Below are 57671 nucleotides of genomic sequence, written 5' to 3' on the forward strand. Positions count from 1 at the left end.
CTGCGCGTGGACACCTATCGCTCCCAGGGCGCGGGTGGTCAGCACGTTAACACCACAGATTCGGCAGTGCGTATCACCCACGTGCCGACCAATACCGTGGTCAGCTGCCAGAGCCAGCGTTCCCAGCACGGCAACCGTGATACCGCGATGAAGATGCTGCGCGCCAAGCTCTACGAGCAGGAAATGATGAAACGCAATGCTGCCGCGCAGGCGCTGGAAGACAGCAAGTCCGATATAGGCTGGGGGCACCAGATCCGTTCCTATGTGCTCGACCAATCGCGCATCAAGGATTTGCGCACGCTCATCGAGAACAGCAACTGCAACGCGGTACTTGACGGGGATCTGGATGAATTCATTGAGGCCAGCCTGAAACAGGGGCTCTAAGTCCCTGCACCGCGCCCGATGCAAGAATATCGTCAGACCTACGCTATACAACTGTAACGCCCAGGAATACGCAAACATGACCGACCAGCCGCAAGACCCGCATGCCCATCACGAGGAAGAAAACAGCCTGATCGTGATGCGCAAGGAAAAACTCGCCCACGAGCGCTCCAAGGGCCGGGTATTTCCCAACGATTTCCGCCGTGACAGCTACTGTGCCGATTTGCAGAAAACCTATGCGGACAAGACCAAGCCGGAGCTGGAGGAAGCGGCGATCCCGGCCAAGGTGGCCGGTCGTATCATGCTCAATCGCGGCGCGTTCCTGGTATTGCAGGACGTCAGTGGCCGCGTTCAGCTCTACGTTGACCGCAAGGGCTTGCCAGCCGAAACACTGGAGGCAATCAAGCACTGGGATCTGGGCGATATCGTATCCGCCGAAGGCATTCTGCAGCGCTCGGGCAAGGGCGATCTGTATGTGCAGATGCAAAAGGCGACGCTGCTGACCAAATCATTGCGGCCACTGCCTGACAAGCACCACGGTCTGACTGACACCGAGCAGCGCTATCGTCAGCGTTATGTCGACCTGATCGTCAACGATGAGACGCGCAAGACGTTTCTGATCCGTTCACGTGTCGTCGCGCATATCCGCAAGTTTCTGGCCGACCGTGATTTCCTCGAAGTCGAAACGCCCATGTTGCAGACCATTCCCGGCGGCGCGGCCGCCAAGCCGTTCGAGACGCATCACAATGCGCTCGATCTGCCGATGTTCCTGCGTATTGCGCCGGAGTTGTATCTGAAGCGGCTGGTAGTGGGCGGTTTCGAGAAGGTGTTCGAGATCAACCGCAACTTCCGCAACGAGGGCGTTTCGACCCGGCACAATCCCGAGTTCACCATGCTCGAGTTCTACCAGGCCTATGCCGATTACGAAGACAACATGGACCTGACCGAGGAGCTCTTCCGCGAGCTGGCCATGGAAGTGCTGGGTACGACGGATGTGAGCTATCAGGGCAAGGTATTCCATTTCGGCGAACCCTTTGTACGTCTGTCGGTGTTTGATTCGATCCTCAAGTTCAACCCGGATATTGCCGCTGACGACCTGCGTGACCTGGAAAGAGCGCGTGCCATTGCGAAGAAATCGGGCGCGGACGTGAAGGGTTACGAAGGTCTGGGCAAGCTGCAGACGATGATTTTCGAGGAGCTGGTCGAGCATCGCCTCGAGCAGCCGACCTTCATTACCCGCTACCCGTTCGAGGTGTCGCCTCTGGCGCGCCGCAGTGATGACGATCCGAGCGTGACTGACCGTTTCGAGCTGTTCATCGGCGGCCGCGAGATCGCCAATGCCTATTCGGAGCTTAACGATGCCGAGGACCAGGCCGAGCGTTTCCTCGCTCAGGTGGCGGACATGGACGCGGGGGATGACGAAGCAATGCACTACGACGCTGACTTTGTGCGTGCGCTGGAGTATGGCATGCCGCCGACGGCGGGCGAGGGCATCGGTATTGATCGGCTGGTGATGTTGCTGACCGATGCGCCGTCTATTCGCGATGTGATCCTGTTTCCGCATATGCGGCCTGAGGCGTAGGTGATTTGCGCGCCGTGCAGGGAAACCTGATCTCAGGTAATTGTGTGTAGCGTGCCTGGGTGCGGCCGGTGGCGGACACGCTACGAGCACATCCATGTGGGCTCGTCGCTGGCCGTCCCTGGCCAGCGACGGTCCGCCACCGGCCGCACCCAGACACGCTTGTAGGATTGGGTGTTTGATCAGGTTTCCGGCGAGTGGGGAGACAGGGCGAAAATAAGATTGGTTCTGGATCTGGTTTTAGGTGCTCTCGGTAGCGCGCCGCTTTCTGCCGCGATGCCAGCGAACCCTCATGCTGGACCGTCGATGGCCAGGGATGGCCAGCGACGAGCCTACAGGGATGTACTTGCGGCGTGTCCAGCATGAGGGCTCGTTGGCGTCGCGTAACACCGCGCCCATAATCACCATGAGGTTCACGCTGATTATGATGCGAGGATTGAACGACACTACAAAAGCAGGAACACCATGACGGTAAAACAGAGCGAGCAGTACCAGTTGGTAATTCGCAGTCTGTCCGACCGCATTGTCGAGGCGCAAGCGCCGATCCGGATTCTGGATGCGATCAAGTGGGACGACAGTTTGCGCGAGGAATTCTTTCGCAAGCGCTGCAAGAGCATCCCTGATGTAGGCCCCGATTACTACGCCAAACGCCCGCTGGGCTTTGACCCGGCAGAGCGTCGCCAGGTATTGCAGGATATCGAGCGCGATATCACCCGCCAGCTTGGAACGTTTAACCCGGTCGGCCAGATCATGCGACGCATGTGCAAGGAATACCGCATGGTGATCCGCATGCTTGAAGCACGCGGAACCGCAGACATGGGGCTGATCTCCCAGGAACTCTACGGCTCGGCCTCCGACGCGTTTCATGCGGGTGACCCGACAATCACCGACCTGAGCATCATGCTCAGCGAGTCCCTGGCCAATATTGGCAAGACTGAACTGCTTAGCGAGCCCAAAACCATTGCCGCGCCCGAAGCTGTGGAGATCCTGCAAGCACGAATGAACGAAGCCTTTCCGGACGACCAGGCTGTGCGCGTATTCGAGTCTGACGGCATCGTCGCAGACGCGGCAGCGGGAGCGGACTATATCAAGATCCGCAGCGACGCCAAATTCAATCAGCGTGATCTGAAGATCCTCGCCGTGCACGAGGGTATGGTGCATGTGGCTACCAGTCTGAACGGACAGCATCAGCCGATCTGTACCTTTCTGGCCAAGGGACCACCGTCCTCGACCGTTACCCAGGAAGGTCTGGCCATACTGATGGAGGTGATTACTTTTGCCTCCTATCCCGCTCGATTGCGCAAGCTGACCGACCGCACGCGGGCGATCCAATTGGCCGAAAGCGGCGGCGACTTCATGGACGTGTTCCAGTTTTACCGAGAGCAGGAATACTCCCGGGAAAACAGTTATACCAATGCTAGCCGGGTATTCCGCGGATCAAGCAGTAACGGTCTGCCTTTCACCAAGGATCTTGCCTACCTGAAAGGCTTTATCCTGACCTATAACTATATTCAGCTGGCGGTGCGCAAGGGCAAGCTACAACAGATACCCCTGCTGTTCTGCGGCAAGACCACGTTGGAGGATATGCGCACACTGGGGCAACTGGTGGAGGAGGGCCTTGTGGTGCCGCCACGTTATCTGCCGGAACCTTTCGCCGACCTGAACGCGCTGAGCGCCTGGATGTGTTTTTCCGGCTTCCTGAACAATCTCAGCCTCGACAGGATCGAGGCTGACTACGCCAATATTCTTTAACAAAGGTTCGATGAATCCGTATGAGTGATAGCAAGGAACTGAGCAAGTTGCCGATGATCCTGACCGCGTTTGTTACCGTTTTCGCTACGGTTATGGTCCTGTATTTCTATGGCTATCTGAATTTTTCCCGGCAGGAGCAGGGGATGGTCGTCGCCGATTTCAGTCTGGTCACAGTCGGCTCGGCGGAGGCGGGGCAGATGCGTAGTCGCGCTGCCAGCCAGGTCGCTGAATGCGTCGATGGCATCCTGATACTGCATGACAGCCGGCACAACGGTCTGTCCGGTCTGCTGGTCGATGATCGTCAGCGTGTGGTGCGCTGCAATGCCCAATCGGTGCCAGCCGCGGAGTAAGTCGTGGTCAACAGCGAGATCAAGCTTGAAGCCAGCTGGAAGCAGGCGCTGAAAGCGGAGTTTGACAAAGACTATATGGGCGAGCTGCGCGAGTTTCTTCGCAGGGAAAAGGATGCCGGAAAAATCATTTACCCGCCCGAGCCGCTGATTTTTAATGCCCTGAACAGTACGCCACTGGATCGGGTCAAGGTCATTATCATCGGGCAGGATCCCTACCACGGCGCGCACCAGGCTAACGGGCTGGCGTTCTCGGTGCAGCCGGATGTCAAGCCACCGCCCTCACTGCAGAATATCTTCAAGGAGCTGCAGCGGGATCTGGATATATCCAGGCCTTCCCATGGTTGCCTCCGTCATTGGGCTGAGCAGGGTGTATTGCTGCTCAATGCAGTTCTGACGGTCGAGGAATGTGCGGCCGGCTCCCATGCCAAAAAAGGCTGGGAACGCTTCACTACAAAAGTAATCGAATTGGCATCCCGGCGTCACGAACACCTGGTCTTCATGCTCTGGGGCAGTTATGCCCGCAAAAAAGCTGAGCAACTGGATCTTTCCGGCCACTGCGTGCTGACTTCCGCACACCCCTCGCCGCTATCGGCTCATCGAGGTTTTATCGGCAACGGACATTTTTCGGCAGCCAACGAGTATCTTGAAAAACACGGGCGCAAGCCGATTGACTGGGGCCTGCCTGATAACGCAGTCTGAAGCATATATCGTCATCAGCCCCAGGAGGCTCCTATGGATCACGCATTGCAACCCTACACTGCCCTGGTCCCGCGCACCGACAAACTGGTCGTGCAGAAGGTCGGTCATACCGCGCTTGTTACCATCGACAACCCGCCTGCCAACACATGGGATACCGACACCCTGCACGGACTTGTCGAGCTGGTAGGGCACCTGGGCGCCGATTCCGAAATCTTCGCGCTGGTGATTACCGGACGCGGCGACCGCTTCTTTTCAGCCGGTGCTGATCTCAAGCTCTTTGCCGATGGCGACAAGGCGCGCGCGCGCGAGATGGCCAGTCTGTTCGGTAAGGCGTTTGAGGCGTTGCGCGACTTTTCCGGAGTTTCCATTGCCGCGCTGAATGGCTATGCGATGGGCGGCGGCCTTGAATGCGCGCTGGCCTGCGACATCCGCATTGCCGAGCGCCAGGTGCAGCTGGCTTTGCCGGAGGCCGGCGTGGGCCTGCTGCCCTGCGCAGGCGGTACCCAGGCATTGGCGTGGCTGGTGGGCGAGGGTTGGGCGAAGCGAATGATTCTTTGCGGCGAGCGCATCGACGGGGTCAAAGCCGAGCGAATTGGTCTGGTAGAGGAGGTGGTCGAGGAGGATCAGGCGCTGACCACGGCTCTGCGGCTTGCTGCCCAGGTTGGCAGACAGAGTCCGATGGCAGTAAAGGCATGCAAGGAACTGATCCAGGGCGCCCGGCGCCAGCCGCTCAACAGCCTGCTGTCTGAGGAACGCGAACGCTTCGTTGATCTGTTCGACTATGAAGATACGCTGGAAGGAGTCAACGCATTCTTCGAGAAACGCCCCCCGCAGTGGCGTAACCGTTAAGCGTCGGGGACTGCTGCCAGACCTTTAGCCCAGCAGCTGCATCGCGGCTTCCATTTCCGCCGACAGATCTTCGTCACCTTCATCGCCCTGGGTCAGACCCAGTTTGTTGAATGAGGCAATGTTGGTCCAATCCATCTGCGCCAGTGGATGCTCCTCGCTGAGGCTTTGCAGCATCGCAACCTGGACGATGTCGGCATAATCTATGACCGGCGTGTTGCGGTTGAAATCCAGGTGCTCGGTGGGTACGTGACGCAGCGGCGTCGGGAAGTCCCAGGCGGCAAGAATGCGGTCACCAAGAACGGGATGGATGCGCTCAATAACCAGGTTCAGGCTGATCGAGTCGGTCAGCAACTGGCTGTTTTCCTCGGCATAGCTGAGAATCGGCAGCACACCGATCTGGTGTACCAGACCCGCAAGCGTAGCCTGGTCCGGCTTGAGTCGGGTGTAGTGCCTGCACAGCACATGGCTGATGCCCGCGACCTCGATGCTTCGCGCCCAGACCTCGCGCATCTTGCGGTCGATTACATCGGAGGTGGCCTGGAACATCTGGGACATGGCCAGGCCTGTGGCCAGGTTCGCGGTGTAATTGATGCCCATGCGATTGACCGCCATGCCCAGATCGGTGATCTCCTGCCGAGTGCGCAGCAGCGGGCTGTTTACCACCTTTATCAGTCGAGCGCTAAGGGCTGCATCGTTGCTGATTTCGCGGACCAGGTCGGGAATACTGACATCCGGGTTCTCCGCGGCTTCGCGAATGCGCAGTGCTACCTCGGGCAGGGTTGGCAATACCAGTTGATCCTTTTCGATCGCCTGAATCAGTTCTTCCTGTACGCGCTGGGCCAGGTCAGTCATCGGTAATTCCTTGTCAATTTGCCGGGCCGGCTTCTGTGTCGGCCACTTCTTTCTCGTAGGGCAGGTCTGCGAGGGTCAATGCTGGCCCCTGGTCGTCAATTGCGCTCAATGATACCAATTGTGCCGCATCCTTTTGTACTACCGCCAGCATTTCCATCTGCTCATGGCCCAGTGCGGTCATCACCACTTCGCCGAGGGCCTGTCCGGTTTCACGGTTCACTACCGCGGTGCCCGGCGGCAACAACCGACGTTCATCGCTGGTCAGCCTGAACATGCGCTTTTTCAGCTTGCCGAGATACTTCATCCGGGCCACGATTTCCTGGCCTGTGTAGCAGCCTTTCTTGAAGCTGACGGCATCAAATACCTGAAGGTTGAGCATTTGCGGAATGAAGTGTTCGCGCGTTTCACCGAACACCTGGCCGATGCCGTTGCGTATCTGCAGCATCTGCCAGTAGTTGAGTGGTGCCGGTTGGGCTGTCTGCAAAAGCGCATCGATCGTAGCTTCAGCGCTCCCGGCGGGCAGCCAGAGCTCGAAAATATCGCTGTCAACCAGGCGAACAACCATGCCTGACTCGCTCTGGGACACGCTATTAGTCGCTTCGGGCGTGCCCAGCCCGGTTCTGGCCAGCGTCTCGGTCGCGCCGGGACCGCTCAGCCCAAGACGCACCCACTGGCCATTGGCGTCGCTGATTTCAGTCTTGAAGAAAGCGGCATACTTGGCGAGATCGGCGATCTGGGGTGCGACCAGCTCTTCTGCCATCGCCAGCAGATAGTCCGACTCGCCGTGGCGCAAAAGCCTGAAGCTCGACTGCATCCGGCCCTTGGGGTTGCAGCGGGCGCCAAGGATGCTCTCGGGCACGGACAGGCGTGCCACGTCGCAGGTCACCTGTCCCTGCAGAAACCTGGCGGAATCGGGGCCATTGACCGCGAGGATGCCCTCGTGACCGAGCCAGCTCAGGGCGACAGCGGCCGCATGCAGTGATGGGTCCACGGTGAAGCGTTCAGACAGCCGGATATAAAGTGGATTGTTGTGGGTCATAAGCTCTGATTGCCTGGTGAATTCAGCTGTTACATCATAGGGCTGCGTTGGCGGCTTGTCAGTGTCGCCTTGCGCTTATAATGATAGCGATGCATTGTGTCGCGTTTTCACCCCACTGCGGAGATTCAGATGTCGGCTGAGATAGAGAAGAAGCGGCTGTATTGGCACAGTCGGAGAGGTATGCTGGAGCTGGACGTGCTGCTGGTGCCGTTTCTCGAGGAAGCCTACAGTGATTTGGACGCGGAAGACAAACTGCGTTACCGCAAGCTGCTGGAAAGCGAAGACCAGGATATGTTCGGCTGGTTCATGCAGCGCAGCGAACCGGAAGACCCGGATCTTAAACGAATGGTAAGGATGATACTCGATCGTGTTCAGCCAGCCTGATTATCTGGTGTTGCGCCGGCAGCCCTCACGTTTTCTGGGCGTGCTGGTCATTGCTCTCAGCGTATTGGCCTGCGCGGCGCTGCTGCGCAGTGGCCTGCACCCGTTGTTGGCGACGGCAAGTATGCTCTTGGTCATCGGTTACGGCGCCTGGGTCTGGCCTCGCCAGGTGAGTCTGCGGCATGCACAGTCGATTACAGCGCTGCGATTTGACAGCCAGGGCTGGCACGTCATGCGCCGAGATGGTTCGGAAACAGCTGCGCGCTTGCTTGCCGATACCTTTGTCAGTGCCTTTCTCACCGTGGTGCGACTGCGTGAGCCGGGACGCTTGCTGGCTGTATCGGTGATTCTGCCGGCCGACGCAGCGGCGGAGGATGCCCTGCGTCGGCTCAGGTTGCGACTGCGTTTCAGTCGTCAGCGCTGGGCGGCTGCAGAATAGTATCCAGTGCCTCCGGCAACAGCCTGGGATAGTCCAGCGTGTAATGCAGCCCGCGGCTTTCCCGGCGCTGCATGGCCGAGGTGATGATCAGATCTGCGACCGTGGCCAGGTTGCGTAATTCCAGCAGGTCGCGACTGACCCTGTAATTGCTGTAGAACTCGTGAATCTCTGCCAGCAGCATGTCGACCCGGTGTTTGGCGCGTTGCAGACGCTTGGTAGTGCGCACTATTCCCACGTAGTCCCACATGAAACGCCGCAATTCGTCCCAGTTGTGCGAGATGATCACGTCCTCATCGGAGTCTGTGACCTTGCTTTCGTCCCAGTACGGCAGATTGTCCGGCATTCTGGTATGCGGCAGTTCATTGAGTATGTCCTGCGCTGCGGCGCGCCCGAATACGATGCATTCCAGTAGCGAGTTACTCGCCATTCGGTTGGCGCCGTGCAGTCCGGTGTAGCTGGTCTCGCCGATCGCATAGAGATTGTCGGTGTCGGTGCGCCCGCATGCGTCGACCACGACACCGCCGCAGGTATAGTGGGCCGCCGGGACAACCGGAATCGGTTCGCGGGTGATGTCGATGCCGAAGGCCAGGCAGCGTTCATGCACGGTCGGAAAGTGGCTGCGTATGAAGTCCGCCGGTTTGTGGCTGATGTCGAGAAAGACGCAATCCAGCCCGAGCCGCTTCATCTCATGGTCAATGGCACGGGCGACGATATCGCGCGGGGCGAGCTCGGCGCGCTGATCGAAGCGCGGCATGAATCGCGAGCCATCTGGCAATTTGAGTACCGCGCCTTCCCCGCGCAGGGCTTCAGTGACGAGAAAGCTCTTGGCCCTGGGGTGGTAGAGGCAGGTGGGATGGAACTGGTTGAATTCCATATTGGCCACCCTGCAGCCGGCACGCCAGGCCATCGCGATGCCGTCGCCGGAGGCACTGTCGGGGTTGCTGGTATACAGATACACCTTGCTCGCACCGCCGGTAGCGAGCACGGTAAAGCGCGCGCCATAGGTCTCTACGTGGCCGGTATTGCGATTGAGAATATATGCGCCCAGGCATTGTTTGCCAGGTAGTCCGAGTTTGCCGCTGGTAATAAGGTCAACAGCGACCCGGTTTTCCAGAAGCTCTATGTTGCTGTGCTCCTGGGCCTTGAGCAGCAGTGTATTGAATATGGCTGCTCCGGTCGCATCCGCTGCATGGATAATACGGCGGTGGCTGTGACCGCCTTCGCGGGTCAGATGGAAATCATCGCTTTCGGTGCCGTCCGCACGCCGCTCTCGGGTGAATGGCACGCCCTGATCGATTAGCCAGCCTATTGCCTCGCGGCTGCTGCCGACGATCTGGCGAACCGCCTCTTCCCGGCATAAGCCTCCGCCGGCATCCAGAGTGTCCTGAACATGGGCCTCGACGGTGTCGGTATCATCAAGCACAGCGGCTACGCCGCCCTGGGCCCAGAAGGTGGAACCTTCGGATAGCTGGCCCTTGCTGATCACGGCGACCCGCAGATTATCTGCCAGATGCAGCGCGAGGGTCAGACCCGCAGCGCCACTGCCGATGACCAGTACGTCATAATTCTTCGCTTGTGCCATGGTGTCCCTGTCTGGACCTGCTGGAATGATTCGGGATTTCCCGGGTCGATGTGGACAACTAGTATATAGAAGGCGCGTGCGACACAATACTGTCCTGCGCAGTCGGGTATGCCTCGTCATGTTGCCGGATAATGATAATAATTTTTCGGGCCGAGGGAACTTTCCCCGGTTGCCACTGTTCCTACTGTTGAGCCTGATGAGGGGAGAACTTTTGCTTACATTGCGGGTCTACTACAACAAGGCAGGGCGAACGCGCCTGCGCCGGGAGGAGCCGCCGCATGATTGAGCAAACCGATCAGGAGCTGGTCATTCGGGTTCAAGGCGGCGACAAACGGGCTTTCGATTTGCTGGTACTGAAATACCAGCACAAGATTCTGGCACTGGTAATGCGCTTTGTGCATGACAGTCATGAGGCTCAGGATGTATCGCAGGAAGCTTTCGTCAAGGCATACCGGGCCCTGGCCAATTTTCGCGGTGACAGCGCCTTTTACACCTGGCTGTACCGCATAGCGATAAACACGGCCAAGAATTATCTGGTTGCGCGCGGGCGCAGGCCGCCCGATTCAGATATCGCAGCCGATGAGGCCGAGTACTACGACGGGGACAGTGCCCTCAAGGACATTCACTCGCCGGAACGCGATTTGCTGCGTGATGAGGTCGAGCAGATGGTCAACAGGACGCTGCAGCAGCTACCCGACGATTTGCGTACCGCGTTGACGTTACGTGAATTTGAAGGTTTGAGTTACGAAGATATTGCCGAGGTAATGAGTTGCCCTGTCGGTACGGTACGTTCACGTATCTTCCGGGCGCGCGAGGCGATCGACAAAGCCCTTAAGCCCTTGCTGACAGATTGAGCCAGGACCAGGGGAAAAATGCAGCAAGCCCGATGGGCCAACAGCAGAGGTATAGCAATGAGCAGTGAATCCTTGAGGGAGTCTCTCTCCGCGCTGATGGACAACGAAGCGGACGAGCTTGAAGTGCGCCGTGTTCTGAAGGCCAGCGGGGACGACTCGTCCTTGCGTAGCGACTGGGCACGACTCCAGACCGCCCGTGCGCTTATGCACAAGGAGCCATGGCAGGGTAACGTTGATCTGTCGGCGGGTATTGCCGCGGCGATCGCCAATGACCCTGACCCGGCAGCCGCTGTGGCGAAGACCTCAAGCGTCTGGCAGGGTGTTGGCCGGCTTGCGGTAGCGGCTTCGGTGACTGTGGCGGTGCTGGTAGGCGTCAACATGTTCCAGGAAGATCAGAGTGCCGGTAATTCGGGCATGGTCGCCGAGCAGGCTCCGGCGCCGCCGGTAACGTTGCCCGGTGCGTCAGCAGCTCAGCCAGGTGCGGTGCTTGCGGGCTATCCGCAGACAGGTGCTGCGATGCAGGAATCGCAGCAGGCTCCTTCAGAGTGGCAGGAGCAGCGCATTGGCAAGTACTTGCGCGAGCATGCTGGACAGTCAAACGGGCAGGTTACTCCGCACTTGCTGCCCTCGGCACGAGCGGCAAGTCTGGAAGGACGCTAAGTGCCCTCATTGACGGCGGCCAGGCTATGGGCGAACAACTGGATGGCAGCAGGGGTTGCTTCGGCAGCCCTTCTGTTTGCTGCGCCGGTGGCTGGCGATGAGGCCAGGGAGCTGCTGGAAAAGATGGCCGTTGCCGCCCGGGAGCAGAGCTATCAGGGCGATTTTGTCTATGAACGCACTGGCAGCTTCAGTACCCACCGGGTCTGGCGACAGGTTGACGATCAGGTCGTCGAGCGCCTGCTGCGCACCGATGGCGCTCCGCAGGAATGGGTGCGGCGTGATGGCCGTCTGGAATGTAGCAGCGCACTGACCTCGGGTGTCGCGTGGCGTGACAGCGGCTTGCTCGCCGATGAGTCTTTCACGCTGCATCAATGGTATTCATTGCAGGTGCTTGGCACCAGTCGCGTCGCCAACCGGGCCGTTTCCGTGGTTGCGGTCAAGCCACGTGATCCCTTCCGTTACGCCTATGAACTCTATCTTGATGCTGATACCGGCCTGCTGCTGCAGTCGCTGCTGATCAACGAGAAAGAGGCCCTGCTGGAGAGGTTCCAGTTTACCAATCTCGAAGTTGGCCCCGTCACGCCGGAGCAGCTCAGCGCGGTGGGAGCCTGTCCTGCTATCGGCGAACAGGCCGCGTCCGACACGACCGCATCCGCTCCTGCCGCAGAACAGCGCTGGCTGCCGGCCTGGCTGCCGCCGGGTTTTGCACCGGTACGCCGCGAGACCCGCCGGTTGAATGGCGAGGAGATGCCGGTAGTGACTCAGGCATTTACCGATGGTCTCGCACGGTTTACCGTATTTATTGAACCCCTTGCCGAGGACAGGGTGGCAGATGACTTGCGCGCCCAGCTTGGTCCGACAGTTGCGGTAAGTCGCAGGCTGGTCATGCGAGATGGCGCCTACCTGGCGACGGTCGTGGGCGAGGTACCGCCCGCTACGGCGGAGCGCGTTGCGGCGTCGCTGGCGCCGGATTTTGATCCGGGCGCGGTGATCGATACCGCCCCATGAGGAGGTTCCGCTTGATATCGAACACATGCATGGCAGGTAGGGCAAGGTGATTGAAGAACGAGGCAAAGTGCTCAGCATCGAATCCGGTGCGGTATGGGTCGAGACCATCCGGCAAAGTACCTGTGGCAGTTGCCAGGCGCGGGCCGGCTGCGGCCAGGCTTTGCTGCAGCGACTGGGATCTGGCGCGCGTAGCGGCTTCATTCGAGTCCTGTCCGATCAACCGCTTGCCGTGGGTGACGAGGTCATCATAGGCTTGCCGGAAGACGCGGTACTCAAAGCATCGGCACTGATGTATGTCCTGCCCCTGTTGATGCTGTTCATGTTCGCCCTGATTGGTGACCTCGTCGGACTTGCCGAGCCCTGGCTGATCCTGGTGGCTGCGGTCGGCTTGGCCGCTGGCTTTGTCACGGCGGGCTGGTACACGCGTCGCGCGCGCAGCAACCCGGCGTACCATCCCCGGGTATTACGAAATTTGCCAACGGGATCGACTGAGATAGTGTCGGTCCAGGGCTCATACTAGAAAAAGAGGCGGAAAAATATGTTCTCGATAAAGCGCATGATGGCGGCAACTGCTGCCACGGCTCTGCTGGGGTGGCAGTCGCTGGGCATGGCTCAGGAACTGCCTGATTTTACCGATTTGGTTGAAGAGGTTTCACCGGCAGTGGTGAATATCAGCACCAGCCGGGCTGTCACCCGATCACCGGTTGCCGGCGGGCCCGGAATGCCTGACCTCGAAGGTATGCCACCGATTTTCCGGGAGTTTTTCGAGCACGGTTTTCCTCAGGGTCCCCAGGGTCAGCAGCAACCCCGCCAGCAACAGCCTTCGCCGCAGTCCTTGGGTTCAGGCTTCATTCTGTCCAAGGACGGCTACGTCCTGACCAATAATCACGTCATCGAGGGCGCCGACGAGATATTCGTCAGACTGTCCGACCGCCGGGAGATGGTTGCCAAGCTTGTGGGCGCCGACCCGCGTTCGGATCTTGCGCTTCTGAAAATCGAAGCGGATGAGGATCTGCCCTCCGTACGTATCGGCAAGTCCTCTGATATGAAGCCGGGTGAATGGGTACTGGCCATCGGCTCGCCCTTCGGCTTTGATTACTCGGTGACCGCCGGGATCGTCAGTGCCAAGGGTCGCAGCCTGCCGACCGAGAACTACGTGCCTTTTATCCAGACCGACGTGGCCATCAACCCGGGCAACTCAGGCGGGCCGCTGCTGAACCTAGATGGTGAAGTGATCGGTATCAACTCGCAGATATTTACCCGTTCGGGTGGCTTCATGGGGTTGTCGTTCGCGATCCCCGCCGACGTTGCAATGGACGTTGTGGCGCAACTGAAGAAGACCGGTGCGGTGCAGCGCGGGTGGCTGGGTGTAGTGGTCCAGGAAATCAACAAGGATCTGGCCGAATCCTTTGGCTTGCCCAAGCCGGCGGGCGCGCTGGTAGCGCAGATCATGCCGGGCGGTCCGGCTGACGAGGGCGGACTCCAGGTGGGCGATGTGATTCTTGAGTTCAACGGGCAGGAAATCAACATGTCCTCCGATCTTCCCCATGCTGTAGGCCGTGTGCGTCCCGGTGAGGAAGCCTCGGTAGTGGTGATGCGCGACAAGAAGCGGCGCAGGCTTGAACTCGAAGTGGGAGCATTGCCCGAGGATGACTCGGTAGCGGCCGCAGCTGAGCCCAGCGAACAGGCGCCGTCAAAGGCGAGCAATCGGTTGGGCGTGGTGGTGGCCGAACTGACCGAGAAGCAGCGTGAAGCCATGGATGTGCCCGCTGGGATTATAGTGCGAGAGGTGCGACAGGGCCCGGCGGCGATGGTCGGGCTGCGCGCTGGTGATGTGATCACCAGTCTGGATAACAAGCAAATCGAGTCGGCCGAGCAGTTTGAAAAGATAACCGAGGCGCTACCGACCAATCGCTCGGTTTCCATGCGCGTAGTCCGCCAGGGGCGCGCCAGTTATATCACCTTCCGGCTGGCCGACTAGGCCGGTCAAACGTCCCGGCAACCCGGGGCCTGTTCGGTGTTTCGACGGGTCCCGGTAGCCTGCGGCACGATAGCGTCCCTCTGCTTATTCGGGTACACTCGCGAGCTTATTTCGGGGTAGTTCCCCGTCTACTGCTTGGAGCTACTTGGCTCCCAGTCTTGCAATCATGTCTGGATGATCCCCGTTGTGAGTGACCTAAGTCTAATTCGTAATTTTTCGATTATTGCCCACATTGACCATGGTAAGTCGACTCTGGCTGATAGGTTCATCCAGATATGCGGTGGTCTGGCCGATCGGGAAATGGCGGCGCAGGTGCTCGACTCGATGGATCTCGAACGTGAGCGGGGCATCACCATCAAGGCCCACAGCGTTACGCTGTATTACACCTCCGAGAAAGACGGCAAGACCTACCAGCTGAATTTCATTGATACACCCGGCCACGTGGACTTCCACTACGAGGTCAGCCGTTCGCTGGCGGCGTGCGAAGGTGCGTTGCTGGTAGTTGACGCGGCCCAGGGCGTCGAGGCCCAGTCCGTCGCCAACTGCTATACCGCCATTGAGCAGGGTCTCGAGGTAATGCCGGTATTGAACAAGATCGATCTGCCCCAGGCCGAGCCCGAACGGGTCATGGCTGAAATCGAAAGCGTGATTGGCATCGATGCGACCGACGCGGTTACATGCAGCGCCAAGAGCGGGCAGGGTGTGGTGGATGTGCTTGAGCGCCTGATTCAGGTTATTCCGCCGCCAGTCGGTGAGCTGGACTCGCCTTTGCAGGCACTGATCATCGACTCGTGGTTCGACAACTATCTAGGCGTGGTATCGCTGGTACGGGTCAAGCACGGTCGCATCCGCAAGGGCGACAAGGTGCTGGTCAAGTCCACAGGCAAGATCCATCAGGTTGACAGCGTGGGTGTTTTCAATCCCAAACCGAGCGAAACTGCCGACCTCAAGGCCGGCGAGGTAGGCTTCATCATTGCCGGGATCAAGGATATTCACGGTGCGCCAGTGGGCGACACCCTGACCCTCTCCAGTACCCCCGATGTAGACATGCTGCCCGGGTTCAAGAAGGTCAAGCCACAGGTGTATGCCGGGCTGTTCCCGGTCAGCTCGGAAGATTTCGAGGATTTCCGCGAGGCTTTGTCCAAGCTGACGCTGAATGATGCTTCCCTGCATTTTGAGCCCGAGAGTTCGGAAGCGCTGGGTTTCGGTTTCCGCTGTGGCTTCCTCGGCATGTTGCACATGGAGATCATCCAGGAACGCCTGGAGCGTGAGTACGATCTGGATCTGATCACCACCGCGCCCACCGTGGTGTTCGAGGTGGTCAAGAAGGACGGCAGCATCGTCTATGTCGACAACCCCTCGCACCTGCCCGATCCGTCGATGATCGAGGAAATGCGCGAGCCGATCGTGCGGGCCAATATTCTGGTTCCGCAGGACCATCTGGGCAATGTAATCACCCTGTGTGTCGAAAAGCGCGGTGTGCAGCACGATATGCTGTTTCTGGGCACGCAGGTGCAGGTGACCTACGATCTGCCAATGAACGAGGTCGTGCTGGATTTCTTCGATCGCCTGAAGTCGGTGAGCCGCGGTTACGCCTCGCTCGATTATGCATTTGACCGGTTTCAGGCCGCCAGACTGGTGCGCCTGGATGTTTTGATCAACGCCGAGAAGGTTGATGCGCTGGCGCTGATCGTCCATCGCGATAATGCGGCCTATAAGGGCCGTCAGCTGGTAAGCAAGATGCAGGAGCTGATCCCTCGGCAGATGTTCGATGTGGCTATCCAGGCGGCCGTGGGCGGCCAGATAGTCGCGCGTTCGACCGTCAAGGCACTGCGCAAGAACGTGATTGCCAAATGCTACGGCGGCGATGCCAGCCGCAAGAAGAAGTTGCTGGAAAAGCAGAAGGCTGGCAAGAAGCGCATGAAGCAGGTAGGAAATGTGGAAATACCCCAGGAAGCCTTCCTTGCGGTATTGAAAGTTGACAGCTAGCAATAGCTAAACGGACTCGAATATGCATATCAATTTTCCGCTGCTTCTGGTGCTCGCGGTAGCCGTCACCGGGTTTCTTGCGCTGATCGATCTGGTCTGGCATGCGCCGAAGCGGCGCAGGGCTCGTGCTGCCTACGAGGCAAGGATTGATGTGGCCGATCCGGTGGTGGTCGAACGGATGGGCAAGGAGCCGCTGCTGGTAGAGTACGGCAAGTCGTTCTTTCCTGTCCTGCTGGTGGTACTGGTGCTGCGCTCCTTTCTGGTCGAGCCATTCCAGATCCCGTCCGGGTCGATGAAGCCAACCCTGGAAGTGGGCGATTTTATCCTGGTGAACAAGTTCGCCTACGGTATCCGCCTGCCGGTGCTCGACAGCAAGGTGCTAGCTGTCGGCGATCCAGAGCGCGGCGATGTCATGGTGTTTCGCTATCCCAATGATCCGCGCATCAACTACATCAAGCGGGTGGTCGGCTTGCCGGGTGATCGGGTGCGTTACGCGGACAAGGAGCTATTCGTCAATGGCGAAAAGGTGCCGACCAGTCTGGTCGAAGTGAAGCTCGATGATGAATTGCCGGCAGGTCACCCAATGCAGCATATCGCCGAGGTAAGGGTTCTCGAAGAGCAACTCGGCGATACCGAACACCTGATCAGGGTAGAGCGTCTTGCCCGCACACCTGCGCCTATGGAATGGCAGGTGCCGCCCGGACATTACTTCATGATGGGTGACAATCGGGATAACTCCAATGATAGCCGTTACTGGAGCGCACCGAGTATGCCGCGGGAGTTGTGGGGAATGGTCCCCGACAACTATATTGTAGGCAAGGCATTTGCCATCTGGATGCATTGGCCAGAGCCGAAGTTGCGTAACCTGCCAAGTTTTTCAAGGGTCGCCCTGATTCACTGAGGGGGCTGAAACAACAATATCTACAACGGACGTCACGAGGTTATTCATGCGCCACTCGCAGAAAGGCATGTCATTCTTTGGCTGGTTGGCCGTCATTGCGCTGATCGTATTCGGTCTTGTCATCGCCATGAAGCTTATCCCCATCTATCTGGATCATTTCGCCTTGCGCAACATGGTTACCAAGATCAACGAGGATCCCACGATCGAGATCAATTCGATTCGCGAGTTCAACAACTATATCGACAAGGGCATGCAGATCAACAGCATCCGCGATATCGATGCACGGGAAGCGATCAAGGTGACCGCCAGCGGTGCCGACGCCTACACCGTGCAGATCAACTACGAAGTGCGCACGCCGGCGCTTCAGAACGTGGACCTGCTGGTCCATTTCGATGAAACCCACATAGTCAGACCTATTAAGTGACCAACAAGCTAGACCGCCTTGAACGCAAGATTGGCTACAGTTTCAGTGATCCGGATCTGCTGAATCTGGCGTTGAGCCACCGTAGCCTGGGGGGCCGCAACAACGAGCGGCTGGAATTTCTCGGGGACTCGGTGCTCAACTTCGTTGCGGCTGAAGCATTGTTCCATCGCTTCCCGCAGGCACGCGAAGGCCAGCTGTCGCGGCTGCGCGCGCGGCTGGTCAAGGGCGTGACGCTGGCTGAGCTGGCCAAGGGCTTCGAGCTCGGTGACTATCTCAGGCTGGGTTCGGGAGAGTTGAAAAGTGGCGGTTTCCGCCGTGAATCCATTCTCGCCGATGCCACCGAGGCGATCATTGGCGCGATTTATCTTGAAAGTGGGCTGGAGGTGGCTCGCGAGCGCATCCTGCACTGGCTGCAGGATCACATTGCCAGCCTGACCCTGGTCGACAACAACAAGGATCCCAAGACCCGTTTGCAGGAATACCTGCAGTCGCGGCACTGCGATCTGCCCCGCTACGAAGTTACCGATAGCGGCGGCGAAGCACATTGTCGGACCTTCCGTGTCGAATGCCAGGTCGGTCCGTTATCCGAGGCTACTTTCGGTGAGGGTAACAGCCGGCGGTTGGCAGAACAGGTTGCAGCCCAGAAAGCCCTTATCGCTCTGGGCGTGGAGAAAGCAGATGAATGACCGTATTTCCCGTTGTGGCTACGTGGCCATTGTAGGCCGGCCCAACGTGGGCAAGTCCACGCTGCTCAATCACATACTTGGCCAGAAACTGGCCATTACCTCGCGCAAGCCGCAGACCACGCGGCACACACTGCTGGGTATCAAGACCGAAGACGAGGTGCAGGCCATCTACGTCGATACTCCCGGTCTGCACAAGGAAAACGAAAAGGCGCTGAATCGCTTCATGAACAAGAGTGCGAGCCAGGCCCTGCGGGATGTCGATGTGGTTCTGTTCGTGGTGGATCGGACCCGTTGGACGGATGAGGATCAGATGGTCCTGGAGAAGGTCCGTTATGTGACATGTCCGGTGCTGCTGGTGGTCAACAAGGTCGACCGGATGGAGGACAAGCAGGCGCTGCTTCCCCACCTGGAATGGCTCGCCACGCAGCTTCCCGATGCCGAGGTGGTGCCCGTTTCGGCGCTTCAGGGCCGCAACATCGAACAGCTCGAGAAACTGGTCGCCGAGCGTTTGCCGGAGAACGAGCATTTCTACCCGGAAGATCAGCTGACCGACCGCAGCTCGCGTTTCCTGGCAGCAGAACTGGTGCGCGAGAAAGTCATGCGCCAGCTCGGCGCGGAGATCCCCTATCAGGTTGCAGTGGAGATCGAGCAGTTCAAGCAGGAAGGCAAGGTCTTGCATATCCATGCGTTGATCCTGGTCGAGCGCGAGGGCCAGAAGAAGATCATCATCGGTGACGGTGGCGACCGCATGAAAAAGATTGGTCAGGAAGCGCGCCTGGATATGCAGAAGCTGTTTGGCAGCAAGATCATGCTCAATCTGTGGGTCAAGGTGCGGCGCGGCTGGTCTGACGATGAACGCGCGCTGACCTCGCTGGGCTATTACTTCGACAAGTAGCCGGTCCCCGGAGGTCGCTGTGCAATCATCCCTGACCCCGGCCTACGTCCTGCATAGTCGTCCCTATCGCGATACCAGCGCCCTGGTCGATCTGTTGACGCTGCACCACGGTATGCAACGGGTTGTCTGGCGCGGTGCCAGGAAGCCGCGCAGCGGCGCCGTTGCGCCTCAGGCGTTTGTTCCGCTGCTCGTTGCTACCGCTGGACGAGGCGAGCTGAAGAGCCTGGCCCAGGCAGAAGCGGCGGGTGCCTATCTGCCGCTGCAGGGGAATGCGCTGTTCAGCGGTTTGTACCTGAACGAGTTGCTGGTTCGCCTGCTGGCGCCCGGCGATCCACAGACCCTTATTTTCGCAGCGTACCAGTCGGCCCTGCAGCAACTGGCCGAAACTGCCGCTGTCGAACCGGTATTGCGCCGGTTCGAATGGCAACTGCTCGAGGTTATGGGCTATGGTTTCAGTCTGACAGAGGATGCCGCCGGCGCTCCGGTCGAGGCTGAAGCGATCTACGTCTGGCATGCCGAAGAGGGCCTGCTGCGCCTTGCCGATACGCGCCCCGGTGATGATCGGGCCGGCTACTCGGCGCCGGGTCTGCCCGGCGCCGGATTGCTGGCGATGGCGCGGGAGGACTGGGATGCCCCGCAGGCGCTCAGAACGGCAAAAAGTCTCATGCGACAGGCATTGGCGATACATTTGGGCGGCCGGCCACTCGTCAGTCGGCAGCTGTTTTCATCCCCCGGCAGCACCCCCAGAGGAGACAGATCTTGAGCCATCCACAACGTGTACTTCTAGGCGTTAATATCGATCATGTGGCCACTGTGCGCCAGGCGCGCGGTACCCGCTACCCCGATCCGGTGCAGGCCGCAATCGAGGCGGAACAGGCCGGCGCGGACGGCATCACCCTTCACCTGCGTGAAGATCTCCGGCATATCCAGGAGCGGGACGTGCGGATGCTGGCCGATATCCTGCAGACCCGGATGAACCTGGAAATGGCGGTGACCAACCAGATGCTGCGTTTCGCCGAAGAAATCCGACCTGCCAACGTCTGTCTGGTGCCAGAGCGACGTGAGGAGCTGACTACTGAAGGCGGGCTCGACGTAGCCGGGAACGGCGCGCGTATCCAGGAGGCGGTCGAGCGCATGACGGCCATCGGCAGTGAAGTATCCTTGTTCATCGATCCTGACCCGCAGCAGATCGAGGCCGCGAAACGCGCTGGCGCACCGGTTATCGAACTGCATACCGGGCATTATGCCGACACCGAGGGTAAACAGCAGCAGGTAGCGCTGGCGCGCCTTCGCGAGAGCTGTATCTATGCGCGCAAGCTGGGCCTGGTCGTTAATGCCGGGCATGGCCTGCATTACCACAACGTCGAGCCGATCGCGGCATTGCCCGGCATCAACGAGCTGAATATCGGCCACGCGATCATTGCCCGTGCGTTGTTCACCGGCCTGGCCACCGCGGTGAAGGAAATGCGTGCGTTGATTCTCGGCGCCTCGGGCGGCAGATGATTCGCGGCATAGGTACCGACATGGTTCTGGTCGGCCGGATCGAGGCGGTCCTCGGCCGCCAGGGCGATCGGTTCGCACGCCGCATCCTGACGGACGCCGAGTGGCAACGCTACGCTGTCCACGGCCAGCCGGCCCGCTTTCTGGCCAAGCGGTTTGCCGCCAAGGAGGCGATTCTCAAGGCGTTGGGCACAGGTCTGGGGCAGGGAATGTCGTGGCACTGTATCCAGATCGACCGTAATTCGCTGGGGGCGCCTACGGTGGTCCTCAGCGGTGCGGCGCTGGCGCGCCTGGAAGCCGGCGGCGGAGGGGCGATGCTGCTGAGCCTTAGCGATGAACGCGAGCAGGCTCTGGCCTTTGCGGTCTGGTCCGCGGGGCCGGCCGCCTACGCCGATTCGGTGGCGTAAACGGTCTGAAGGCGATCGATGGCTTCGATCAACTGGCTTATGGCAACCTGATTGGGCTGCCCGCGTTTCAGCAGATCTTCGGCGTTCTCGCAACAGGCGCGGAGCTGCGGTACACCACAGTAGCGGCAGGCGCCGTGCAATTTGTGTATGACCTCAAGCAAGGCTTCCTGAGCGTTCACGGTCATATGCTGCTCGATGCGGCTGCGCTCCTCGGGCAGACTTTCGACCAGCATGCGTAACATGTCCTCTTCCAGGTCCGCCTTGCCGGCGGCCAGACGCAGGCCTTCCTCGCGATCCAGCACGGGCAGCATCTCGCGGTCCTCCAGTCGTCGGGTGGGCAGTGCGTTATCGTCGCGGGCAGACGTTGGCATCTCCAGAGCGATGCCGGTCCAGCGTTGCACGCAGTGCGCCAGTTGCTCCGGACTGATTGGCTTGCTCATGTAGTCATTCATGCCGCACTGCAGCAACTTGCGGCGTTCCTCCGCGAGGGCGTGCGCGGTCAGTGCGATCACCGGTCGTGGCTTGCAGCCGGCGAGCTCCTCACGTAAGCGGAGTTCGGTGGTGGTCGCTCGCCCATCCATGCCAGGCATCTGTACGTCCATGAATACCATGTCCACTGCTGCCGTAGAGAGTATTTCCAATGCCTGCTCACCGCTCACCGCCGGGATTACCTGAGCACCCATTTGCGTCAGCAGGGTGGCGACAAGCTTCAGGTTGGCTTCATTGTCGTCGACGCAGAGAATGGTTATCGACGGGTTTGCAGAGGCCGGCCGCATGACCGTGCGGGCTGGCTCTGCCTTGAACAGCTGGTTGATTGCGCGCAGCATCTTGCGGGCACACAAGGGGCGCGACAGGACCTGGCACTCGCCGGCCGGCAGTTGGTCGAAGGCCGGGTAGTGCTCCGTGGTGTCGGTCAGTAGAATCGTCTTGCAGCCGCCGCTGGTCGAGCGGCGATGGAACAGCTCCAGCAGCACTTCGGGTTGATCCGGCGCGGCTGCGCTGCTGATCAGCATCAGGTCTATCGACTTGCCGGTGTGACGGCGTGAGCCGAGAGCCTCCTCCAGCAGCGCTGGATTGTCGTAGACGCTCACTTCCAGACCGAGGTCCTCCAGGCAGTGCGACAGCGCCTGGCGACTCAGTTGTAGTGGCTCAACCAATGCTGCGCGCAGTCCGGCCAGGGGCCTTTCTGGCAGATCGTCGCTGACCTGGCTGGATTTCTCCAGACGCACGGTGAACCAGAACTCGGAGCCTTGCTCCGGCTGGCTGTTGAGGCCGATATCGCCCTGCATCTGCTCGACCAGACGCTTGGCGATAGTCAGCCCCAGGCCAGTGCCGCCAGCTTGGCGGGAAATCGAGTTGTCGGCCTGGCTGAAGGCCTGAAACAGCAGCTTCTGCTGGCTAGGGCTAAGCCCCATGCCAGTGTCGGTGACGCTGATGCGCAGCACCGCGTGGGTGTCGTCTTCGTGTTCGAGCATCGTGCGGATGCTTACCGAGCCGCTATGGGTGAACTTGATCGCGTTGCTGATCAGGTTCGCCAGTATCTGCTTCAGCCGGAGGGCATCTCCGTTCAGACCCAGCGGGGTATCACGGTAGATCATGCTGACCAGTTCAAGGTGCTTGTGGTGCGCGGCGGGCGCGAGCATGGTCAGGGTGTCCTGAATCAGATCCCGCAGGTTGAACGGCAGGTTGTCGAGAATCAGCTTGCCCGCCTCTATCTTGGAAAAATCGAGGATCTCGTTGATGATGGCTAGCAGATTGTCCGCCGAGGTTCCGATCGTGCCGAGGTATTCCTGCTGACGATTGCTCAGTTCGGTGCTCTGCAGCAAATGACTGAAGCCGATAATGCCATTGAGCGGTGTACGCAATTCGTGACTCATGTTGGCGAGGAACTCGGACTTGATCCGACTGGCCTCGAGGGCTGTCTTGCGCGCCATATCGAGTTCGATATTCTGCACCTCGATGGTTTCCAGCGTCTGACGCAGATCCTCGGTGGCCTGATCGATATTCTGCTGCAACTCGCCCTGTGCACTCTGCAATGTTTCCGCCATCGCATTGATGCCGTTGGCCAGGTCGTCCAGCTCGCGGCTGCCCTGGGCAGCCAGGCGCACATCCAGCTGGCCACGGCTGATCCGGCTCACGGCGTGATTGGCCCGGGTGATCGGATCGCTTATGCGCCTCGCCAGGCTGCTGACGACCAGGCCGATAAACGTCAGCCCGACCAGTATCAGGACCAGGGTGTGCAACAGGATCTGGTACTTGCGCAGCTGGACGTTGCCATGGCTGAGCTCTACCTCCAGCCAGCCGAGCAGCGCGTCCGTCTCGAAGTCTGCGGCGGCCTGACGGTCAATCAGCTCGCCGGACGCCAGAACCGGCAACATGAAGCGGCTGCTGTCGTCGCTACGGCGGACCTGCAGGCCGGTGCCGGCGCCCAAGTTGTCAACGCCCAGCGTGCTTTCGGGATCATGCATTTGCGGACCGCTGTGCTCCAGCACATTTTGTTCGCTGTCGTACAGACTGATCGCCCGCACATCGGGGCGGTTGAGTGACGCTGCAAGGCGATTCCTGATTTGGCCCGGCTGGCCTTCAAGCAATGCGGCTGCCGCCGGATCCTGCAGATGCTCGACGTTCATGAAGCCGCGTTCGAGTAATTGCTGGTTCAGGTCGGCAATCGCCTGCCAGCTGAAGTAACTGCCCAATGCGAGAATCATTGCTCCGGCGGGTATCAGCGTCATCAGCAGGATGCGCGCCTTGAGGCCTATGTCATTCATTGTGTATCCCTCACTCCGTTGCCGGTATCATAGGCTGACTGAATGAAAAGCACAGCATCGGGCGTTTCACCCCGGCTCCTGGCAACGGAAGGTGCATGATGACTACTGAGTATCCGACTGTCGCCGACTTCGTCGGCAACACGCCGCTGGTCCGGCTCCAGCGTATTCCCGGCGAGACCAGCAATACCATACTGGCCAAGCTCGAGGGCAACAATCCCGCGGGCTCGGTCAAGGACCGTCCGGCGCTGTCGATGATCGAGCAGGCCGAGCTGCGGGGTGAAATCAGCCCCGGCGATACGCTGATCGAGGCCACCTCCGGCAACACCGGTATCGCCCTGGCGATGGTCGCGGCGATCAAGGGTTATCGCATGGTGCTGATCATGCCCGACAACATGAGCTCCGAGCGCAAGGCGGCGATGAGCGCGTACGGGGCTGAGCTGATCCTGGTCAGCCGCGAGGCGAGCATGGAGGGTGCGCGCGACCTGGCCATGCAGATGCAGAGTGAAGGCAAGGGGCGCGTGCTGGACCAGTTTGGCAATTTTGACAATGCCGAGGCGCACTATCGCAGCACCGGGCCGGAGATCTGGCGCGACACCCACGGCACGATCACGCACTTTGTCAGTTCAATGGGCACTACCGGTACCATCATGGGAACCTCTCGCTATCTCAAGGAGCAGAATCCGGCCATCGAGATCGTCGGCCTGCAGCCTGTCGAAGGCGCGTCGATTCCCGGTATCCGGCGCTGGCCGCAGGCCTATATGCCGGGCATCTTCGAAGCGCAGCGGGTGGACCGGGTCATCGATATGGGGCAGCAGGAAGCCGAGGTGATGATGCGCCGGCTGGCCCGCGAAGAGGGCATCTTCTGTGGCGTCTCCTCCGGCGGCTCGGTAGCGGCCGCGCTGCAGATTTCCCGTGAGGTGGAGAACGCGGTGATCGTCGCAATCATCTGCGACCGGGGCGACCGTTATCTTTCCACCGGGGTGTACGACGCCAAATCATGAAAGCCTTTCGCGGCAAGTCGCGCAAGACCGCTGATGCGCCAGCGGCGATAGGTCAGCGCATCGAAGTCGAACTGCAACGTCACAGCCACGATGGCCGGGGTATAGGCCGTTGGCAGGGCCGCACGGTATTTGTCGATGGCGGTCTGGCCGGCGAACAGGTTACTGCCCGGGTGCTCAAGGCGCGCAGCAAGCTGATTGAGACACGCGTGGACAAGGTCCTGCAGGCCAGTGACGAGCGGGTGCAACCCGCCTGCCGGCACGCTGCCCTGTGTGGCGGCTGCAGTCTGCAGCATATGCCTCACGCTATGCAGCTGCAGGTCAAACAGCAGGCACTGGCGCAGCAATTGGAGCATTTTGCGGGGATCGAACCCGGGCAGTGGATGCCGCCTTTGCTCGGTCCCGCGTACGCCTATCGCCAACGCACGCGCCTGGCAGTGCGCTGGGATCGCAAGCACGCGCGGCTGGAAGTCGGCTACCGGGAACGTTTCAGCAGTGATCTGGTCGAGGTAACGCAGTGCCCGATTCTGGTGCCCGAGCTGGAGGCGCTGGTGCAGGCGCTGGGGCCGGTTCTGGGCGAACTTGATGGTCGCGCCGGTCTTGGCCATGTGGAGCTGATTGCGGCTCAGATGCCGGTCATGCTGGTGCGGCACATGCAGCCCTTGTCATCAGCCGACCTCGAGAGTCTGCGTGCATTGGCACAGCAACACGGGGCCGAATGCTGGTTGCAGCCCGGTGATGTCGATACCTTGCACTGTATTAGCGGTATCGGCACTGTGCCAGCCTACACACTGGCAGACCAGGCGCTGCAATTGGAATTTGCCCCGGGCGATTTCATTCAGGTGAATGCATCGGTCAACCAGCAGATGATCAACCAGGCATTGCAATGGCTGGCGCCACAGCCTGGCGAGCGTATTCTCGATCTGTTCTGCGGGGTAGGCAACTTCAGTTTACCGCTCGCCCGCGCAGGTGCGCTGGTCACCGGCATTGAAGGTGACGGGGAGATGGTGGCTCGTGCGCGCAGAAATGCGGAAAATAATAATCTGCACTCGCCGCACTTTCTGCAGGCAGATCTGTCCAACCACCTTGATGGTCACTGGCTCGCTGATGGCTGCGATGCTGCATTGCTGGATCCGCCGCGTGATGGTGCCGAGTTGCTGGTGCACAAGCTGGCGCAGCTGAGGGTGAGCAGGATCCTCTACGTTTCCTGCAACCCGGCTACTTTGGCGCGCGATGCCGGTATTCTCGCGGCGCAGGGCTATCGGCTCGAAAAGGTCGGCGTGATGGACATGTTTGCGCAAACAGCGCATGTCGAGGCGATGGCTCTGTTTGTACGCGGCACTTCGGCAGGATCGGCACGCAAAGCACAATAGAGTAAAAAAAGTGTCAAAGAATTCGCATGAATCGAGGGATCTGTCTTAATGGTACAGGTCAGGGCTCAATACCCCACCAACGGTGACGGCAGTGTCGATATTGCCGCCTGGATCGAGCGCATCAATCAGCGTGTGGCACTGTGCTCGCCGCAGAAGCTGCTGGAAGCCTGCGAATGGGCGTTGCAGCTGGAGCAGGAGGCCATCGCCGCAGAGAACATCTGGGCCGAGGGCGCCAACAGTTATACGACGGGCCTGGAGATGGCCGAAATCCTCGCCGAACTCAAGCTTGACCAGGACTCGCTGGTCGCTGCAGTCATCTATCGCGCCGTCCGTGAGCGCAAGACCGATCTGCCTTCGGTGGAACACCGGTTTGGCGCCGTAGTGGCGGGGCTGGTAGACGGTGTGCAGCGCATGGCGGCGATCAGCGTGTCGCAGAATCCGGCAAAGGTGGCGGCATTCAGCTCCCAGTCGCAGGTCGAGAATCTGCGCAAGATGCTGGTCACCATGGTTGATGATGTGCGTGTCGCCTTGATCAAGCTGGCAGAGCGTACCTGCGCTATCCGCGCGGTCAAGGATGCGCCCGAGGAGAAGCGCTATCGCGTCGCTCGCGAAGTTTTCGACATCTATGCTCCGCTGGCACACCGCCTGGGTATTGGCCATATCAAGTGGGAGCTCGAGGATCTCTCGTTTCGCTATATCGAGCCGCTGCAATACAAGCAGATCGCCGCGCTGCTCGATGAGCGGCGACTGGACCGTCAGGAATATATCGACGAGGTAATGGGTCAGCTGCGCGAACAGCTGGAAGAAGCCGGCATACAGGCGGAAATAACCGGTCGTGCGAAGCATATCTATTCGATCTGGCGCAAGATGCGTCGCAAGAACATCGATTTCAGCCAGGTCTACGACGTGCGCGCGGTGCGAGTACTGGTGCCGCTGGTGCGCGACTGCTACACCTCGCTGGGCATAGTGCATAGTCTGTGGCGGCATATTCCCAACGAGTTTGACGATTACATCGCCAATCCCAAGGAGAACGGTTACCGCTCGCTGCATACCGCCGTGGTCGGGCCCAGCGGCAAGGTGCTCGAAGTCCAGATCCGTACCCAGGGCATGCACGAGGAGGCCGAATTGGGCGTTTGCGCTCACTGGCGCTACAAGGGCACCGATGCCGGCAGCTCTTCTTCGAATGCCTACGAGGACAAGATCGCCTGGCTGCGCCAGGTGCTCGAGTGGCACGAGGAAATGGGCGATATCGGCGGCCTGGCGGAACAGCTGCGCGTGGACTTCGAGCCTGATCGCATCTATCTGTTCACGCCCGACGGACACGTGCTTGATGTACCCAAGGGCGCTACCCCACTGGATTTCGCCTATCGGGTACACACGGAAATCGGCCACAGTTGCCGCGGCGCCAAGGTCAACGGTCGGATCGTGCCGCTGAGCTACGTGTTGCAGACCGGCGAGCAGGTGGAGATCATCACCGGTAAGCAGAGCGGCCCCAGCCGCGACTGGCTCAATCCGAACCTGGGCTACGTCAATACCTCCAGGGCGCGGGCGAAGGTGCAGCACTGGTTCAAGCAGCAGGCACGGGAGCAGAACGTTCAGGCCGGCAAGCTGATGCTGGACCGCGAATTGACCCGCCTCGCGCTCAATGGTGCCGACTACGTCCAACTGATCGACAAGCTGGGCATCCGCAGCCAGGAGGATCTGTTTGCCGCAGTAGGCTCCGGTGATATTCGTCTGATGCACGTGGTCAATGTTGCCCAGCAACTGATCGAGCCCGACAGCCATAGCGAACAACTGGAGCTGATCCCGAAGCGCCCGAGCAAGCCCGGGCGCCGGGGCGATATTTTCATTCAGGGCGTCGGCAATCTGCTGACGCAGCTGGCCGGCTGCTGCCAGCCGGTCCCCGGCGATCCGATCACCGGCTACATCACGCTGGGCCGCGGCGTTACCGTGCATCGCGCTGACTGCGCAACCGCCATGCAGCTGCAGGACCGTGATTCCGACCGGCTGATAGAAGTCAGCTGGGGCAGTGAGCGGGTGCAGACCTACCCGGTTGAAATCTACATCAAGGCCTACGACCGCTCGGGGCTGCTGCGCGATGTCTCACAGATGCTCGCCAACGACAAGATCAATGTGCTCGAGGTAAGTACCCGCACTAACAAGGATGACAACTATGCCGCGATGCTGCTCACGGTAGAGGTCCCCAACATCAACATGCTGGGCCGTTTGCTCGCGCGTATCAGTCAGTTGCCGAACATCATCGAGGCGCGACGCAACCGCAAGGAAAGCCGCGCGTGAGTTATCAGATCGATGATCTGCTGTATCTGATGCAGCGGCTGCGCGACCCGGCTCACGGCTGCCCATGGGATTTGCAGCAGAGCTTTGCAACGATAGTCCCGCACACGCTGGAGGAGGCCTACGAGGTCGCCGACGCGATCGCTGGGGGTGACTATTCACAGCTGTCAGGTGAACTCGGAGACCTGCTGTTTCAGGTCGTGTACTACGCTCAGCTGGGCCAGGAGGAGGGCTACTTCGACTGGGATCACGTGGTCGATGGGATCACCCGCAAGCTGGTCAGGCGTCATCCGCATGTGTTTCCTGATGGCAATCTGCGGACCCCGCCGGGCACCCTGAAGATCGAGCCGGACCAGGTCAGCCAGCGCTGGGAAGAGATCAAGGCGCTGGAGCGTGCCGAGCAGGCCACAGCGCCGAAACAACTGTCCCTGCTCGACGATGTTCCGCGGGCTTTGCCGGCGCTCAGTCGCGCGCAGAAACTGCAGAAGCGGGCTTCGCGCGCCGGCTTCGATTGGGATCAGGCGGCGCCGGTACTCGAGAAGATTGCCGAAGAGCTGGATGAAGTGCGCGAGGCGCTGGCAAGCGACGACCACGAGGCAGTCGCCGGAGAAATGGGGGATCTGCTGTTTGCCGTGGTCAATCTGGCGCGACATCTGGACGTGGACGCCGAAGCGGCGCTGCGTCAGGGTAACGAAAAATTCGAACGGCGTTTTCGCTACATCGAACGCCGTCTGTCCGAGCAAGGCGATGAGGTGGCAGATGTTGCCCTGCAACGGCTGGACAGCTTGTGGGACGAGGCCAAGCGGCACGGGCTCTGACCAAGAACGTCAGCGCCCGGCTCGACAGGCGGGTTGCGTAGCTTTTATGCAGGTTCGTCTTGCTTGTCCTGCATTTGATGCAGGTGTTTCTTGCTCAGCTCGAGAAACCGCGGAGTCATTCCGGCATCGGCGTAAAGCGGATCGCCCATTTCATCCATAGCCACCACCTCATCACCTGGCTTGTAGGGCAGGCTGGCTTCCAGCTCCTCCAGCGCACAGGACAGCAAGTCGGTAATCAGTTCCTCGACATGACGACGGGGATACATCTCCTGCAGCGCCGCCAGGCGGGCAGCATCCTCCAGGGGAAGCTGAACCCGATAGGTGCTGTGCGTTACAGCTCCCTTGGCATTACGTTCCCATTCTTGGGCAAGTTCACGGATCTTCATGTTTTCTCCCAATTTATCTGCATGTGTTCGCTTGTGGCGATAACTTCAGCATAGTCCAACGATGCGGTCCTGCACGCCATCGATATTCACGAATCCGGCAAGAAAACAACGCGCTACTTGTCAGATCGGGCTCCGCGACAGCATGCTGTGGATATCGAGATGACAGGAGAGCAGAGCAATGGCAGAGATAGATGCGCGTCTGCGCGAGGATGTTCATGAACTGGGCGAACTGCTCGGGCAGACGATCAAGGCGCAGTTGGGCGAGTCGTTTTTGCAACGTATCGAGCGTATCCGTTTGGGCGCAAAGCAGGGCAGAAGCACAGACAAGGCGGCGCATGAAGCCCTGTTGGCAGCGCTTCAGGACCTGCCCGACAACCAGCTGCTACCGGTCTGCCGTGCGTTCAACCAGTTCCTCAATCTCGCCAATATTGCCGAGCAGTATCACCGCAACCGGCGTCAGCGGGCCGACGAACCGGTGCGTTTCGAACAGCGCTGCGTCAGTGATCTGCTGCAGCGACTGCACGAAAGCGGAATGGATGGTGCGGCTATCCGGCAGCATGTCGAAGCCCTGGATATCGAGCTGGTGCTGACCGCGCATCCAACCGAGGTGACGCGGCGCACGCTGATCCAGAAATACGACGCCATCGCCGTCGCTCTCGGCCGGCGTGATCACGATGATCTGACCACGGCCGAGCAGGCGAATGTGCGTGCCGATCTGGCGCGTCTTATCAGCGAGGCCTGGCATACCGACGAGATCCGCCGCAATCGACCGACGCCGGTGGATGAGGCGAAGTGGGGCTTTGCGGTGATCGAGCACTCCCTGTGGTCGGCCATTCCCACGTACCTGCGGCAACTGGACGAGGATGTGCGTGGTGCTACCGGGGCGCCCCTGGGCCCGCGCACAGCGCCGGTACGCATGGGATCCTGGATGGGCGGTGATCGCGATGGTAATCCCAATGTAACCGCACGGGTGACCCGCGAGGTCCTGCTGCTCGGTCGCTGGATGGCGGCTGACCTTTACCTGCGCGATGTCGAAAGTCTGGGCAATCAGTTATCCATGCAGGCAGCCAGCGAGCGCGTGCTGGATCAGACAGGGCCGGTCGATGAGCCCTATCGCGCGCTGCTCAAGCGCCTGCGCGAACGGCTGGAGGCTACACGCGACTGGGCCGAGACCGCTCTGGCTGAGGATCTGCCCGCCGATGAGCTGGTGCTCGGCAATCTCGACGAACTGCGTCAGCCGCTGGAGGATTGCCATGCGTCGCTGATCGAGCAGGGCATGGAACTGATCGCCAATGGGCCATTGCTCGACACCCTGCGCCGGGTCAACGCGTTCGGGCTCGGGCTGGTGCGGCTCGACATCCGGCAGGACGCCGGGCGGCATGCGGACGTGTTGGCCGAGCTGACCGAGTATCTGCAACTGGGTCGCTACAGCGACTGGGATGAGGAGCAGCGCTGCGAGTTTCTGATCCAGGAGCTGAAAAACCGCCGACCTCTGCTGCCCCCTGCCTGGAAGCCCTCACCCGACGTTGCCGAAGTACTGGATACCTGCCGTATCGTGGCTACCCAGCCGCAGGAATTGCTTGGTTCGTATGTCATCTCGATGGCTTCAAGTCCTTCGGATGTGCTGGCGGTCAAGTTGCTGCTCAAGGAAACCGGCGTCAACTGGCCGATGCGGGTTGTACCCTTGTTCGAGACCCTGGCGGATCTTGATAATGCTGCGCCGGCTATAGATCGTCTGCTGTCGCTGCAGGGCTATCGCGATATCGCCGGCGACGAGCAGGAGGTGATGATTGGTTATTCGGACTCGGCCAAGGACGCGGGCACGCTGGCCGCTGGCTGGGCGCAGTACCGCGCCCAGGAAGCGCTAGTTGCCGTCGCTGCCGGGCACAAGGTCCGGCTGCGGCTGTTCCACGGCCGCGGTGGGACAGTAGGGCGCGGCGGCGCTCCTGCGCATATGGCGATTCTGTCGCAGCCTCCCGGCTCGGTTAACGGACAGTTCCGGGTGACCGAACAGGGCGAAATGATCCGCTTCAAATTTGGCCTGCCGGCAATTGCAGTGCAGAGCCTGCAGCTTTACACCAGCGCTGTCCTCGAGGCCAGCCTGCTGCCGCCGCCGGCACCCGAGCCGGCCTGGCGCGAGATGATGCAGAGCCTGGCTGACCGCTCGGTGCTGGTTTACCGCGGGGTAGTGCGGGACGAGCCGCAGTTTGTCGAGTACTTTCGTCAGGCCACACCGGAGCAGGAGCTGGCACGTTTGCCGCTGGGTAGCCGACCTGCGAAGCGCAAGAGCCAGGGCGGCATCGAGAGTCTGCGGGCGATTCCCTGGATTTTCGCCTGGACGCAGACCCGGCTGATGCTGCCCGCCTGGCTGGGCGCAGGCCAGGCACTGATGGAAGCGATGGATGCCGGCGAGGAGAAGCGTCTGCGGCTGATGATGGACCGCTGGCCGTTCTTCCGGGCGCGTATCGAGATGCTCGAAATGGTGCTGTCCAAGGCCGATGGCGGCATCTCCCGCTTCTATGAAGAACGTCTTGCCAGTCCTGATCTGTGGCCCCTGGGCGCAAAGCTGCGTGCGGCACTGCAGCAGGCAACCGAAGCGGTGCTGAAACTGCGTGAGACAGAACAGCTGCTGGCGCACAATCCGGCCCTGCTGGAATCGGTGGCGGTGCGCAATCCCTACACCGATCCGTTGCACCTGCTGCAGGCCGAGCTGATGGGCCGCACCCGATCCCAGGGTGAGAACATCGATCCAGACCTGGAACGTGCTTTGCTCGTGACCGTTGCAGGCATTGCTGCGGGCATGCGCAATACCGGCTGAGGGGCCCGTCTGCCGCGGCACGCACTGATACCATGGTCCGGCTTGTGCGTGCCGGGCTGTAAGTGTATGTTGAACGCCCTTTTCGCAGGCCGTGCAGCTGCGATTATTTTGGTGCATTCGCAAAGATGCGGATGTCTGCCAGCTGGTGGCGGTCAGCCACCGGTGGCCCGGTTTCAGTCAGATTAGGAGAGTTTCAATATGCGAGTCATCCTGTTGGGAGCGCCTGGCGCGGGCAAGGGCACCCAGGCCCAGTTCATTTGCAAGCAATTCGACATACCCCAGATTTCCACCGGCGACATGCTGCGCGCCGCGGTCAAGGCCGGCACCGAGTTGGGCAAGCAGGTGAAGGAAGTCATGGACAGCGGGCGTCTGGTCTCCGATGACCTGATCATCGGCCTGATCCAGGAGCGTATTGCCCAGGAAGACTGCCGCAACGGCTTTTTGCTTGACGGCTTTCCCCGCACCATCCCGCAGGCCGAAGCGCTGGTGGAAGCGGGTGTGCAGATCGATCACGTGCTCGAGATCGCGGTTGATGACGATGAGATTGTCGAGCGCCTGTCCGGTCGTCGCGTGCACCCGGCCTCTGGCCGGATCTATCACCTCAAGCATCAGATGCCCAAGGTGGAAGGCAAGGACGACATCACCGGCGAGGATCTGGTCCAGCGCGAGGACGACGTCGAGGCCACCGTGCGCAACCGACTGAAGATCTATCATGAGCAGACCCAGCCGCTGGTTGCTTTCTATCAGAAATTGTCGGATATCCACGGTACGCCCAAGTGTACCCGCGTTGTGGGTGTCGGCAGCGTCGAGGCTATTACCCAGCAGGTGATGAACGCACTGAGCTGATACGTACGGGTCGCCCTCCCTGGGCGACCCGATAGTGAATTGGGGCTGCTTGCTGGTAGCCGCTGATTTCCTTTCCGATCGATATTTGAAACAGACCGCCATGACTACATTGCTCGCTCTGGATACCGCCACCGAGGCCTGCTCGGCTGCCCTGTTGCATCAAGGCCGGGTGATACATCGTTTCGAGGTGATCCCGCGGATGCATGCGGTCCGGCTGCTGCCGATGATTGAAGAACTGCTGGAGGAGGCTGGCCTCACGCTGCGCGACATCGATGCGCTGGTGTTTGGCCGCGGGCCCGGAGCCTTTACCGGCGTACGAATCGCCACCGGCATGGTTCAGGGCCTGGCGTTTGCCATCAACAAGCCGGTGATCGACATTTCCAACCTGGCGGCCCTGGCCCAGCGTGCCTTTCGCGAGCACCAGACCGAAAGCGTCTGCGCGGCGATTGATGCGCGCATGGACGAGGTGTACTGGGGTTGCTATCAGCTGCGCGACGGAGTGATGCAACTGCTTGGCAAAGAGTGCGTAAGCGCGCCGCAGAGCGTTACGCTGGCCAGCGGTATGGGCAACCCCGATGGCGCCGGAACCGGCTGGCAATACGCCGAGCGGCTGGCGGTTCAGGTCGCGCGTAGCTGGCCACAGATGCTGCCCGACGCCCGCGACCTGCTCAGTCTCGCGCTGCCGCGCTGGAAGGCTGGTGAGGTGCTGGACGCGGCAGATGCACAGCCAGTTTATCTGCGCGACAAGGTAGCCACACCGCGGTCCGTCGGCTGATTTTGCCTTTTTGCTGCCGGCAGGATAATCTTCGAAGTGTACCCCCTGGAGTTTTCCCATGCGTCTGGATGGTTATATCCCATTCACAGCGCTCCCCGAGCGCAGCTCTCGTCCTGTGGTCCCCCCGGCCAACAGCGAGCCTGCGCGCGCGGGTCAGACTGCCACGGCGGCGCCGGTCGAGCCGACCAGAGCACTCGCGCCCCGCGCCGTCAATGCATCGACCGCCAATGCCGAATACATACCCGCCCGGCGCGAAAGCCTGGAACCGGTGTACGGTCGCAGCAACCAGGCGTTGGCGAGCTACCAGACCACCGCGAGCCTGCCGGTCAATGACGAGGCCGATGGTATTTTCGGTATCGACCTGTTTGCCTGAATCGTTTCCCCCTTGTCCCGGTCTTTGCCTGTGACCCGATTGCAGATTGATTCCTCCGTGGCGGTAACCTGGCTGCAGCCAGGCTCGCAGGCGCGTGCGTTCGAGCTGGCCCAGGCCCTGGAATTGCCGCTGTCCGAGCCCGGTACGCAGAGCGCGCCGCTGTTACTGCAGGTAGGGGAGCAGGGGTTGAGCCTGCAGGCGACCGGAGTGGATGCGCCAGGGGCGGTGCGGGTCGATTTCGTGGAGGGTGCACTGGCCCACCGCCGCCAGTTCGGTGGTGGCACCGGGCAGATGGTCGCCAGGGCGGCCGGACTGCGCGGTTCAGTGCGTCCCAGTGTGCTCGACGCAACTGCCGGTCTGGGTCGTGATGCCTTTGTACTGGCCGCCCTGGGTTGCAGGGTAACGATGATCGAGCGTCAGCCGGTGATTGCTGCCCTTCTGGCCGATGGGCTCGAGCGTGCCCGGCAGGCTGGTGGCGAGGTGGCAGCGATTGCTGATCGCATGCAGCTGATACAGGCCGACGCAATCACCGCGATGGCCAATTGGGTTGCCGAGGTTCCACAGGTCATCCACCTGGATCCAATGTTTCCGCACCGGGACAAATCCGCGCTGGTGAAAAAGGAGATGCGGGTGTTCCGTCCGCTGGCAGGCGACGATCTGGACGCCCCGGCGTTGCTTGCAGCAGCACTGGCGCTGGCGAGCCACCGGGTCGCTGTCAAGCGCCCGCGCAAGGCGCCGGCGATCGTCGGTCCGGCACCCAGCGCGGAGCTCAGCGGTCAATCCAGTCGCTACGATATCTACGGCATACGTAAGCTGGAAAGCTAGGCTTTGCCTTCCGGTTCGGCAGCGGGGGTCGAAGCCCGGGCCACCTGTCTGATCGACAACCTTATCTCCGCGCTGAGCACCCGTCGGGCAGTATTTTCGGCAATATCCTCCATGCCCGGCAAATAGCTCAGACGCCCCTCTGCATCACGGCTGAGAACCTCCATTTCGTTCAGGCGCTGGATAAACTGGCGGAACAGGCTCTTGTCGAAAAACTCCGGGGCATTGAGCCCGTGCAGGATCGACAACCGCTGGGCCATCACCGAGCAGAGCGCTTCCAGCTGTTCGGCGGTGAGGCTGCCGTTGGGATTGCTGAACAGCAGCGCCGACGCCATGTAGAACCGCTCGAGGGTCTGCAGAATACTGCGAGCGAGCAGGGTCAGCAGCACGAACTCGCCGGAGCTGGTTTCAGGCCGCATTATCTGACCCGCATTGTCCTGCAGCAGCTCCTCGGCGATCAGGCCGTCGATCCAGGTATCGATCACGCCGGGCAGTTCCCGGGTTTTCCACTGCAGGAAAAGCTCGCCCTGCAGGTAGGGGTAGATCGCGGTCACCAGGCGGATGATCTGTTCGCGACTCATCCGTGCATTGTTCAGGAACAGGCAGGCGATCAGGGCGGGCAGTGCGACAAGGTGCAGCACGTTGTTGCGATAGTAGGTCATCAGCACTGCCTGGGGTTCGTCCAGATAGAGTATCTCGCCCAGTGCGTCCGATTGCCGCCCGATCATCCCCATGCTCTCGACATAGTCGATCAGCTGCTCGCCAGTCATGTCGGGCAGGGTAATGCTGTCGCTATAGGGCACCCGGCGCAGCAGCGCGCTGTAGCTGTTGAGCACCCTGATCAGCGTCGGCTCATCCAGTGCCAGGCGGCTGGCGGAAAGCATCGATAGCGCGACCAGGTTGACCGGATTGACATCGGCCGCGGCGTTGATTGCATTGGCCAGCGTGCGGGCCAGCTGGTCGGTGGCGGCGGGGAGCCACGCCGGCCGATACTCCGGCGCGTGGCTGTGCTGGCGCCAGTCCGGCTGCTGCTGGTCGAGGAACGCGTGCAGCGATACCGGGTCGCCGAAGTTGACTGCTACCTGGCCAAACCGCAGCTTCAGAGCTGAGAGTACCCGGAACAGATCGAAAAAGGACTCTTTCTTCTTTTCCTGGCCGCGCAGCTCGCCAAGGTAAGTGCGTCCTTCCAGTACCCGTTCATAGCCGATGTACACGGGTACGAAAACGATCGGCCGACGCGAGGAGCGCAGGAAGCTGCGCATGGTGATCGCCAGCAGGCCGGTCTTGGGGTTCAGCGCCCGCCCGGTGCGCGAACGGCCACCCTCGATGAAGTATTCGGTGGGAAAGCCGCGACTGAACAGCGTGTGCAGATATTCATTGAACACTGCGGTGTACAGCTGGTTGCCACGAAAGCTGCGGCGCATGAAGAAGGCGCCGCCACGGCGCAGGATGCCGCCGATCACTGGCATGTTCAGGTTGATCCCCGCGGCGATGTGCGGCGGGGTCAGGTTGCTCTGGAACAGCACGCAGGACAGCAGCAGATAGTCGATGTGACTGCGATGGCAGGGCACATAGATGATTTCGTTGCCCGGCGCGATGCGCTGTACCCGCTCGATATGGTTTATGCGGATGCCGTCGTAGAGCTTGTTCCAGAACCAGGAAAGCACCACCTCGAGAAAGCGGATGGTGCTGTAGGTGAAATCCGAGGCGATCTCGCCGGCATAGCGCACGGCGTCCTTTCTCGCCTTGGCCGGCTCCACGCCACGCTCCCGGGCGTCACGCTCAATTGCCTGGCGCACCTGCGGCGACTGCAGCAGGCCCTTGAGCAGCGTGCGGCGGTGGGAAAGGTCGGGGCCGATCACTGCGCCGCGCTGTTGGCGGAAATGCACCCTCAGCAGACGGTTCACACGGCGCAGATTACGTTCGCCACCCAGGTCCTCCTGCACCAGTTCGCGCAAGGACAGACTGCGACCAAAGTGCACGCGAATCTTGCGCCCGTGCAATATGATCGCCAGCAATTTGCGCAGCCTGCCAGCAACGGTCCAGTTGTAGGCAAACAGCAGTTTCAGCGGTGAGGATTCGACATCCGGTGACTGACCCCAGAACACGCTCACCGGCACCAGTTGCACCTCGTCGCAGCAGCCTTCCTGCACCGCTTCGAGCCCGCGCTGCAATCGCGGTGACTGCTTTCTGGGATCGGGTCTGCGCACCCAGGCCTTGGCGTCGCTGAGAAAAACATGCGACTCGCGCTCGTCCAGGCCGCCAAGCGGCGCACGGACCGGCCGTGGCAGACCTGCCTTGACGCATTCACGGTCCAGCACCATGAGGTCCGACAACGAGCGATATGGCAGCACGTAGATGATCGGCTGGTTTTGATCCAGATGCAGATTGAAAGCGCCATTGCCGATACTCTCGGAGCGGGCCCAGCTATAGAGCAGCCGGCGCAACAGACCGAAACGCAGGCGACCGAAAAAGGATGAATAGACAGCTGACATGGAACTTCCTGAATGGAGTGATATTCGCGGTCCCAGCGCACAGGGCGCAAGACACCGGCCGGCGAATTCTAGCGGTTTTACAGTCAGGTTACAGCCGCGGCGGCTGCAGCGGCGGGTAAAAGCGCTGCAGGCCTTGAATTAAGCCGGACGGGTTCATATAGTCGGTGCCTTGAGCGCTGATCCATTCCTTGCAGCTGGCTGCGCAGAGCGAGGACGCTGCCTCGGCGTACCGACCCCTCTGGTGTCTGATCGTCCTTGCCCGTCCAATGCCTGCCCGCTTCGACGTCAATCAATGTATCCTTGCGCACTGCATTGCCCGCCTGATTGCGGTGCATCTGTATTTTTGGGGAAAACGGAAGAGGCCATGATAAAGATAAGCAGCCTGACCAAACGCTTTGGCGAACACGTCGCCGTGGACAATTTGTCCTTTGATGTCAGCCCCGGCGAAGTGTTGGGGTTTCTCGGACCCAACGGGGCCGGAAAATCGACCACGATGAAAATGCTCACCGGGTTTCTTACGCCTGACGGCGGCTCGGCCTCTGTCGGTGGATTCGATATCCAGACCCAGACGTTGCAGGCCCAGCAACAGATGGGGTATCTGCCAGAAGGCGCTCCCTGCTATGGCGACATGCGCGTCAAGCGCTTTCTCGAGTTCATCGCCGAGGTTCGTGGTTTCAGTGGTGCGGAAAAGCACAAGCGCGTCGCATGGGCGGCAGAGCAGCTGGAGCTGAATGCTGTGATGGGGCAGAGCATCGAGACCCTGTCCAAGGGCTTTAAACGTCGCGTGGGGCTGGCACAGGCCATTTTGCATGACCCAAAGATCCTGATTCTCGACGAGCCTACCGATGGTCTGGATCCGAACCAGAAATATCAGGTACGCAAGCTGATCAAGCAGCTTGCCGAAGGCAGCAACAAGATAGTGGTGATATCCACTCATATTCTCGAGGAAGTCAGCGCCGTATGCACCCGTGCGGTGGTGATCGCCCACGGCCGTCTGCTGGCCGATGGCACGCCGGAGCAGCTCGAGGCCCGTTCGCGCTATCACCAGGCGGTGACGGTGGCGCTGGAACAGCCGGTAGACAGCCAGCCGCTGCTGGCCCTGGCCGGTGTTGATGCGGTTGAAGTGCGCCCGGACGGGCATCTGCTCACCGTGGTTGCCAAGCCCGGTGAAGTGATTTTCCCTGCTGTTGGCCAGTATGCGCAGGATCACGGCTGGCAAGTGCGCGAATTGTCTGTAGAGCGCGGTCGCCTGGATGAGGTCTTCCGCCGCCTGACTGCGGAGGACGCAGCATGAAAAACCTCGTTGTCATCTTCAAGCGCGAGCTGGGCAGCTATTTCGCTACCCCGCTGGCCTACATCTTCATCGTGATCTTCCTGGTACTCGCCGCGGTCTTCACCTTCTACCTGGGTGGGTTCTACGAGAGCGGTCAGGCAGATCTGAATGCGTTCTTCAACTTCCATCCTTGGTTGTATCTGTTCCTGGTGCCTGCCGTTGCCATGCGGCTATGGGCCGAGGAGCGCAAGTCCGGCACCATTGAGCTGCTGATGACCCTGCCGGTCTCGCGTACCGATATGGTGCTGGGCAAGTTCCTCGCGGCCTGGGTATTCATCGGCCTGGCGCTGCTGCTGACGTTCCCGATCATCATCACGGTCAATTACCTGGGCTCTCCAGATAACGGCGCGATCTTTACCGGCTATCTGGGCAGCTGGTTGCTGGCGGGCGGTTACCTGGCCATCGGCTCGTGCATGTCGGCACTGACCAAGAACCAGGTGATCGCATTCATCGTCAGTGTCGTCGCCTGCTTCATCTTCATCGTCAGCGGCTTCTCGCTTTGGCTCGACCTGTTTACCGGGTGGGCGCCACAGTGGCTGCTTGACGCCATTGCCTCACTCAGCTTCCTGATTCGTTTCGATGCCATCAGCAAGGGCGTTCTGGATCTGCGTGACCTGCTGTATTTCATCTCGCTGATGGCTGTGTGGTTGCTGGCTACTGCGATTGTCATCGACCTGAAAAAGGCCGATTGAGGCGAAGGAGACACAATAGTGAAACGTTTGATGTATTCAGGCACCGGCCTGCTGGTCCTGCTGCTGGCCTTCGTCGCCTTCAACATGGCCTCCAATACCCTGCTGCCAGGGGCGCGTATCGACCTGACCGAGCAGAAGCTCTACACCATCTCCGATGGCACGCGCGAGATTCTCAACGGGCTGGAAGAGCCGATTACGCTGTACTTTTTCTTCTCCGACAGTGCCAGCAAGGACATGGTGATCCTGCGCAACTACGCGCGCAGGGTCGAGGAACTGCTGCAGGAATATGAGCGGGTGGCGGGAGGCAAGATCGACCTGCAGATCATTGATCCGCAGCCCTTCTCCGAAGCCGAAGACCGCGCTGCCGAGTTCGGGCTGCAGGCCATTCCGTTGCCGCAGAGCGGGGAGCAGTTGTATTTCGGTCTGGCCGGTACCAATACGCTGGGTGAGCGCGAAGTCATCCCGTTCTTTGCGCTGGAGCAGGAAGGTCTGCTCGAGTACGAGCTCAGCCGACTGATCAACAGTCTGGCGCAACCGGATAAAGCCCGGGTCGGCATTATCAGCGGCTTGCCGCTGGGTGGCGGTATGAATCCGATGACTGGCCAACCGGCTGCTCCCTGGGTGGTGTTTGAACAGATACGCCAGTTGTTCGAGATCGATAATCTGGAGCACGACATCACTGAGGTGCCCGCCGATATCGATGTGCTGATGCTGGTGCATCCCAAGGCGCTGACCGAACAGGCGCTGCATGCGGTAGATCAGTTCGTACTGCGTGGTGGCAAGCTGTTGGCCTTCATCGACCCATTGGCCGAAGCGGACCAGAGTCAGGAAGCAATGATGGACGCAATGGCCGATGGCAAATCATCGGATCTGTCGCCGCTACTGGAAAACTGGGGCGTAGCCTTTGACGCCGAAAAGGTGGTGCTGGATGCGCGTCTGGGCATGTCGGTCGGTCGTGGTGAGGGGCAATTGCCCGCACGGCACATCGGCTGGCTGGAAATAGAACAGCCGCAGATCAATCAGGATGACACCGTGACGGCACCTCTGAGCCTGTTGACGGTGGCCACAGCGGGCGCGCTGCTACCGATCGAGGGCTCACAGACCCGGTTCACGCCGCTGTTCTCCAGCACGAGCAACAGTGCGTTGATCGCCAGTAGCGCCTTTACCGGCATGCAGGATCCGGAAGTGCTGCTCGATGGCTTCACGCCGGATTCGAATACCTATCACCTTGCCGGTCGCTTGCAGGGCCCGGCCGTAGCCGCCTACCCGGAAGGGGTCGGCAGTAGCGAGCCGGGTATCCAGTCGGCCGATAACATCAATGTGATAGTGATCGCCGATACTGACATGTTGACCGACCGCATGTGGGTGCAGGTACAGGATTTCTTCGGCGAGCGTGTGCCTCAGCCCTGGGCTGATAACGGCGGTCTGGCAATCAACGCCCTGGACAACCTGTCTGGCTCCGAAGCGCTGATCAGCGTGCGCTCGCGCGGAGATTTCAGCAGGCCGTTCACCGTCGTCGAGAACCTGCAACGCGTTGCCGAGCGGCGTTATCGTGCAAGTGAGCAGCGGCTGCAGCAGCAGCTGGCTGAGACCGAACAGCGCCTCGCCGAGTTGCAGCAGGGTCAGGACCCGTCACAGATGACCGAGATGAGCGTCGAACAGCAGCAGGCGGTGCAACGCTTCCTCGACGAAAAGCTGGCTATCCGCAAGCAGTTGCGTGACGTGCGCTTTCAGCTCAACGCCGATATAGAGGAACTGGGCACCTGGTTGAAGGTGATCAACATCGCGTTGGTACCCGCACTGTTGACGCTGGGGATATTGCTCTGGTGGCTCATCCGTCGTCTGCGTCGGCGTTCGGCATAAGGAGTCTGTGGTATGAAGATCAAACTCTTCGCCGTACTGGCAGTGATCTCGGTGCTGCTTATAGTAATCGCGCTGCAGCGTCAGGGCGATGACCGTGTTGAAGACCTGCAAAGCCGCGCACTGTTGTCCGAGCAACAGCTCGAGGCGATCGGGCAGGTCGAGCGCATCAGTTTGCGCCGGGGCCAGGACAGCGTTGAGCTGGTGCGGGAAGGCAATCGCTGGGGCGTGGTTGCGCGTGACCTGTTTCCTGCGCAGCCGGAACGCATCGCGGCTCTGCTGCATGCTGTGCGCGGCTCCCGGGTGATCGAGAAGCAAACCGATGATCCGCAATACCATGCGCGCCTGGGCCTGGATCCCGGACACCAGGAGCCTGCGCCACTGCAGCTGCGACTGGAGGATGGCAGTGAGGCAATCAACCTGTTGTTCGGCAATCCGGTGGGCAATGGTCAACTGGTGCGCTTTGCCGACGAGGACCAGGTCTGGCTGATCAACCGACCCTTCGGTATGACCCTCAATCCGCGTGAATGGCTTGATCTGAAAGTTGTGCGTATTCCGATGGAGCAGGCGGCGACGGCTCGCTGGGAACATCCCGACGGCGAGGTGCTGGAGCTGGAGAAGGCCACAGAGGGCGGCTACAATTTTCGGATTGCCGGTCTCGATGACGCCCGGCAGCAGGGCAACGAGCGCTGGATCAACAGCATGGTACTCGGATTGATCGGCCTCAACGCGCAGGACGTCGCGCTGCGTAGTGATCTGGAACTCGAAGAGCCAGCGCTGCGGATGCAAGTTACGACCTGGAAAGGAGCCGAACTCGAGGCCAGTCTGTACGATCTTTCGGGCCGCTACTGGTTGACCATTGACCACTTCGAGCAACCGCCTGAAGGCAATCTGGGTGTGAATGCGGATCCGCGCTGGGCGTTCCAGCTGGGAATAGCCCAGGTCGAGGACCTGCTCAAGCGTCGTTCGGACATCGTCCGTAGTGGCGACAACGAGTAGCTGCAGCCGTTCTGGCTGGTTTTGCGGTCAGGACATGCAGTTGATACAAAAAAGCCCGTCGCAGTGCACTGCGACGGGCTTTTTTGTTAGTTGACGGCTATTCGCCAAGCTGTTGATTGACCCACTGGGTGAACTGTCCGGCGGGCATCGCCCCGGCAACACGTGCGATCTCCTTGCCACTGCGCATGATCAACAAGGTTGGAATGCTGCGAATACCAAACCGGGCAGCTAACTGCTGCTGGTCCTCGGTATTGACCTTCGCCAGCCGTGCGCGTGGCTCCAGCGCGCCGGCAGCTTTTTCAAATACCGGGGCAAACTGCCGACAGGGGCCACACCAGGGCGCCCAGAAGTCCACCACCAGCGGCAAGTCCGAACTCGCGTGGGCGTTGAATGCGCTGGCGTCGAGAGGCAGCGGCTGGCCGGTGAACAGGCCTGACTTGCATACGCCGCACAGGGGCGACTCGGCAAGTTTTGCGCTGTCTATCCGGTTCTTGCGGTGGCAATGGGGACAGGCGACGATCATCGATTGAGTCATGTAGGGCTCCTCTGCAGGTCTCTATTACGACTATGGGGTGTTGGCAGGCGTATTCAACGGTTGTCGCTATTCTCCAGGTCCTGCCAGTGGTTACGGATTTCCACAAAGGTCAACGAGGCCGACCAGGTCAACAGCATGAAGCCGACCAGGGATTCGGTGCCGAACAGAAAACGGATATGGCCGATGGGGAAGATGTCCCCATAACCCACCGTGGTATAGCTGGCGGCTGAAAGATAGATGAAATCCAGAAACTGGATCTCGGGAATGCCGCCCAGGGTTCCGGTGTAGTGAAACAACTCTAGCATTAGCCAGCCGCCGGCACCGAATAACCAGATCTGCGCCACGTGGGAGCAGAACAGGCCGCTGGTGAGGGTCATTATCCGCGAACGCCGTGACAGGGTCTTGCGATTCTGCAGAAGCAGTCTGAGGTAAAAGGATGCCTCGTAGTGCACAAGCATAGCCAGCATCGCCAGGATGAGCGTGCCGCAGATCACAGCCAGGTGATCCTGGGTCATAACGCTAGACCTTGATTTTCCAGGTGAACTCGACTTCGCCGCTGGGGTTCAGCTTGATCCAGCGGTCGGTGTCGGGGTCGTCCTCTTCCTCGGACCAGCCTCCCACCGAGCAGCGAACCTCTTCTCCCAGGCCCTGGTAAATTGCGCGGGCGCAGTCCAGGTCCGTTTCCCACGGCGTGTGAGCACTGTCGAACCAGACGCTGGCCCATTTGCCGGCGGCCTTGCGCACGATCATCAGCGGGATGCGATGCTCGCCGAGGGTCAACGTGCCACGACGGACCAGCTCTTGCCAGGGCTTGAGTTCGAGGTTGCCGATCTCCTGCTGCAGCCAGTGGGTCAGAGCATCCAGGTGCTCTTCGCGCAGATAGATCTCGATATCGGGTTGGCGCACTAATAGTTTCCTCAGGAGCGTTGCAGCAGGACCAGTCGCATGGCCACTTCCAGACCGGTGAGGCCTGTTTCGACTACTGCCCTTTGACGCTCCGGGCTGCTGCGAAAACCGTGCGGGGTCATGCCGATCAGATTGGCCAGATCGGCCGATGTCAGATCCAGAGCATAGCGCAGGGTCTGGTCATTTACGATTTCCAGCCCCTCGGGCAATGCCTTTATCAATTCGGGCGTTGGGTGAACGCTGTCGTAGAGCTTCTCGCGCAGACTCAGCAGATGGTCGGCGTGGGGGCCAACCAGGAGCATCTGCCCGCCGGGCTTCAAGCTGCGCAGACATTCTTCCCAGGACCAGGGGCTGAACACGCACAGGGCGGCGTCCAGGCTGGCGTCGGGTACCGGAAGGCGGGCAGTGGAGCCCACCAGCCATTGGATGTCCCTGCTGCGGCGGCAAGCCTTGATAATGGCATCCTTGCTTATGTCCAGGCCGGCAATAGAGCTGTCAGGCATCGCCTGCTTTACGCGCGCGGTGTAATAGCCTTCGCCGCAGCCCATGTCCAGCAACGTGGCCGGCTCTGTAGCGCCGAGCAATTGGCAGATGCGCTCAGCGACCGGCTGATAGTGTCCGCCATCCAGAAATGCCTGGCGGCTCGTCAGCATTGCCGCGGTATCACCGGGTTGCCGGCTATTCTTGTGCTGCACCAGGAGCAGGTTGAGATACCCCTGGCGAGCCTGGTCGTAACTGTGGTTATTCGCGCAGACCCAGCGGTTGGCGCCGGGCTGTAGCGGTTGCTGGCAAAGGGGGCAGATGAGCTCGAGCATCAGGTCAACAGCCGCTCCATGGTCGCCTGGTAGATGTCGGTCAGGGTGTCCAGATCGCTGGCGCTGACATGCTCGTTTAGCTGATGAATAGTGGCGTTGATTGGGCCGAGTTCGACCACCTGGGTACCCATGGTGGCAATGAAGCGGCCGTCGGATGTGCCGCCGGAGGTAGAAGGTTGAGTTTCGCGGCCGGTTGTCTGGCGTATCGCCGCGCTGACGCCGTCGAGCAGTGCGCCTGGCTCGGTCAGAAAGGGCAGGCCGGAGAGCGTCCAGTCCAGCTCGTAGTCCAGCCCGTGCTGGTCGAGCAGGTTGCGCACCCGTAGCTGCAGCCCTTCGGCGGTGGACTCGGTGGAAAAGCGGAAATTGATCAGCGCCACCAGCTCGCCGGGCACCACGTTGGTCGCACCTGTGCCAGCATTGATGTTGGAAATCTGGAAGCTGGTCGGCGGGAAGAAGGCATTGCCCGTGTCCCAGCTTTCTGCAGCCAGGGCCGCCAAGGCCGGTGCCGCGAGGTGGATCGGGTTGCGCGCCAGGTGCGGATAGGCCACGTGGCCCTGCTTGCCCTTGATGGTCAGCCGGGCGTTGAGTGAGCCGCGGCGGCCATTCTTCACCACGTCACCGACCAGTTCGGTACTGGAGGGCTCGCCGACGATGCACCAGTCGACCTTTTCGCCGCGTTCCACCAGCGTTTCCACCACCTTGACGGTACCCTCGGTGGCGGGGCCTTCCTCGTCACTGGTGATCAGGAAGGCGATCGAGCCCTTGTGATCTGGCGCGGATGCGACAAAGCGCTCTACTGCCACCAGCATTGCCGCCAGGCTGCCTTTCATGTCGGCGGCGCCACGGCCGTGCAGCATACCGTCTCGTATGGTCGGCTCGAATGGCGGATTGTCCCAGCGCTCCAGCGGGCCGGTGGGAACCACGTCGGTGTGCCCAGCAAAACACAATACTGGTCCTTCGTTGCCGCGACGGGCCCAGAGGTTGTCGACTTCGCCAAAGCGCAGGGACTCAAGCTGGAAGCCGCAGGCCGCCAGGCGATCGCCGATCAGCTTCTGGCAACCGGCATCATCCGGCGTGGTCGAGTCGCGGGCAATCAGCTCGCAGGCGAGGGCAAGGGTCGGGGAAAGCTCGGTCATGGTGATTTCGCAGTGGCTGAATTACCGCGATGATAGCAGACTCACGCGGGAAACCTTATCCGGGCGGTCTGCCAGTCGGCCAGACCGCTGCGGCGTGTCTTTCAGGCTTTGTGCGGCTGCGGCCAGCGCGCCTTGCGCCAGGCACGGCGCTGCTTCTTGTCGAGGAAGGTCCAGGCCAGCAGGCGACTATGTTTTTCGCCCTGGGCCATATCCAGGCTGCGCACGTCGGTTGCGCCCAGTTCGCGCAACTGCTTCTCCAAGGATGGAATATTGGCCGCCCTGGAAACCAGGCTGCTGAACCAGAATACCTGGTGCGCAATTCCAGCGCTTTCAGCAATCATCCGGCTGAGAAATCCGCCCTCGCCACCATTGCAGATCAGTTCGTTACTCTGGCCACCGAAATTCAGCCCAGGACTCTCATCCAGCGCCTTGCCCTTGTTGAGCTTCTGCCATTTTTGCCGGTTGGCGTCCCTGGCAGCCCCGGCGCTGGGGTGAAAGGGCGGATTGCACAGGGTGAAATCGAACTGCTCTTCAGGCTCAACGATCCCCTGAAAAACCCTGTCGGGATCCGGCTGATGCCGCAGGCTGATGTGGGGCTGTACCCTGGGGTTGGCTTCCAGTATCCGTGAGGCGTTGGCCAGTGCGTGCTGGTCGATGTCGCTGCCGACAAAGCGCCACTGGTATTCGTGCTGGCCAAGCAGCGGATACACCAGGTTGGCCCCGGTGCCGATATCCAGGCCAACCAGTTTCGGCCCAGTGGGTATCTGGCCGTCATGGCTGTCACCGAGCAGATCGGCCAGGGTATGCAGGTAATCTGCACGGCCCGGTATCGGCGGACACAGGTAACCGTCAGGTATGTCCCAGTCGCGTATGCCGTAGTGTACGGTCAGAAGCGCACGATTGAGTTCGCGTACGGCTACCGGGCTGCTGAAGTCCAGGGTGCGCTCGCCGGTCTTCCCAGCGATGATCAGCGGCTTGAGTGCCGGATTGGCGGCGGCCAGGGCGCCAAGATTGTAATGCCCCTGGTGCTTGTTGCGGGAATGGAAGGGCATCAGGCTTTGACTCCAACGTAAATGGTATTGGTCGCTTCACCGTTCTGGAACGGATTGAAGAAGGGCACGACATGGGCGGCGTTATGGTTGAAAACGGTTTCCATCACCTGCATGAACTCCGCATCCGGCGGATCCTGGGACCAGAGCGCAAATACCCCGCCGGCTTTCAGCTGCCGGCTCATCAGGGTCAGATTCTCAACGGTGTAGAAACTGGCATTGGACCGGTGCAGCAGGGCGCGGGGCGAATGATCGATGTCCAGCAATATTGCATCGAATAGCCGCCCGGGTTGCTGCGGATCGAATCCGCTGCCCTCGTCGACGGCGAGATCGAAGAAGCTGCCGTGTACATAGTGGCTGCGCGGGTCGGCATTGAGCTCCTTGCCCAGGGGCACCTTCTCCTGCTGGTGCCAGCGAATTACCGTGTCCAGATAATCGACGATCAACAACTCGCGGACACGTTCATCCCTCAGCGCTGCCACCGCGGTATAGCCCAGCCCGAGACCGCCGACCACCACATCCAGGCTTTCCCCTGCGACGGCTGCCAGGCCCAGGTCGGCCAGGGCTATTTCGGCTTCATAGAACATGCTCGACATCAGGAATTCCTCGCCGAGTTTGACCTCGTAGATGTCCCTGTCACCAAGCGCGGGTATGCGGCGTCTTCGCAGGGATATCTCGCCTATGGCCGAGGGCTGGATATCGATTTCTTCAAACAACAGGCCCATGGGAGCTCCAGGCAGGTAATTGCGGCCTGCATGTTAACACCAGTGAGTGATACCGGTCTGTGCGCTGGGGCGACTCAGCTGGGCTATAATTGGTCGTTGTTTTGACCGAGGTGCCCATGGCCAGAGATATTGCAGTAGAAGACCCGACTACCGACGACCCGCGCTTTGCCGGGATCGCTCGCCTGTATGGGCGCGACGCCTTCGAGCAGCTGCGGGGCAGCCACATCGCCGTGGTCGGCATCGGTGGCGTGGGCTCCTGGGCTGCCGAAGCGCTGGGCCGCACGGGCATAGGCCGTATCACCCTGATTGATCTGGATGAGGTGTGTCAGACCAATACCAATCGCCAGCTGCCGGCGATGACCGGCCAGATCGGCAGGCCAAAGGTGGAGGTAATGGCCGAGCGGCTGCGCGCGATCAATCCCGATTGCGAGGTGCGCGCGGTGGTCGATTTCGTTACCGACCGCACCCTGCCGGATTACATTACCGAAGACCTCGATGGCGTTGCCGATTGCATCGACAGTGTGAAATCCAAGGTGGAACTGATCGCCTGGTGCCGGCGCCGGCGCATTCCGATTGTGACCGCCGGCGGCGCTGCGGGGCAGGTAGATCCGACGATGGTCACGGTGGCTGATCTGTCGAAAACCACCAACGACCCACTGGCCGCCAAGGCCCGTTCCCAGTTGCGCCGCAACCACAACTTCCCGAAAGCGGGCAGCAAACGCAGTTTTGGCGTCCCCTGCGTGTATTCCACCGAACAGCTGCGTTATCCGGCGCCGGATGGCACCTTTTGCCGCGAGAAGACCTTTGCCGGAGAAACCGTCAAGCTCGACTGTGAAGGCGGCCTGGGCGCCGTATCGATGGTTACCGGCACCTTCGGGCTGGTCGTCGCGGCGAGATTGGTTGACCGGATATTGAGTCGTAAAAAGTAAGCTTGAAGCGGGAGGCTCGAAGGCCGAAGCGTAAAGCAAAAAATCAAAAGCAAAAAAAGCCCGCCCGAATAATCGGAGCGGGCTTTTTTACATCGAGTGCAGCACGCAAGCCTGGCTTGCGGCTCCCAGCTTAGTTATGCGCGTGCAACATCTCGTTCAACTGGATCGAACTCTTGTTGGTCTTGCACTCGATTGAGCCAGTCTGCGAGTTGCGGCGGAACAGCAGGTCGGGTTGGCTGGCCAGTTCGCGGGCCTTGACGATCTCCACCAGGTTGTCCGCATCGTCCAGCAGGGCGACCTTGATGCCGGCGGTGATATACAGGCCGGCTTCGATAGTGCAGCGATCGCCCAGGGGAATACCGATACCGGCGTTGGCCCCGATCAGACAGCCTTCACCGATCGAGATGACGATGTTGCCGCCACCCGACAGGGTACCCATGGTGGAACAGCCGCCGCCCAGGTCTGAGCCCTTGCCGACGAAGACGCCGGCAGAAATGCGGCCTTCGACCATGCTAGTGCCTGCGGTACCGGCATTGAAGTTGATGAAACCTTCATGCATTACGGTGGTGCCTTCGCCGACATAGGCGCCCAGGCGCACTCGGGCGGTGTTGGCAATACGCACGCCTGCGGGCACGACGTAGTCGGTCATGGACGGGAATTTGTCGATGCTCAAAACACTGAGCATCTCGCCGGCCATACGCGCGGCGAGCTGGCGCTGGGGCAGTTCGTTGATATCGATCGCACCCTGGTTGGTCCAGGCTACGTTCGGCAGCAGCGGGAAGATACCGGCCAGCACCACTCCGTGAGGCTTGACCAGCCGGTGGGAAAGCAAATGCAGCTTGAGATAGGCCTCGGGCGTTGAAACTGGAGCTGCATCGGTTTCCAGGATGGTAGCCACCAGGGGGCGGTTGCTGCCTTCGAGCTGGGTCACCATGGCGCCAGCGTCAGCCAATCCAGCCTTGTCGAGGGCGGCACCGAGGCTGCGGCACTGCGCCGGGGTCAGCGCGATGGCCTGATTGCCGCCACTGTAGCCGAGCTGCTCAGCAACCACCTTGACCATTGCAGGCTCGGGATTGAGCAGGGGCTGGGGGTAATACACCTCCAACCAGTCGCCCGCGGTATTCTGGGTGCCAATGCCGAAAGCCAGGCTGAAACATTCGCTCATTCGTTATTCCTTGGATTCTGTTAGTGCGTGGATCATTCGAATGCGGCGGCATAGAGGTCCGGCTTGAACCCCACCAGGCGCCGTGAGCCGATATCCAGTACCGGTCTTTTGATCATCGACGGGTTGGCCTGCATCAGTGCAATGGCCCGGTCCGTGCTGATGTCGCTTTTTTCCGCTTCGCTGAGTTTGCGAAAGGTCGTGCCCTGTCGGTTGAGGATGATTTCCCAGCCGTGCTCGCTGCACCAGGCGCTCAGCGTGTCCGCGCCGATGCCTTCCATCTTGTAATCATGGAAGCGATATTCGACGCCCTGTGTATCCAGCCAGGTGCGTGCCTTTTTCATCGTGTCGCAGGCCTTGATACCGTACAGCGTGATCATCTGCTCTGGCCCTCGATAAACTGGCGAATACGTTGCGCCGCCTCTATACAGTCTGCCAAAGGGGCGACCAGCGCCATGCGGATTCGCCCGGCGCCGGGATTATACCCGTCAATTTCCCGGGAAAGGAAACTGCCGGGTACCACTGCCACATTCTGCTCGGCCAGCAGTCGCCGGGTAAACTCTCGATCGTCACCGGGTGTGCGCGGCCACAGATAGAAGCCGGCATCCGGTCGCTCGACATCCAGAACCCCAGAGAGGATGTCCAGTACGGCATCGAACTTGGCCTGATATTGCCGGCGGTTCTCGGCCACATGATCCTCATCCTGCCAGGCAGCGAGACTGGCCATCTGGCTCTGGATAGGCATCGCGCAGCCATGGTAGGTACGGTAGGTAAGATACGGCGCAAGCAGGCTGGCATCGCCGGCGACGAAACCCGAGCGCAGGCCGGGCAGGTTAGAGCGCTTGGACAGGCTGTGAAATACCACGCAGCGCGCATAGTCATCGCGGCCCATCGCAGCGCAGGCCTGCAACAGGCCGACAGGGGCAGCAGCGCCGGGCGTGTAGATCTCGCTATAGCACTCATCGGATGCGATGACAAAATCATGCCGATCGGCCAGTTCGATCAGTTGCTGCAGCGTGGCCAGCGGCATCACTGCGCCAGTGGGGTTGCCCGGCGTGCAGATGAAAAGTACCTGGCAACGCTGCCAGACGGCTTCGGGTACCTGATCGAAATCGGGTATGAAACCGTTGCTCTGGTCGCAGGACAGGTAGTGCGGCTCCACGCCTGCGAGAAAGGCCGCGCCCTCGTAGATCTGGTAGAACGGATTGGGACTGACTACAAGCCCCTCGGCATCGCGTCTGACCATTGCCTGGGTGAACGAGAAAAGTGCCTCGCGTGTGCCGTTGACCGGGATCACCTGGGCGGCCGGATCAACTTGCGTGAGCTGAAAGCGGCACTTGAGCCAGTCGGCAATGCCTTGGCGCAAGCTGGCAATGCCCAGGGTCGTCGGGTACACCGCGGCCTTGTCGAGATTGTCTGCCAGTGTGCGCAGCACGAAGGGCGGTGAGGGGTGCTTGGGCTCGCCGATCGACAGTGCGATCGGCCGCAATTGTGGATTGGGCGTTACATCGGCAATCAGCGCGCGCAATTTCTCGAACGGATAGGGTTGCAGGCGTTCCAGATCGGTATTCATGCGGTGTTTTCCTCAGATCACGATCTGGTTTGGCAAGGTTGGCTCGGCCTGATCGCTGTTGTTGCCGAGCGTCTCGACAATGGTGTTTTGCAGCCTGCGGCACAGCTCGGGGTCGGAGAGCGCCTGATTATTGGCATCGGTCAGCACGAACACGTCATCTACCCGTTCGCCCAGCGTGACGATCTTGGCATTCTGCACGTTGATGTCGAAATCCAGCAGGATGCGGCCCATGCGCGCCAGCAGGCCGGGGCGATCCGGTGCGCTGAGTTCGAGAATCGTGTGCTGGCGCTCCGGCGCATTGAAGATGGTCACCTCCGGCGCGAACGAGAAGTGCTTGAGTTGCCGAGGCACCAGGCGCTGGATGATCGAGGGGTAGGCGTCGGGATCGGCCAGCGCGTCCATCAGGTCGCGTTTGATCTGGCGAATGCGCTCCGGGCTGTCACCGATCGAGCTGCCGTCGGCGTCGAGAACAATGTAGGTATCCAGACTGAAGCGGTTGGTGGAGGTAATGATGCGCGCATCCTGAATACTCAGGTTGAGCTGGTCCATCGCCGCTACGGTCACGGCAAACAGGTCATGCTGTTCTGGCGTGTAGATGAATATCTGCGTGGCGCCCTCGAACTCGCGCTGGGCGGTTTCCTTGATCAGTACCAGCGGGCCGTTACGGTCAGGGTGCTGCACGATCGCCTCAGTATGCCAGGCGACGTCGCTGGCCGTGTGCCGCAGGAAATAGTCTTCGCCCAACTGTTCCCACAGTTCCTCGGCGTCCTCTTCCTCGACGCCGCTGCGTACCAGGATATCCAGCGCTGCATGCTGGGTCTGGCGCACATGCTCCTCTCGATCCGGTGGGTTTTCCAGGCCACGGCGCAAGGCGCGTTTGGTCTCGGTGTACAGCTGGCGCAGTAGCGAGGCACGCCAGGAGTTCCAGAGTGTCGGATTGGTTGCATTGATGTCGGCAATGGTCAGCACGTAGAGGTAGTCCAGCCGTACCTGATTGCCGATGTGCACGGCAAAATCGTGGATCACCTGCGGGTCGGAAATATCCTTGCGCTGCGCGGTGGTCGACATGATCAGATGGTTCTCGACCAGCCAGCTGATCAGATGGGTATCCCAGGCGGGAAGGTGGTGACGCTGGCAGAACGCAATCGCGTCCACGGCACCGAGTTCCGAGTGATCGCCGCCACGGCCCTTGGCGATGTCGTGATACAGCCCGGCCATGTAAAGCAGGTCGGGTTTGGGCAGGCGGCAGAAGATGCGCCAGGCCAGTGGGTATTTTTCCTGATACTCGGGCTGATTCAGCTTGCGCAGGTGCTTGATCAGGTTGAGTGTGTGGGCGTCGACGGTATAGATGTGAAACAGGTCGTGCTGCATCTGGCCGACGATCTTGCCGAACTCCGGCAGATAACGTCCGAGGATGCCGTAGCGATTCATCCGGCGCAGGTTGCGGTGAATGCCCTCCTTGCAGCGGAATAGCTCGACGAAAAGGCTGGTGTTGCGGATATCGGCGCGGAAATTGTCGTCTATCAGGCGCCGGTGATCGCGCAAGAGACGAATGCTGTCAGCCCGTACGCCGCGGATTTCCGGGTTCTGCGCCATCAGAACAAAAATTTCCAGCAGCGCGAACGGTGTGCGCTTGAAGACCTCGGGGTGGGTCACCTCGATATAGTGATTGCGTACCTGGAAGCGTGAATTCAGCGGCTCGATCTGGGTGGTTTCGGCGTCGCGCAGCAGAATTTCCTCGAAATGCTGCATCAGCAGGTCATTGAGCTCGGACAGCGACATGACGATCCGATAATACTTCTGCATGAAACGTTCGACGGCGAGCTTGCTGTCGTTGTCTTCGTAGCCGAGCAGTTTGGCCAGCGTGCGCTGGTAATCAAACAGCAGGCGGTCCTCGGCACGTCCGGCCAGGTTGTGCAGGGCAAAGCGCACCTGCCACAGGAAGGCCCTGCCGGCGGTGAGGATGCCGTACTCGGGCTCATTGAGAAAACCCCGGTCGACCAGCTCACGCAGATCATTGGTGCCGAAATGCCGCAGCGCCACCCAGCCGATGGTCTGGATGTCGCGCAGACCACCCGGCGAGCTCTTGACGTTGGGCTCGAGGTTGTACTCGGTATCGTTGAACTTGGCGTGACGTTTTTGCTGCTCGGCGCGCTTGGCGCGGAAGAATTCGGCGTCCGTCCACATATGTTGGGCGCTGAGTGCTTCGATCATCGCCTGGCGCAGGCTTTCGTCGCCTGACAGGGTGCGCGACTCCATCAGATTGGTGATCACGGTGATATCGTTGCGCGCTTCGTCCTGGCATTCGCTGATCGAGCGTACGCTCTGACCGACCTCCAGTCCGATGTCCCAGAGCAGCATCAGGAACTGTTCGATCGATTCGCGGTAGGCATCGGTGTTGCTTTCACGCAGCAGGATCAGCAGGTCGATATCGGAGTGCGGGTGCAATTCGCCGCGGCCGTAACCGCCGACCGCGAGCAGCGCAATGCCCGGCGTTTCCGTGGTGGCCTGGATCGACCAGGCCTTGCGCAAGATATGGTCGGTGAACCAGGCGCGCTCGTGAATCAGCTGGTGGATGTCGCGGCCACTTTCGAAGCGCGCGCGCAGCACGGTATCCGCGTTGCGAATGACCTTCTTGAAGGCAGCGACCGGGCTGCTCTTCAATGCCAGTTCGGCCTGGAACTGGCCAGGATCGAACAATTCGTTATCCACAGGGCTACCCCGCAAGTCGGTTACTGGAAGCTTTCTTCCTGGCGACGTGTCAATACTTCATAGCCATCGGCCGTGACCAGGATGGTGTGTTCCCACTGGGCGGACAGCTTGCGATCCTTGGTGATCGCGGTCCAGCCATCGCCCAGTAGGCGAGTTTCGTGGCGGCCCTGATTGATCATCGGCTCGATGGTAAAGGTCATGCCTTCTTTCAGCTCCATGCCGGTACCGGGGCGGCCGTAATGCAGAACCTGCGGGTCCTCATGGAAAACCTTGCCGATGCCGTGGCCGCAGTATTCGCGCACCACGCTGAAGTGATTGGCGTGGGCATGCTCTTGAATTACATGGCCGATGTCGCCGAGGCGAGCGCCGGGACGGACCACTTCGATACCCTTGTACATGCACTCCTGGGTAACCCGGGCCAGGCGCTGGACCCATTCCGGCGTCTCGCCAACAAGGAACATCTTGCTGGTGTCACCGTGGTAGCCATTCTTGATCACGGTGACGTCGATGTTCAGCGCATCACCACTCTTGAGCTGCTTCTCGTTCGGGATGCCATGACACACCACATGATTGATCGAGGTACAGATCGACTTCGGGAATGGGATGCGACCGGGAGCGCCACCGTAGTTCAAGGGCGCGGGTATGGCCTTTTGCACATTGACAATATAGTCGTGGCAGATCCGGTCCAGTTCTTCAGTGGTAACGCCGGGCCGGACGTGTTCGCCGATCATTTCCAGCACCTCGGCCGCCAGGCGACCGGCAACGCGCATGCCAGCTATGTCTTCCGGGGTCTTGATGGTAACGGTCATTGCGGGTATCTCTCGTTTTGGACGCTGTCGGTTGTCACGCCGGCTGGCGAAGGAATCAATCGCGCAGTTTAACAGACATGCCGCGCGCTGTTGAGGGTCGGCCAGCATGACCGCCGGGCATCTGCGCCTTTATTCGTTACCTTATGTATGGTATAAAGCGCCGCGCCTGAACAAAGATCGTCAGGCCTAAACCGAAACCACACACGTATCGACACGTTGTCCTGGGTGCCCCAAGGGGTTGGACAATGGGATGCGTGGAGGCTCAACCCGATATACATTGGAGCTGTCATGACTCAAGTATCTATGCGCGATATGCTGAAGGCCGGTGCGCACTTCGGCCACCAGACCCGTTACTGGAACCCGAAAATGGGCAAGTACATTTTCGGCGCTCGTAACAAGATTCACATCATCAACCTCGAAAAGACCATGCCGATGTTCCAGGATGCCTTGACCTTCGTCGAGAAGCTGGCATCTGGCAAGAACAAGGTTCTTTTCGTCGGCACCAAGCGCGCTGCCAGCAAGATCATCGCTGAAGAAGCGGCCCGTGCCGGCATGCCTTACGTCGACCATCGCTGGTTGGGCGGCATGCTGACCAACTACAAGACCATCCGTGCATCGATCAAGCGTCTGCGCGACCTGGAAATCCAGGCAGAGGACGGTACCTTTACCAAGCTGACCAAGAAAGAAGCGCTGATGCGCACCCGCGATCTGGAAAAGCTTGATCGCAGTCTCGGTGGTATCAAGGATATGGGTGGCCTGCCCGACGCGATGTTCGTCATCGATGTCGAGCACGAGCGCATCGCCATCACCGAAGCCAATAAGCTGGGCATTCCGGTTATCGGCATTGTCGACACCAACAGCAGCCCGGACGGCGTCGATTACGTCATTCCCGGCAACGATGACGCTATCCGCGCCATCAAGCTGTATGCGGCGGCCATGGCTGACGCGGTACTGAGCGGCAAGAACAACGGTGGCGCCGGTGACGAGTTCGTCGAAGAGGCTGGTCCGGCTGCCGAGGCTTCCCAGGGCTGAGGCTTTTTCAGTCATTGGAGCCGTTACGAAAAGGGGGCCATGCCCCCTTTTTGCAATGTAGTGAACGCAACATGATACGGCTGCCGATCCGTCAACGGGCAGCCTAAAATCAAGCAAGCTAGAGGAACAACTCATGTCACAGATTTCTGCAGCTATGGTCAAGGAACTGCGCGAGCGCACTGGCCAGGGCATGATGGATTGCAAGAAAGCCCTGGAAGCCGCCGGTGGCGATATCGAGAAGGCGATCGACGACATGCGCTCTGCGGGCGCGATCAAGGCGGCCAAGAAGGCTGGCAACATCGCTGCTGAAGGCGCTATTGCTGCCAAGGTAGCGGACGATGGCAAGAGCGGCGTGATCATCGAAGTCAATTCCCAGACCGACTTCTTGGCCCTGCAGGACGATTTCAAGAACTTCGTCAACGAAAGCCTGGAAAAAGCTGTTGCTGCCGGTTATACCGACGCCGCGCCGCTGATCGCCGAGCAGGAAACTTCCCGTGAGGCGCTGATCGCCAAGTGTGGCGAGAACGTCAATATCCGTCGTCTGACCCGTGTTGAAGGCGATGTGGTCGGTGCTTACCTGCACGGTCACCGCATCGGCGTACTGGTCACTCTCAAGGGTGGCAACGCTGAACTGGCCAAGGATATTGCCATGCACGTGGCTGCCAGCAACCCGCAGTTCCTTGACCCGACCCAAGTGTCTGCAGACGCCGTAGCCAAGGAAAAGGAAATCTTCCTGGCACTGAACGCCGAGAAGATCGCCGGCAAGCCGGAGAATATTGTCGAGAATATGGTCAAGGGCCGTATCAACAAGTTCCTTTCCGAGGCCAGCCTGATCGAGCAGCCCTTCATCAAGGATCCGGACGTCAAGGTCGGTGAGCTGGCGAAGAAAGCCGGTGCAGAAATTATCGATTTCGTGCGCTACGAAGTTGGTGAGGGCATCGAGCGTGGCGAAGTCGACTTCGCATCCGAAGTGGCTGCGCAGGTGGCGGCGACCAAGCAGTGAGCATGCGACCGGAACGGCGCATCACAGGCCACCCGCGAGGTGGCCTGTAGTACAGTTTCAGATAGAGGCTTCCCGCGCAGGCGTGAAGCCTCTTTTTTAGGAAACTCTGAACAAGTAGCAGCCGGCATGGTCAGCAATTGTCGGTATGGTGTCTGCCGCCCGGCTGTAACTTGTTGAGCGTTTCGCCATTCCCAGCAGGAGAGTCAAGATGGCCCAGGTACCCGGCAGTCGCCAGCCCAAGTACAAACGAATCCTACTCAAGCTAAGCGGTGAAGCCCTGATGGGTACCGAAGGGTTTGGCATAGACCCCAAGGTACTGGATCGCATGTCGCTGGAGGTCGGTCAACTGATCGGTATCGGCGTGCAGGTCGGGCTGGTCATCGGTGGCGGTAACCTGTTCCGTGGCGCTGCGCTGCACGCTGCGGG

General features: G+C 60.4%; 56 protein-coding genes (1 of these 56 running past the window's edge). 38 read left to right on the forward strand and 18 right to left on the reverse strand.

Features of this window, described 5'->3' with window-relative positions; all coding sequences use genetic code 11:
* From ABYA88_RS03350 to ABYA88_RS03375, 6 genes are all read left to right on the forward strand, one after another.
* Positions 1-384, forward strand: a 384-nt coding sequence (locus ABYA88_RS03350) for a peptide chain release factor-like protein (RefSeq protein ID WP_373185468.1), incomplete at its 5' end; no start/stop codon positions are given.
* Between the two features lie 76 nt (positions 385-460).
* Positions 461-1963 (forward strand): lysine--tRNA ligase, encoded by a 1503-nt coding sequence (gene lysS / locus ABYA88_RS03355; protein ID WP_373185469.1) that lies wholly within the window; start codon positions 461-463, stop codon positions 1961-1963.
* A gap of 462 nt (positions 1964-2425) precedes the next feature.
* On the forward strand, positions 2426-3712 hold the full coding sequence (locus ABYA88_RS03360; protein ID WP_373185470.1) for a flavohemoglobin expression-modulating QEGLA motif protein: 1287 nt from the start codon (positions 2426-2428) through the stop codon (positions 3710-3712).
* A 20-nt stretch (positions 3713-3732) separates the two neighbouring features.
* Complete coding sequence (locus ABYA88_RS03365; protein WP_373185471.1) at positions 3733-4062, forward strand: hypothetical protein; 330 nt, start codon at positions 3733-3735, stop codon at positions 4060-4062.
* 3 nt (positions 4063-4065) lie between these two features.
* Positions 4066-4761, forward strand: a complete 696-nt coding sequence (gene ung / locus ABYA88_RS03370; RefSeq protein ID WP_373185472.1) for a uracil-DNA glycosylase — start codon at positions 4066-4068, stop codon at positions 4759-4761.
* Positions 4762-4794: 33 nt separating this feature from the next.
* Positions 4795-5610 (forward strand): enoyl-CoA hydratase, encoded by an 816-nt coding sequence (locus tag ABYA88_RS03375; RefSeq protein ID WP_373185473.1) that lies wholly within the window; start codon positions 4795-4797, stop codon positions 5608-5610.
* Positions 5611-5634: 24 nt separating this feature from the next.
* Here the strand turns inward: ABYA88_RS03375 and ABYA88_RS03380 are convergent, their stop codons facing one another.
* Both ABYA88_RS03380 and ABYA88_RS03385 read right to left on the reverse strand, forming a co-directional pair.
* Positions 5635-6462: an HDOD domain-containing protein gene (locus ABYA88_RS03380; RefSeq protein WP_373185474.1), complete on the reverse strand. Its 828-nt coding sequence runs from the start codon at positions 6460-6462 to the stop codon at positions 5635-5637.
* 13 nt (positions 6463-6475) lie between these two features.
* Positions 6476-7501 carry a folate-binding protein YgfZ gene (locus ABYA88_RS03385; protein ID WP_373185475.1) on the reverse strand — a complete coding sequence of 342 codons (1026 nt, stop codon included), beginning with the start codon at positions 7499-7501 and terminating at the stop codon, positions 6476-6478.
* 129 nt (positions 7502-7630) lie between these two features.
* On the opposite strand from ABYA88_RS03385, the gene ABYA88_RS03390 reads away from it, so the two are divergent.
* Positions 7631-7885 carry a succinate dehydrogenase assembly factor 2 gene (locus tag ABYA88_RS03390; RefSeq protein WP_373185476.1) on the forward strand — a complete coding sequence of 85 codons (255 nt, stop codon included), beginning with the start codon at positions 7631-7633 and terminating at the stop codon, positions 7883-7885.
* Positions 7869-8321 carry a hypothetical protein gene (locus ABYA88_RS03395; RefSeq protein WP_373185477.1) on the forward strand — a complete coding sequence of 151 codons (453 nt, stop codon included), beginning with the start codon at positions 7869-7871 and terminating at the stop codon, positions 8319-8321. Before ABYA88_RS03390 ends, ABYA88_RS03395 begins: the two co-directional genes overlap by 17 nt.
* Here the strand turns inward: ABYA88_RS03395 and nadB are convergent.
* Positions 8290-9903, reverse strand: coding sequence for an L-aspartate oxidase (gene nadB, locus ABYA88_RS03400; RefSeq protein ID WP_373185478.1), 1614 nt, complete (start codon positions 9901-9903; stop codon positions 8290-8292). The genes ABYA88_RS03395 and nadB overlap by 32 nt on opposite strands.
* Positions 9904-10181: 278 nt before the next feature.
* On the opposite strand from nadB, the gene rpoE reads away from it, so the two are divergent.
* From rpoE to acpS, 13 genes are all read left to right on the forward strand, one after another.
* On the forward strand, positions 10182-10757 hold the full coding sequence (gene rpoE, locus ABYA88_RS03405; RefSeq protein WP_373185479.1) for an RNA polymerase sigma factor RpoE: 576 nt from the start codon (positions 10182-10184) through the stop codon (positions 10755-10757).
* 57 nt (positions 10758-10814) lie between these two features.
* Positions 10815-11417: an RseA family anti-sigma factor gene (locus ABYA88_RS03410; protein WP_373185480.1), complete on the forward strand. Its 603-nt coding sequence runs from the start codon at positions 10815-10817 to the stop codon at positions 11415-11417.
* Positions 11418-12425, forward strand: coding sequence for a MucB/RseB C-terminal domain-containing protein (locus ABYA88_RS03415; protein ID WP_373185481.1), 1008 nt, complete (start codon positions 11418-11420; stop codon positions 12423-12425).
* 46 nt (positions 12426-12471) lie between these two features.
* The gene (locus ABYA88_RS03420) at positions 12472-12945 is read left to right on the forward strand and encodes a SoxR reducing system RseC family protein (protein ID WP_373185482.1); all 474 of its coding nucleotides are present in this window, start codon (positions 12472-12474) and stop codon (positions 12943-12945) included.
* 18 nt (positions 12946-12963) lie between these two features.
* Positions 12964-14406: a DegQ family serine endoprotease gene (locus ABYA88_RS03425; RefSeq protein WP_373185483.1), complete on the forward strand. Its 1443-nt coding sequence runs from the start codon at positions 12964-12966 to the stop codon at positions 14404-14406.
* 186 nt (positions 14407-14592) lie between these two features.
* Positions 14593-16395, forward strand: a complete 1803-nt coding sequence (lepA, locus tag ABYA88_RS03430; RefSeq protein WP_373185484.1) for a translation elongation factor 4 — start codon at positions 14593-14595, stop codon at positions 16393-16395.
* Positions 16396-16417: 22 nt separating this feature from the next.
* Positions 16418-17296: a signal peptidase I gene (gene lepB / locus ABYA88_RS03435; protein WP_373185485.1), complete on the forward strand. Its 879-nt coding sequence runs from the start codon at positions 16418-16420 to the stop codon at positions 17294-17296.
* 46 nt (positions 17297-17342) lie between these two features.
* On the forward strand, positions 17343-17720 hold the full coding sequence (locus tag ABYA88_RS03440; protein ID WP_373185486.1) for a DUF4845 domain-containing protein: 378 nt from the start codon (positions 17343-17345) through the stop codon (positions 17718-17720).
* On the forward strand, positions 17717-18406 hold the full coding sequence (gene rnc, locus ABYA88_RS03445) for a ribonuclease III (protein ID WP_373185487.1): 690 nt from the start codon (positions 17717-17719) through the stop codon (positions 18404-18406). Before ABYA88_RS03440 ends, rnc begins: the two co-directional genes overlap by 4 nt.
* Positions 18399-19301, forward strand: coding sequence for a GTPase Era (gene era, locus ABYA88_RS03450; protein ID WP_373185488.1), 903 nt, complete (start codon positions 18399-18401; stop codon positions 19299-19301). The genes rnc and era overlap by 8 nt, the downstream gene beginning before the upstream one ends.
* A gap of 19 nt (positions 19302-19320) precedes the next feature.
* Positions 19321-20064: a DNA repair protein RecO gene (recO, locus tag ABYA88_RS03455; protein WP_373185489.1), complete on the forward strand. Its 744-nt coding sequence runs from the start codon at positions 19321-19323 to the stop codon at positions 20062-20064.
* Positions 20061-20804 carry a pyridoxine 5'-phosphate synthase gene (pdxJ, locus tag ABYA88_RS03460; protein WP_373185490.1) on the forward strand — a complete coding sequence of 248 codons (744 nt, stop codon included), beginning with the start codon at positions 20061-20063 and terminating at the stop codon, positions 20802-20804. The genes recO and pdxJ overlap by 4 nt, the downstream gene beginning before the upstream one ends.
* Positions 20801-21208 (forward strand): holo-ACP synthase, encoded by a 408-nt coding sequence (acpS, locus tag ABYA88_RS03465; protein ID WP_373185491.1) that lies wholly within the window; start codon positions 20801-20803, stop codon positions 21206-21208. The genes pdxJ and acpS overlap by 4 nt, the downstream gene beginning before the upstream one ends.
* Here acpS and ABYA88_RS03470 read toward each other — a convergent pair.
* Positions 21187-23976, reverse strand: coding sequence for an ATP-binding protein (locus ABYA88_RS03470; protein ID WP_373185492.1), 2790 nt, complete (start codon positions 23974-23976; stop codon positions 21187-21189). The genes acpS and ABYA88_RS03470 overlap by 22 nt on opposite strands.
* A 98-nt stretch (positions 23977-24074) precedes the next feature.
* Between ABYA88_RS03470 and cysM the strand changes: the two genes are divergently transcribed.
* Genes cysM through mazG form a run of 4 tightly spaced genes read left to right on the forward strand, consistent with a single transcriptional unit; the run spans position 24075 to position 29460 of the window.
* A complete protein-coding gene (cysM, locus tag ABYA88_RS03475; protein ID WP_373185531.1) occupies positions 24075-24977 on the forward strand; it encodes a cysteine synthase CysM in 903 nt (300 codons plus the stop codon).
* Entirely contained in the window at positions 24974-26347 is a 1374-nt protein-coding gene (gene rlmD, locus ABYA88_RS03480) for a 23S rRNA (uracil(1939)-C(5))-methyltransferase RlmD (RefSeq protein WP_373185493.1), read from the forward strand. The genes cysM and rlmD overlap by 4 nt, the downstream gene beginning before the upstream one ends.
* Before the next feature lie 48 nt (positions 26348-26395).
* A complete protein-coding gene (gene relA / locus ABYA88_RS03485; RefSeq protein ID WP_373185494.1) occupies positions 26396-28645 on the forward strand; it encodes a GTP diphosphokinase in 2250 nt (749 codons plus the stop codon).
* A complete protein-coding gene (gene mazG, locus ABYA88_RS03490; RefSeq protein ID WP_373185495.1) occupies positions 28642-29460 on the forward strand; it encodes a nucleoside triphosphate pyrophosphohydrolase in 819 nt (272 codons plus the stop codon). Before relA ends, mazG begins: the two co-directional genes overlap by 4 nt.
* A gap of 44 nt (positions 29461-29504) precedes the next feature.
* Here mazG and ABYA88_RS03495 read toward each other — a convergent pair whose 3' ends face one another.
* Positions 29505-29846, reverse strand: coding sequence for a pilin assembly protein (locus ABYA88_RS03495; protein ID WP_373185496.1), 342 nt, complete (start codon positions 29844-29846; stop codon positions 29505-29507).
* Positions 29847-30024: 178 nt separating this feature from the next.
* Between ABYA88_RS03495 and ppc the strand changes: the two genes are divergently transcribed.
* The 5 genes from ppc (at position 30025) to ABYA88_RS03520 (ending at position 35483) form a co-directional block, all read left to right on the forward strand.
* Positions 30025-32664 carry a phosphoenolpyruvate carboxylase gene (ppc, locus tag ABYA88_RS03500; RefSeq protein WP_373185497.1) on the forward strand — a complete coding sequence of 880 codons (2640 nt, stop codon included), beginning with the start codon at positions 30025-30027 and terminating at the stop codon, positions 32662-32664.
* Between the two features lie 198 nt (positions 32665-32862).
* Positions 32863-33510, forward strand: a complete 648-nt coding sequence (gene adk / locus ABYA88_RS03505) for an adenylate kinase (RefSeq protein ID WP_373185498.1) — start codon at positions 32863-32865, stop codon at positions 33508-33510.
* A gap of 100 nt (positions 33511-33610) precedes the next feature.
* A complete protein-coding gene (gene tsaB / locus ABYA88_RS03510; protein WP_373185499.1) occupies positions 33611-34285 on the forward strand; it encodes a tRNA (adenosine(37)-N6)-threonylcarbamoyltransferase complex dimerization subunit type 1 TsaB in 675 nt (224 codons plus the stop codon).
* Between the two features lie 58 nt (positions 34286-34343).
* The gene (locus ABYA88_RS03515) at positions 34344-34658 is read left to right on the forward strand and encodes a hypothetical protein (RefSeq protein WP_373185500.1); all 315 of its coding nucleotides are present in this window, start codon (positions 34344-34346) and stop codon (positions 34656-34658) included.
* Positions 34659-34670: 12 nt separating this feature from the next.
* Entirely contained in the window at positions 34671-35483 is an 813-nt protein-coding gene (locus ABYA88_RS03520) for a class I SAM-dependent methyltransferase (RefSeq protein ID WP_373185501.1), read from the forward strand.
* On the opposite strand, the gene plsB is transcribed toward ABYA88_RS03520, so the two are convergent.
* Positions 35480-37975: a glycerol-3-phosphate 1-O-acyltransferase PlsB gene (gene plsB / locus ABYA88_RS03525; RefSeq protein ID WP_373185502.1), complete on the reverse strand. Its 2496-nt coding sequence runs from the start codon at positions 37973-37975 to the stop codon at positions 35480-35482. The two genes, ABYA88_RS03520 and plsB, sit on opposite strands and share 4 nt — an antisense overlap.
* A gap of 364 nt (positions 37976-38339) precedes the next feature.
* Here plsB and ABYA88_RS03530 point away from each other — a divergent pair, with 364 nt between their 5' ends.
* From ABYA88_RS03530 to ABYA88_RS03545, 4 genes are read left to right on the forward strand one after another with little or no spacing between them, the layout of a single operon-like run.
* Positions 38340-39269: an ABC transporter ATP-binding protein gene (locus ABYA88_RS03530; RefSeq protein WP_373185503.1), complete on the forward strand. Its 930-nt coding sequence runs from the start codon at positions 38340-38342 to the stop codon at positions 39267-39269.
* The gene (locus ABYA88_RS03535; protein WP_373185504.1) at positions 39266-40000 is read left to right on the forward strand and encodes an ABC transporter permease; all 735 of its coding nucleotides are present in this window, start codon (positions 39266-39268) and stop codon (positions 39998-40000) included. The genes ABYA88_RS03530 and ABYA88_RS03535 overlap by 4 nt, the downstream gene beginning before the upstream one ends.
* A gap of 18 nt (positions 40001-40018) precedes the next feature.
* Complete coding sequence (locus tag ABYA88_RS03540; protein ID WP_373185505.1) at positions 40019-41863, forward strand: GldG family protein; 1845 nt, start codon at positions 40019-40021, stop codon at positions 41861-41863.
* Between the two features lie 12 nt (positions 41864-41875).
* The gene (locus ABYA88_RS03545; protein ID WP_373185506.1) at positions 41876-42859 is read left to right on the forward strand and encodes a DUF4340 domain-containing protein; all 984 of its coding nucleotides are present in this window, start codon (positions 41876-41878) and stop codon (positions 42857-42859) included.
* Between the two features lie 97 nt (positions 42860-42956).
* Here ABYA88_RS03545 and trxC read toward each other — a convergent pair whose 3' ends face one another.
* The 7 genes from trxC to ABYA88_RS03580 all read right to left on the reverse strand — a co-directional run bounded on the left by trxC (position 42957) and on the right by ABYA88_RS03580 (position 48025).
* Complete coding sequence (trxC, locus tag ABYA88_RS03550) at positions 42957-43394, reverse strand: thioredoxin TrxC (RefSeq protein ID WP_373185507.1); 438 nt, start codon at positions 43392-43394, stop codon at positions 42957-42959.
* Between the two features lie 53 nt (positions 43395-43447).
* A complete protein-coding gene (locus tag ABYA88_RS03555) occupies positions 43448-43909 on the reverse strand; it encodes an ion channel (RefSeq protein ID WP_373185508.1) in 462 nt (153 codons plus the stop codon).
* Between the two features lie 4 nt (positions 43910-43913).
* Positions 43914-44300, reverse strand: a complete 387-nt coding sequence (locus ABYA88_RS03560) for a hypothetical protein (RefSeq protein WP_373185509.1) — start codon at positions 44298-44300, stop codon at positions 43914-43916.
* Positions 44301-44311: 11 nt separating this feature from the next.
* Positions 44312-45115, reverse strand: coding sequence for a putative RNA methyltransferase (locus ABYA88_RS03565; RefSeq protein WP_373185510.1), 804 nt, complete (start codon positions 45113-45115; stop codon positions 44312-44314).
* Entirely contained in the window at positions 45115-46251 is a 1137-nt protein-coding gene (gene dapE, locus ABYA88_RS03570; protein WP_373185511.1) for a succinyl-diaminopimelate desuccinylase, read from the reverse strand. The genes ABYA88_RS03565 and dapE overlap by 1 nt, the downstream gene beginning before the upstream one ends.
* 101 nt (positions 46252-46352) lie before the next feature.
* The gene (rlmF, locus tag ABYA88_RS03575; RefSeq protein ID WP_373185512.1) at positions 46353-47303 is read right to left on the reverse strand and encodes a 23S rRNA (adenine(1618)-N(6))-methyltransferase RlmF; all 951 of its coding nucleotides are present in this window, start codon (positions 47301-47303) and stop codon (positions 46353-46355) included.
* Positions 47303-48025, reverse strand: a complete 723-nt coding sequence (locus ABYA88_RS03580; protein ID WP_373185513.1) for a spermidine synthase — start codon at positions 48023-48025, stop codon at positions 47303-47305. Before ABYA88_RS03580 ends, rlmF begins: the two co-directional genes overlap by 1 nt.
* A gap of 116 nt (positions 48026-48141) precedes the next feature.
* Between ABYA88_RS03580 and tcdA the strand changes: the two genes are divergently transcribed.
* On the forward strand, positions 48142-48954 hold the full coding sequence (tcdA, locus tag ABYA88_RS03585) for a tRNA cyclic N6-threonylcarbamoyladenosine(37) synthase TcdA (RefSeq protein WP_373185514.1): 813 nt from the start codon (positions 48142-48144) through the stop codon (positions 48952-48954).
* A 130-nt stretch (positions 48955-49084) separates the two neighbouring features.
* On the opposite strand, the gene dapD is transcribed toward tcdA, so the two are convergent.
* The 5 genes from dapD to map are packed head-to-tail and all read right to left on the reverse strand — an operon-like array spanning position 49085 to position 55210.
* Positions 49085-50119, reverse strand: coding sequence for a 2,3,4,5-tetrahydropyridine-2,6-dicarboxylate N-succinyltransferase (gene dapD / locus ABYA88_RS03590; protein WP_373185515.1), 1035 nt, complete (start codon positions 50117-50119; stop codon positions 49085-49087).
* Between the two features lie 32 nt (positions 50120-50151).
* Positions 50152-50496 (reverse strand): ArsC family reductase, encoded by a 345-nt coding sequence (locus tag ABYA88_RS03595; protein WP_373185516.1) that lies wholly within the window; start codon positions 50494-50496, stop codon positions 50152-50154.
* A complete protein-coding gene (dapC, locus tag ABYA88_RS03600) occupies positions 50493-51689 on the reverse strand; it encodes a succinyldiaminopimelate transaminase (protein WP_373185517.1) in 1197 nt (398 codons plus the stop codon). Before dapC ends, ABYA88_RS03595 begins: the two co-directional genes overlap by 4 nt.
* A 12-nt stretch (positions 51690-51701) precedes the next feature.
* Positions 51702-54401, reverse strand: coding sequence for a [protein-PII] uridylyltransferase (locus ABYA88_RS03605; RefSeq protein ID WP_373185518.1), 2700 nt, complete (start codon positions 54399-54401; stop codon positions 51702-51704).
* A gap of 20 nt (positions 54402-54421) precedes the next feature.
* Positions 54422-55210 carry a type I methionyl aminopeptidase gene (map, locus tag ABYA88_RS03610; RefSeq protein ID WP_373185519.1) on the reverse strand — a complete coding sequence of 263 codons (789 nt, stop codon included), beginning with the start codon at positions 55208-55210 and terminating at the stop codon, positions 54422-54424.
* Positions 55211-55498: 288 nt separating this feature from the next.
* Between map and rpsB the strand changes: the two genes are divergently transcribed.
* The 3 genes from rpsB to pyrH form a co-directional block, all read left to right on the forward strand.
* Positions 55499-56242 (forward strand): 30S ribosomal protein S2, encoded by a 744-nt coding sequence (rpsB, locus tag ABYA88_RS03615; RefSeq protein WP_373185520.1) that lies wholly within the window; start codon positions 55499-55501, stop codon positions 56240-56242.
* 133 nt (positions 56243-56375) lie between these two features.
* Entirely contained in the window at positions 56376-57245 is an 870-nt protein-coding gene (gene tsf / locus ABYA88_RS03620) for a translation elongation factor Ts (RefSeq protein ID WP_373185521.1), read from the forward strand.
* A gap of 208 nt (positions 57246-57453) precedes the next feature.
* Positions 57454-57671: the beginning of a UMP kinase gene (gene pyrH, locus ABYA88_RS03625; RefSeq protein WP_373185522.1), read on the forward strand. Its footprint extends 517 nt past the window's final position; only the first 218 of its 735 coding nucleotides appear in the window; the start codon lies at positions 57454-57456; its stop codon lies off the right edge, out of view.

The organism is Halopseudomonas sp. (assembly GCF_041579695.1).
GTDB lineage: Bacteria > Pseudomonadota > Gammaproteobacteria > Pseudomonadales > Pseudomonadaceae > Halopseudomonas.

Coding starts and splice junctions, on each gene's coding strand:
- ABYA88_RS03470 (WP_373185492.1), bottom strand. CDS start 23,976: ATGAATGACATAGGCCTCAAGGCGCGCATCCTGCTGATGACGCTGATA.
- ABYA88_RS03375 (WP_373185473.1), top strand. CDS start 4,795: ATGGATCACGCATTGCAACCCTACACTGCCCTGGTCCCGCGCACCGAC.
- rlmD (WP_373185493.1), top strand. CDS start 24,974: ATGAAAGCCTTTCGCGGCAAGTCGCGCAAGACCGCTGATGCGCCAGCG.
- map (WP_373185519.1), bottom strand. CDS start 55,210: ATGACCGTTACCATCAAGACCCCGGAAGACATAGCTGGCATGCGCGTT.
- rpoE (WP_373185479.1), top strand. CDS start 10,182: ATGATTGAGCAAACCGATCAGGAGCTGGTCATTCGGGTTCAAGGCGGC.
- ABYA88_RS03390 (WP_373185476.1), top strand. CDS start 7,631: ATGTCGGCTGAGATAGAGAAGAAGCGGCTGTATTGGCACAGTCGGAGA.
- tsaB (WP_373185499.1), top strand. CDS start 33,611: ATGACTACATTGCTCGCTCTGGATACCGCCACCGAGGCCTGCTCGGCT.
- trxC (WP_373185507.1), bottom strand. CDS start 43,394: ATGACTCAATCGATGATCGTCGCCTGTCCCCATTGCCACCGCAAGAAC.
- dapC (WP_373185517.1), bottom strand. CDS start 51,689: ATGAATACCGATCTGGAACGCCTGCAACCCTATCCGTTCGAGAAATTG.
- rlmF (WP_373185512.1), bottom strand. CDS start 47,303: ATGCCCTTCCATTCCCGCAACAAGCACCAGGGGCATTACAATCTTGGC.
- tcdA (WP_373185514.1), top strand. CDS start 48,142: ATGGCCAGAGATATTGCAGTAGAAGACCCGACTACCGACGACCCGCGC.
- ABYA88_RS03535 (WP_373185504.1), top strand. CDS start 39,266: ATGAAAAACCTCGTTGTCATCTTCAAGCGCGAGCTGGGCAGCTATTTC.
- dapD (WP_373185515.1), bottom strand. CDS start 50,119: ATGAGCGAATGTTTCAGCCTGGCTTTCGGCATTGGCACCCAGAATACC.
- ABYA88_RS03595 (WP_373185516.1), bottom strand. CDS start 50,496: ATGATCACGCTGTACGGTATCAAGGCCTGCGACACGATGAAAAAGGCA.
- ABYA88_RS03360 (WP_373185470.1), top strand. CDS start 2,426: ATGACGGTAAAACAGAGCGAGCAGTACCAGTTGGTAATTCGCAGTCTG.
- ABYA88_RS03555 (WP_373185508.1), bottom strand. CDS start 43,909: ATGACCCAGGATCACCTGGCTGTGATCTGCGGCACGCTCATCCTGGCG.
- ppc (WP_373185497.1), top strand. CDS start 30,025: ATGGCAGAGATAGATGCGCGTCTGCGCGAGGATGTTCATGAACTGGGC.
- dapE (WP_373185511.1), bottom strand. CDS start 46,251: ATGACCGAGCTTTCCCCGACCCTTGCCCTCGCCTGCGAGCTGATTGCC.
- ABYA88_RS03545 (WP_373185506.1), top strand. CDS start 41,876: ATGAAGATCAAACTCTTCGCCGTACTGGCAGTGATCTCGGTGCTGCTT.
- ABYA88_RS03425 (WP_373185483.1), top strand. CDS start 12,964: ATGTTCTCGATAAAGCGCATGATGGCGGCAACTGCTGCCACGGCTCTG.
- ABYA88_RS03410 (WP_373185480.1), top strand. CDS start 10,815: ATGAGCAGTGAATCCTTGAGGGAGTCTCTCTCCGCGCTGATGGACAAC.
- ABYA88_RS03565 (WP_373185510.1), bottom strand. CDS start 45,115: ATGCTCGAGCTCATCTGCCCCCTTTGCCAGCAACCGCTACAGCCCGGC.
- acpS (WP_373185491.1), top strand. CDS start 20,801: ATGATTCGCGGCATAGGTACCGACATGGTTCTGGTCGGCCGGATCGAG.
- ABYA88_RS03530 (WP_373185503.1), top strand. CDS start 38,340: ATGATAAAGATAAGCAGCCTGACCAAACGCTTTGGCGAACACGTCGCC.
- ABYA88_RS03365 (WP_373185471.1), top strand. CDS start 3,733: ATGAGTGATAGCAAGGAACTGAGCAAGTTGCCGATGATCCTGACCGCG.
- ABYA88_RS03580 (WP_373185513.1), bottom strand. CDS start 48,025: ATGGGCCTGTTGTTTGAAGAAATCGATATCCAGCCCTCGGCCATAGGC.
- lepB (WP_373185485.1), top strand. CDS start 16,418: ATGCATATCAATTTTCCGCTGCTTCTGGTGCTCGCGGTAGCCGTCACC.
- ABYA88_RS03440 (WP_373185486.1), top strand. CDS start 17,343: ATGCGCCACTCGCAGAAAGGCATGTCATTCTTTGGCTGGTTGGCCGTC.
- era (WP_373185488.1), top strand. CDS start 18,399: ATGAATGACCGTATTTCCCGTTGTGGCTACGTGGCCATTGTAGGCCGG.
- adk (WP_373185498.1), top strand. CDS start 32,863: ATGCGAGTCATCCTGTTGGGAGCGCCTGGCGCGGGCAAGGGCACCCAG.
- nadB (WP_373185478.1), bottom strand. CDS start 9,903: ATGGCACAAGCGAAGAATTATGACGTACTGGTCATCGGCAGTGGCGCT.
- plsB (WP_373185502.1), bottom strand. CDS start 37,975: ATGTCAGCTGTCTATTCATCCTTTTTCGGTCGCCTGCGTTTCGGTCTG.
- rpsB (WP_373185520.1), top strand. CDS start 55,499: ATGACTCAAGTATCTATGCGCGATATGCTGAAGGCCGGTGCGCACTTC.
- ABYA88_RS03385 (WP_373185475.1), bottom strand. CDS start 7,501: ATGACCCACAACAATCCACTTTATATCCGGCTGTCTGAACGCTTCACC.
- ABYA88_RS03515 (WP_373185500.1), top strand. CDS start 34,344: ATGCGTCTGGATGGTTATATCCCATTCACAGCGCTCCCCGAGCGCAGC.
- ABYA88_RS03380 (WP_373185474.1), bottom strand. CDS start 6,462: ATGACTGACCTGGCCCAGCGCGTACAGGAAGAACTGATTCAGGCGATC.
- cysM (WP_373185531.1), top strand. CDS start 24,075: ATGACTACTGAGTATCCGACTGTCGCCGACTTCGTCGGCAACACGCCG.
- lysS (WP_373185469.1), top strand. CDS start 461: ATGACCGACCAGCCGCAAGACCCGCATGCCCATCACGAGGAAGAAAAC.
- relA (WP_373185494.1), top strand. CDS start 26,396: ATGGTACAGGTCAGGGCTCAATACCCCACCAACGGTGACGGCAGTGTC.
- tsf (WP_373185521.1), top strand. CDS start 56,376: ATGTCACAGATTTCTGCAGCTATGGTCAAGGAACTGCGCGAGCGCACT.
- ABYA88_RS03495 (WP_373185496.1), bottom strand. CDS start 29,846: ATGAAGATCCGTGAACTTGCCCAAGAATGGGAACGTAATGCCAAGGGA.